The sequence below is a fragment of the Marivita sp. genome, assembly GCF_022763305.1.
GTDB lineage: Bacteria > Pseudomonadota > Alphaproteobacteria > Rhodobacterales > Rhodobacteraceae > Marivita.
Genome location: NZ_JALEGT010000102.1, coordinates 56,050 through 99,895 on the forward strand (window position 1 = coordinate 56,050; position 43,846 = coordinate 99,895).

39 protein-coding genes, 1 tRNA gene and 1 pseudogene (1 of these 41 cut by a window edge) are annotated in these 43,846 nt (G+C 62.8%); 17 read left to right on the forward strand and 24 right to left on the reverse strand.

Annotation, left to right across the window (positions count from 1 at the left end):
* A protein-coding gene (locus MRY75_RS18335) for an Lrp/AsnC family transcriptional regulator (protein ID WP_292309451.1) crosses the window boundary here: on the forward strand, positions 1-76 show its end. 392 nt of this gene lie to the left of the window's left edge; only the last 76 of its 468 coding nucleotides appear in the window; the start codon falls outside the window, past its left edge; its stop codon occupies positions 74-76.
* On the opposite strand, the gene MRY75_RS18340 is transcribed toward MRY75_RS18335, so the two are convergent.
* Entirely contained in the window at positions 77-889 is an 813-nt protein-coding gene (locus MRY75_RS18340; RefSeq protein ID WP_292309452.1) for a serine protease, read from the reverse strand. It lies immediately after the preceding gene.
* A gap of 85 nt (positions 890-974) precedes the next feature.
* Positions 975-1,736: an NAD kinase gene (locus MRY75_RS18345; RefSeq protein WP_292309453.1), complete on the reverse strand. Its 762-nt coding sequence runs from the start codon at positions 1,734-1,736 to the stop codon at positions 975-977.
* Between the two features lie 170 nt (positions 1,737-1,906).
* Between MRY75_RS18345 and glyA the strand changes: the two genes are divergently transcribed.
* Positions 1,907-3,202, forward strand: a complete 1,296-nt coding sequence (gene glyA, locus MRY75_RS18350) for a serine hydroxymethyltransferase (RefSeq protein ID WP_292309454.1) — start codon at positions 1,907-1,909, stop codon at positions 3,200-3,202.
* A 329-nt stretch (positions 3,203-3,531) separates the two neighbouring features.
* Positions 3,532-5,094, forward strand: coding sequence for a 2-isopropylmalate synthase (locus tag MRY75_RS18355; RefSeq protein WP_292309455.1), 1,563 nt, complete (start codon positions 3,532-3,534; stop codon positions 5,092-5,094).
* Positions 5,095-5,152: 58 nt separating this feature from the next.
* Here the strand turns inward: MRY75_RS18355 and MRY75_RS18360 are convergent, their stop codons facing one another.
* On the reverse strand, positions 5,153-7,600 hold the full coding sequence (locus tag MRY75_RS18360) for a ligase-associated DNA damage response DEXH box helicase (RefSeq protein WP_292309456.1): 2,448 nt from the start codon (positions 7,598-7,600) through the stop codon (positions 5,153-5,155).
* Between the two features lie 103 nt (positions 7,601-7,703).
* Between MRY75_RS18360 and MRY75_RS18365 the strand changes: the two genes are divergently transcribed.
* The gene (locus MRY75_RS18365; RefSeq protein ID WP_292309457.1) at positions 7,704-8,888 is read left to right on the forward strand and encodes an MFS transporter; all 1,185 of its coding nucleotides are present in this window, start codon (positions 7,704-7,706) and stop codon (positions 8,886-8,888) included.
* A gap of 25 nt (positions 8,889-8,913) precedes the next feature.
* Here the strand turns inward: MRY75_RS18365 and MRY75_RS18370 are convergent, their stop codons facing one another.
* A complete protein-coding gene (locus MRY75_RS18370) occupies positions 8,914-9,504 on the reverse strand; it encodes a riboflavin synthase (protein ID WP_292309458.1) in 591 nt (196 codons plus the stop codon).
* Positions 9,505-9,611: 107 nt separating this feature from the next.
* Here MRY75_RS18370 and MRY75_RS18375 point away from each other — a divergent pair, with 107 nt between their 5' ends.
* The 3 genes from MRY75_RS18375 to MRY75_RS18385 all read left to right on the forward strand — a co-directional run bounded on the left by MRY75_RS18375 (position 9,612) and on the right by MRY75_RS18385 (position 14,198).
* Entirely contained in the window at positions 9,612-10,919 is a 1,308-nt protein-coding gene (locus MRY75_RS18375; RefSeq protein ID WP_292309459.1) for a capsule biosynthesis protein CapA, read from the forward strand.
* A gap of 100 nt (positions 10,920-11,019) precedes the next feature.
* Entirely contained in the window at positions 11,020-12,168 is a 1,149-nt protein-coding gene (locus MRY75_RS18380; protein ID WP_292309460.1) for a polysaccharide biosynthesis/export family protein, read from the forward strand.
* Between the two features lie 5 nt (positions 12,169-12,173).
* Positions 12,174-14,198 (forward strand): capsular polysaccharide biosynthesis protein, encoded by a 2,025-nt coding sequence (locus MRY75_RS18385; protein WP_292309461.1) that lies wholly within the window; start codon positions 12,174-12,176, stop codon positions 14,196-14,198.
* On the opposite strand, the gene ribD is transcribed toward MRY75_RS18385, so the two are convergent.
* From ribD to MRY75_RS18400, 3 genes are all read right to left on the reverse strand, one after another.
* Complete coding sequence (gene ribD, locus MRY75_RS18390) at positions 14,174-15,286, reverse strand: bifunctional diaminohydroxyphosphoribosylaminopyrimidine deaminase/5-amino-6-(5-phosphoribosylamino)uracil reductase RibD (RefSeq protein WP_292309462.1); 1,113 nt, start codon at positions 15,284-15,286, stop codon at positions 14,174-14,176. The genes MRY75_RS18385 and ribD overlap by 25 nt on opposite strands.
* Before the next feature lie 9 nt (positions 15,287-15,295).
* Positions 15,296-15,775, reverse strand: coding sequence for a transcriptional regulator NrdR (gene nrdR / locus MRY75_RS18395; protein WP_292309463.1), 480 nt, complete (start codon positions 15,773-15,775; stop codon positions 15,296-15,298).
* A gap of 132 nt (positions 15,776-15,907) precedes the next feature.
* Positions 15,908-16,312, reverse strand: a complete 405-nt coding sequence (locus tag MRY75_RS18400) for a secondary thiamine-phosphate synthase enzyme YjbQ (RefSeq protein ID WP_292309464.1) — start codon at positions 16,310-16,312, stop codon at positions 15,908-15,910.
* 96 nt (positions 16,313-16,408) lie between these two features.
* On the opposite strand from MRY75_RS18400, the gene yghX reads away from it, so the two are divergent.
* The 3 genes from yghX (at position 16,409) to MRY75_RS18415 (ending at position 18,281) form a co-directional block, all read left to right on the forward strand.
* Positions 16,409-17,314, forward strand: coding sequence for a YghX family hydrolase (yghX, locus tag MRY75_RS18405; protein WP_292309465.1), 906 nt, complete (start codon positions 16,409-16,411; stop codon positions 17,312-17,314).
* An 84-nt stretch (positions 17,315-17,398) separates the two neighbouring features.
* Entirely contained in the window at positions 17,399-18,073 is a 675-nt protein-coding gene (locus tag MRY75_RS18410) for an SDR family oxidoreductase (protein ID WP_292309466.1), read from the forward strand.
* A 10-nt stretch (positions 18,074-18,083) separates the two neighbouring features.
* A complete protein-coding gene (locus MRY75_RS18415) occupies positions 18,084-18,281 on the forward strand; it encodes a hypothetical protein (protein ID WP_292309467.1) in 198 nt (65 codons plus the stop codon).
* Positions 18,282-18,316: 35 nt separating this feature from the next.
* Here MRY75_RS18415 and MRY75_RS18420 read toward each other — a convergent pair whose 3' ends face one another.
* From MRY75_RS18420 to MRY75_RS18445, 6 genes are all read right to left on the reverse strand, one after another.
* Positions 18,317-18,484 (reverse strand): hypothetical protein, encoded by a 168-nt coding sequence (locus MRY75_RS18420; RefSeq protein ID WP_292309468.1) that lies wholly within the window; start codon positions 18,482-18,484, stop codon positions 18,317-18,319.
* Positions 18,485-18,596: 112 nt separating this feature from the next.
* The gene (locus MRY75_RS18425; protein ID WP_292309469.1) at positions 18,597-18,878 is read right to left on the reverse strand and encodes an HlyU family transcriptional regulator; all 282 of its coding nucleotides are present in this window, start codon (positions 18,876-18,878) and stop codon (positions 18,597-18,599) included.
* A 3-nt stretch (positions 18,879-18,881) separates the two neighbouring features.
* Positions 18,882-20,867, reverse strand: a complete 1,986-nt coding sequence (rpoD, locus tag MRY75_RS18430; RefSeq protein WP_292309470.1) for an RNA polymerase sigma factor RpoD — start codon at positions 20,865-20,867, stop codon at positions 18,882-18,884.
* Between the two features lie 112 nt (positions 20,868-20,979).
* Entirely contained in the window at positions 20,980-22,926 is a 1,947-nt protein-coding gene (gene dnaG, locus MRY75_RS18435) for a DNA primase (protein ID WP_292309471.1), read from the reverse strand.
* 63 nt (positions 22,927-22,989) lie between these two features.
* Positions 22,990-23,292 (reverse strand): hypothetical protein, encoded by a 303-nt coding sequence (locus tag MRY75_RS18440; RefSeq protein WP_292309472.1) that lies wholly within the window; start codon positions 23,290-23,292, stop codon positions 22,990-22,992.
* 72 nt (positions 23,293-23,364) lie between these two features.
* On the reverse strand, positions 23,365-24,801 hold the full coding sequence (locus MRY75_RS18445; protein WP_292309473.1) for a Glu/Leu/Phe/Val dehydrogenase: 1,437 nt from the start codon (positions 24,799-24,801) through the stop codon (positions 23,365-23,367).
* A gap of 298 nt (positions 24,802-25,099) precedes the next feature.
* On the opposite strand from MRY75_RS18445, the gene MRY75_RS18450 reads away from it, so the two are divergent.
* Genes MRY75_RS18450 through MRY75_RS18460 form a run of 3 tightly spaced genes read left to right on the forward strand, consistent with a single transcriptional unit; the run spans position 25,100 to position 28,058 of the window.
* Complete coding sequence (locus MRY75_RS18450) at positions 25,100-26,770, forward strand: Tad domain-containing protein (protein ID WP_292309474.1); 1,671 nt, start codon at positions 25,100-25,102, stop codon at positions 26,768-26,770.
* Positions 26,767-27,306, forward strand: coding sequence for a pilus assembly protein (locus MRY75_RS18455; RefSeq protein WP_292309475.1), 540 nt, complete (start codon positions 26,767-26,769; stop codon positions 27,304-27,306). Before MRY75_RS18450 ends, MRY75_RS18455 begins: the two co-directional genes overlap by 4 nt.
* A complete protein-coding gene (locus MRY75_RS18460) occupies positions 27,306-28,058 on the forward strand; it encodes a hypothetical protein (protein WP_292309476.1) in 753 nt (250 codons plus the stop codon). Before MRY75_RS18455 ends, MRY75_RS18460 begins: the two co-directional genes overlap by 1 nt.
* Positions 28,059-28,061: 3 nt before the next feature.
* On the opposite strand, the gene MRY75_RS18465 is transcribed toward MRY75_RS18460, so the two are convergent.
* The 4 genes and pseudogenes from MRY75_RS18465 to MRY75_RS18480 form a co-directional block, all read right to left on the reverse strand.
* A complete protein-coding gene (locus tag MRY75_RS18465; protein ID WP_292309477.1) occupies positions 28,062-28,538 on the reverse strand; it encodes a hypothetical protein in 477 nt (158 codons plus the stop codon).
* Between the two features lie 46 nt (positions 28,539-28,584).
* A pseudogene (locus tag MRY75_RS18470) lies at positions 28,585-29,535 on the reverse strand (NAD(P)-dependent oxidoreductase).
* A gap of 98 nt (positions 29,536-29,633) precedes the next feature.
* Entirely contained in the window at positions 29,634-31,433 is a 1,800-nt protein-coding gene (locus MRY75_RS18475; protein ID WP_292309478.1) for an ABC transporter transmembrane domain-containing protein, read from the reverse strand.
* A 134-nt stretch (positions 31,434-31,567) separates the two neighbouring features.
* Positions 31,568-31,641 (reverse strand) — tRNA-Gly (locus MRY75_RS18480).
* Between the two features lie 161 nt (positions 31,642-31,802).
* Between MRY75_RS18480 and MRY75_RS18485 the strand changes: the two genes are divergently transcribed.
* Positions 31,803-32,564, forward strand: coding sequence for a TIM barrel protein (locus MRY75_RS18485; protein ID WP_292309479.1), 762 nt, complete (start codon positions 31,803-31,805; stop codon positions 32,562-32,564).
* On the opposite strand, the gene MRY75_RS18490 is transcribed toward MRY75_RS18485, so the two are convergent.
* Genes MRY75_RS18490 through MRY75_RS18500 form a run of 3 tightly spaced genes read right to left on the reverse strand, consistent with a single transcriptional unit; the run spans position 32,565 to position 35,493 of the window.
* Positions 32,565-33,302 carry an Asp/Glu racemase gene (locus MRY75_RS18490; protein ID WP_292309480.1) on the reverse strand — a complete coding sequence of 246 codons (738 nt, stop codon included), beginning with the start codon at positions 33,300-33,302 and terminating at the stop codon, positions 32,565-32,567.
* Positions 33,302-34,462 (reverse strand): Xaa-Pro peptidase family protein, encoded by a 1,161-nt coding sequence (locus tag MRY75_RS18495; protein ID WP_292309481.1) that lies wholly within the window; start codon positions 34,460-34,462, stop codon positions 33,302-33,304. The genes MRY75_RS18490 and MRY75_RS18495 overlap by 1 nt, the downstream gene beginning before the upstream one ends.
* A complete protein-coding gene (locus MRY75_RS18500) occupies positions 34,459-35,493 on the reverse strand; it encodes a pyridoxal-phosphate dependent enzyme (RefSeq protein ID WP_292309482.1) in 1,035 nt (344 codons plus the stop codon). The genes MRY75_RS18495 and MRY75_RS18500 overlap by 4 nt, the downstream gene beginning before the upstream one ends.
* Before the next feature lie 136 nt (positions 35,494-35,629).
* Here MRY75_RS18500 and MRY75_RS18505 point away from each other — a divergent pair, with 136 nt between their 5' ends.
* Together MRY75_RS18505 and gdhA are read left to right on the forward strand one after the other, a co-directional pair.
* On the forward strand, positions 35,630-37,282 hold the full coding sequence (locus tag MRY75_RS18505; protein WP_292309483.1) for a thiamine pyrophosphate-dependent enzyme: 1,653 nt from the start codon (positions 35,630-35,632) through the stop codon (positions 37,280-37,282).
* Positions 37,283-37,405: 123 nt separating this feature from the next.
* Positions 37,406-38,752 (forward strand): NADP-specific glutamate dehydrogenase, encoded by a 1,347-nt coding sequence (gene gdhA / locus MRY75_RS18510; RefSeq protein ID WP_292309484.1) that lies wholly within the window; start codon positions 37,406-37,408, stop codon positions 38,750-38,752.
* 1 nt (position 38,753) lies between these two features.
* On the opposite strand, the gene MRY75_RS18515 is transcribed toward gdhA, so the two are convergent.
* From MRY75_RS18515 to MRY75_RS18530, 4 genes are read right to left on the reverse strand one after another with little or no spacing between them, the layout of a single operon-like run.
* Positions 38,754-39,380, reverse strand: a complete 627-nt coding sequence (locus tag MRY75_RS18515; RefSeq protein ID WP_292309485.1) for an ABC-type transport auxiliary lipoprotein family protein — start codon at positions 39,378-39,380, stop codon at positions 38,754-38,756.
* Positions 39,377-41,116 carry an MlaD family protein gene (locus tag MRY75_RS18520; RefSeq protein WP_292309486.1) on the reverse strand — a complete coding sequence of 580 codons (1,740 nt, stop codon included), beginning with the start codon at positions 41,114-41,116 and terminating at the stop codon, positions 39,377-39,379. The genes MRY75_RS18515 and MRY75_RS18520 overlap by 4 nt, the downstream gene beginning before the upstream one ends.
* Before the next feature lies 1 nt (position 41,117).
* A complete protein-coding gene (locus MRY75_RS18525; RefSeq protein WP_292309487.1) occupies positions 41,118-41,915 on the reverse strand; it encodes an ABC transporter ATP-binding protein in 798 nt (265 codons plus the stop codon).
* Positions 41,912-43,036 carry an MlaE family lipid ABC transporter permease subunit gene (locus MRY75_RS18530; RefSeq protein WP_292309488.1) on the reverse strand — a complete coding sequence of 375 codons (1,125 nt, stop codon included), beginning with the start codon at positions 43,034-43,036 and terminating at the stop codon, positions 41,912-41,914. The genes MRY75_RS18525 and MRY75_RS18530 overlap by 4 nt, the downstream gene beginning before the upstream one ends.
* Positions 43,037-43,305: 269 nt before the next feature.
* Here MRY75_RS18530 and MRY75_RS18535 point away from each other — a divergent pair, with 269 nt between their 5' ends.
* On the forward strand, positions 43,306-43,773 hold the full coding sequence (locus MRY75_RS18535) for a MaoC family dehydratase N-terminal domain-containing protein (RefSeq protein WP_292309489.1): 468 nt from the start codon (positions 43,306-43,308) through the stop codon (positions 43,771-43,773).
* Positions 43,774-43,846: the final 73 nt, after the last annotated feature.

The window sequence follows — 43,846 nt, forward strand, 5'->3', positions numbered from 1 at the left end:
TTCCATCGGGCGGGTCCACAGCCAGATCGTGATGGATCAGGTCAAGGACGACACCGCGCTTCCCCTGCCTCGGTGATCAATCCACCTTGACGAACCGTGCCCCGCCGGCGCGTTCACCCACCGTTACCCGCCGCGCCCCGGCCGTGACCGGCGCCCGGGCCGCATCGTTGCGCATGTCGCGCATCATCGCAGTGACGGCCGAGGGCAGGGACATGCCGATGGCCTCTTTCTCGGCATTGGGTGCGGTGGACATCATCGACACCACCGAGACAATCCGCAGCCGTCCCTGATCGTTGATAAAGACCGGCGCGCCGGACGAGCCGAAGGTCACATCGCAGTCAAAGGTCATCAACCCACCGCGATAGGTTTGCTTGTGCCGACATCCGGATTCGCGCTGCAGCGACGTGTTGCGCCCGCGCCCATAGGATACGAGGATCACGGACCCCGCCTCCATGGCCCGGTCGTGAATGCGGAACGGTTCGGCCTCGGTGCTGAAGATCGGACTGTCGAGGCGTAGAAGCGCAAGATCGGTGCGCACCTTTTCGGTCAGCGAGGCATCAAACGACTCCAGATACCCGTCGGACAGGACGATGCGGGTCACGCCACGGGTTGCCGCGGTGAAGTCATGTGTGAGACCGGCATGAAAGCGCATCGCGCCTGCCGGAAGCACCGTGCGCGAGGTACTGTCGACAACGCAATGCGCCGCCGTCAGAACCATGTCTTGGGCGATGAGGGTGCCGGTGCAGGTGCCCATCGAGGTGTCCAGCCGCCCGACCCCTTCCCAGCCCAGAACTTCGCCACGGTGATCAAGGCGATCGCGTTCCTGCGCCGCTGCGGGAAGCGGTGCGCAGATCAACCCCAGACAGAAAAGAGCAACGATCCGCCACATGTGAACCTACCTTCCGCTGTTGACCGGTGGTCATGGTACCGAGGCGAGATGGCACAAGATGGGCGGCTTTTGGACGATTTCCGCCTCAGACGAACTGCTCGCGGATCAGCCGTTCCTCGAGTCCGTGGCCCGGATCGAACAGCACCCGGTGGGCGATCGACGGCTCGGACCGGATGTCGACCCGCACCACGTCGCGCACGGCGCGGGCATCGGCTTCGGCCATGACGGGGCGCTTTTCGGGGTCGAGCACGTCGAAGGTGACCTCGGCCGTTTTCGGCAGCAGGGCACCGCGCCAGCGCCGGGGCCGGAAGGCCGCCATTGCGGTCAGGGCCAGCACATCCGACCCGATGGGCAGGATCGGACCATGGGCGGAATAGTTGTAGGCGGTCGAACCGGCGGGCGTAGCGACCAGTGCGCCGTCGCAGACGAGTTCCGACATGCGCACCTTGCCGTCGACGCTGATCCGCAGACGCGCGGCCTGTGGCCCGGCGCGCAGAAGCGACACCTCATTGATCGCCAAAGCGCGGTGGGTTTCGCCCTTGTGGGTCGTCGCCAGCATCGACAGAGGATTGATCACCTCTTCCTGCGCCTGCTCCAGACGCTCTTCCAGACCGTGTTCGGAATATTCGTTCATCAGAAAACCGACGGTGCCCCTGTTCATCCCGTAAACCGGCGCGGCCAGATCCTGTGTCCGGTGCAGGGTGGTCAGCATGAACCCGTCGCCGCCCAATGCGACGATCACATCCGCCCCGTCTTCGTTGTGATCGCCGTAGCGGCGGGTCAGCCCGGCCTTGGCCGATTGGGCAATCGGCGCGGGGCTGGCGGCGAAGGCGATGCGCAGGGACATGGGATCGGGTTCCTATCGGGGTCTTGCGGTTCCGAAACAAGCACAAACACCTGCTGCGCGCCAGACATGGCGCGGCTTTGTGCCGTGTGGTCGCTTTCCAACCTTTGCCTTTCGACGCAACTCCTATACGTAACCGCCAAAGTTTGACCCGCTTCAAGGAGGCCCTGCCCATGAACGCTCCGCACCGCGACACCGGTTTTTTCACCAAATCGCTCGCCGACAGCGACCCGGACCTGTTCCGGTCGATCACCGATGAATTGGGCCGCCAGCGCGACGAGATCGAGCTGATCGCTTCCGAGAACATCGTGAGCCGCGCCGTGATGGAAGCGCAGGGTTCGGTGATGACGAACAAGTATGCCGAAGGCTATCCGGGCCGTCGCTACTACGGCGGCTGCCAGTTCGTCGACGTGGCCGAGAACCTGGCCATCGAACGCGCGTGCAAGCTGTTCAACTGCGAATTTGCCAACGTGCAGCCGAATTCCGGTTCGCAGGCCAATCAGGGCGTGTTCACCGCCCTTCTGCAGCCGGGTGACACGATCCTTGGCATGAGCCTCGATGCCGGGGGTCACCTGACCCACGGTGCGGCGCCGAACCAGTCGGGCAAGTGGTTCAACGCGATTCAGTACGGTGTCCGTCAGCAGGACAACATGCTGGACTATGATCAGGTTCAGGCACTGGCCAACGAACACAAGCCGAAGCTGATCATCGCTGGTGGCTCCGCCATTCCGCGCCAGATCGACTTTGCCCGCATGCGCGAGATCGCGGATTCGGTAGGCGCGTACCTGCATGTGGACATGGCGCATTTTGCCGGTCTCGTTGCGGCGGGCGAGCATCCCAGCCCGTTCCCGCATGCGCACGTCGCGACCACCACGACGCACAAGACCCTGCGCGGTCCGCGCGGCGGGATGATCCTGACGAATGACGAGGCGCTGGCCAAGAAGATCAATTCGGCCATCTTCCCGGGCATCCAGGGCGGCCCGCTGATGCATGTGATCGCGGCGAAGGCCGTGGCCTTTGGCGAGGCCCTGCGCCCCGAGTTCAAGACCTACCAGCAGAACGTCATCCGCAACGCGCAGGCGCTGTCGGATCAACTGATCAAGGGCGGCCTGGACACCGTGACCCATGGCACAGACACCCATGTGGTGCTGGTCGACCTGCGCCCCAAGGGCGTGAAGGGCAACGCGACCGAAAAGGCGCTGGGTCGCGCGCATATCACCTGCAACAAGAACGGTGTGCCGTTCGATCCGGAAAAGCCGACCATCACCTCGGGCATCCGTCTGGGTTCACCCGCGGGCACGACGCGCGGGTTCATGGAAGCCGAATTCCGCCAGATCGCGGACTGGATCATCGAAGTGGTCGATGGTCTTGCGGCCAATGGCGAAGACGGCAACAGCGCGGTCGAGGACAAGGTGCGGGCCGAAGTGGCCGAGCTTTGCGCCCGTTTCCCGATCTACCCCGACCTCTAAGATTTTATGGCGCGGCCCAAGATTCTTCGTACGAAGAATCTCGGACCCACCCGTTAAGAAATGAAGAACAGACATGCGCGCCGGGACACTGGCGCGCATTTTTTCTGTCCGACGGTCATTCCACGGGTTTTCTTTCACAATTTGCGGCGTATAGTCCGCGCCATGACACGTTTGGCCCATATCGCATCACTTTCGCGCTCTTGCGCGCCTCTTGCGCTGGCCACCCGTCTTCTCCTAATCCGCCTCTGAGCGCGGCCCAACCGGCGCGACCGCTCAGAGGATGACCGTTTCGCGCCGACGGGTTTGGACAAGACAGAAAGATCAAGACAATGACACAGACTGACAAAAACCGCGTGGTCATCTTCGACACCACCTTGCGCGATGGTGAGCAATCGCCGGGGGCCACCATGACCCATGACGAAAAGCTCGAGATTGCCGAGCTTCTCGATGACATGGGTGTCGACATCATCGAAGCCGGGTTTCCCATCGCCTCCGAAGGCGATTTCCGTGCGGTGAGCGAGATCGCGCAGCGTTCAAAGGATGCGGTGATCTGCGGCCTCGCGCGGGCGCAACTGCCGGACATAGACCGCTGCTGGGAGGCTGTGCGCCACGCCAAGCAGCCGCGCATCCACACCTTCATCGGCACCTCGCCGCTGCACCGCGCGATCCCGAACCTCACGCAGGACGAGATGGCCGAGCGGATCGAACAGACCGTGACCCATGCCCGCAACCTCTGCGACAACGTGCAGTGGTCGCCGATGGACGCAACGCGCACCGAGTGGGAATACCTCTGCCGTGTGGTCGAGATCGCGATCAAGTCCGGCGCCACGACGATCAACATTCCCGACACTGTGGGCTACACCGCGCCGGTGGAAAGCGCCGATCTGATCCGCCGGTTGATCGAGACCGTACCGGGCGCGGATGAGGTGGTGTTTGCCACCCATTGCCACAACGACCTTGGCATGGCGACGGCCAACGCGCTGGCCGCTGTCGCGGGTGGCGCGCGTCAGATCGAATGTACCATCAACGGTCTTGGCGAACGGGCAGGCAACACCGCGTTGGAAGAGGTGGTGATGGCGCTCAAGGTGCGGCACGACATCATGCCCTACCACACCGGCATCGACACCCGGAAGATCATGCATATCTCGCGTCGCGTGGCGACCGTGTCGGGCTTCCCGGTGCAGTTCAACAAGGCCATCGTCGGCAAGAACGCCTTTGCGCACGAGTCAGGCATCCACCAGGACGGGATGCTCAAGAACGCCGAGACGTTCGAGATCATGCGCCCCGAAGATGTGGGCATCGCAGGCACATCGTTGCCCTTGGGCAAACACTCGGGCCGGGCCGCGTTGCGCGCCAAGCTTCGGGAATTGGGTGTCGAGGTGGGCGACAACCAACTCAAGGACATCTTTGTGCGCTTCAAGGATCTGGCCGACCGCAAGAAAGAGGTGTTCGACGACGACATCCTCGCCCTTGTCACCGCAACGACCGAAGGCGACGACGCGCTGCAGCTTGTGAACCTCAAGGTGGTCTGCGGCACTGGCGGCCCGGCTGAGGCGACGCTCGAGATGGAGATCAACGGCGAAGACAAATCCGCCGTGAGCGAAGGTGACGGGCCGGTGGATGCGACCTTCAAGGCGATCCGCATGCTGCATCCGAACAAGGCGCGCTTGCAGCTCTATCAGGTGCATGCCGTGACCGAAGGAACCGACGCGCAGGCCACGGTCAGCGTGCGGCTGGAAGAGGACGGCATGATCGCCACCGGGCAGTCCGCGGATACCGACACGGTGGTCGCCTCGGCTAAGGCCTATATCCATGCGCTCAACCGGCTGCTCGTGCGGCGCGGCAAGACCGGCAAGGATGTGAAGGAAATCTCGTACCGGGATGTGACCTGATCCCCGGTGCGTGCAAGCACACACCCTATTCAGGGTGCCGTGCTTGCACGCACCGTTTTCAATACGGCACCCGCCATTTCGGCTTGCTTGGTCGCGCCTCGACCTGCGCCAGACCGCTGGTTTCCATCAGCCGCGTGATCTCTTCCTCCAAAAGTCGCTCATCCGCCTGACCCCGCACCGGCACGCGGCCGGGTTCAAGGAACAAAGGCGCAGCGAGCGGCGTGACCCGATCCAGCCGCAGCAGGTCGATCCGATCCCCCACCCGTTCCGCCATCTCGCGGATGCGGGAGAAATCGACGAGGCCACGCATCGCTTCCTCTCGGGTGATCTGCATCAACAGGTGGTCTGGGTCGTATTTCAGGAGCGTGTCATAGAGGATGTCTGACGACATGGTCGCCTGCCGTCCGGTCTTGCGCAGGCCGCCCAGATTGCGCTCGATCAGGCCGGCGATGGTGGCGGATGCGCGGAAGGTGCGCTTCATCACGGCATTTCCGGCCAGCCAGCCGTCCAGCCCGGCCTCCAATGCCGCCAGATCGAACAGCGGTGCGGGGTCGATCACAGCGTCCAGCCCCCAGATCAGAACGGCGTAATCGGTTGCGACAAAGCCCATGGGCGCCAGCCCTTCTTCCTCCATCCGCTTGGTCAGCAGGAGCCCAAGTGTCTGCATCGCATTGCGCCCGGCAAAGCCATAGGCCACCAGTTGCTCGCGCCCGTCATGCGGGAAGCTTTCGATCAGGAGACGCCCCGGTTCGGGCAGACGGCTGACCCTGCGCTGCATGTGCAGCCAGTCGCGCGTGTGGCGCGGCAGGTCGGGCCAGTCGTCCTGCTGGAACGTGTCAAGAATGCGGTTCGACAACTGGGTGGAGGTGGCGAATTTGGTGCCCATGAAAGTGGCGATCTTGGGTTTGCGCCCCGGATCGCGCGTCACCTCGACCGTCAGTTCCCGCAGCCCTTCATAGCGGACGATCTGCCCACCGATCAGAAAGGTGTCGCCCCTGGTCAGGGTCGCGGCGAACCCTTCCTCGATCTCGCCCAGCGGCGCGCCCCCCCGCCCCCGCCATTTGACCTTGAGCGTGTCGGTGTCCTGAATGGTGCCGATATTCTGCCGAATGCGCGCAGCGGACCGGGGATCGCGCAGTTGCCAGCGACCGTCGGGCAATTGCTTGAGCCGCTGCCATTGATCATAGGCCCGCAGGGCATAGCCGCCGGTGGCACAGAAATTCAGACAGGCGTCAAACTCGGCGCGGCTGAGATCGGCATAGGCCCCGGCGCTTGTCATCTCGGAATAGAGCGTGTCGGCATCGAACGGCCCGGCGCAGGCCGCGATCAGGATATGCTGGCAGAGCACGTCACGCGGCCCGCGCCCGCGCCAATCGCCGTCCAGATCATGCGCTTTGACCGCCTCCAAAGCGGCCACGCATTCGACCACTTCGAACCGGTTGGCGGGCACCAGAAGCGCCTTTGACGGCGCGTTGTAGCGGTGGTTGGCGCGGCCGATGCGCTGTACCAGACGTTTGACATTCTTCGGTGCGCCGATCTGGATCACCAGATCCACATCGCCCCAGTCGATCCCCAGATCGAGGCTTCCCGTGCAGACAATGGCCCGCAGATCGCCCCGCACCATCGCCGCTTCGACCTTTTCGCGCTGCTGCCGGTCGAGTGACCCGTGGTGGATGCCGATGGGAAGCGCGTCTTCGTTGGCGAGCCACAGATTGTGAAAGAAGATCTCGGCCTGAGCACGGGTGTTGTGGAAGATCAGCGTCGTCTTGTGCTGTTTGACCTGCTCCAGAACCGCCGGAATGCTGTACTTCGCCCCACCACCGGACCACGGCGGGGCTTCGTCCGTGACCAGCATCGAGATGTCGGGTTCGGGCCCCGGATCGGCAACGACGATCTCGCAGGGGTCGGGGTGCCGGGCCAGCAGCCGGGCAATGGCGGCAGGGTCGTCGACCGTGGCCGACAGGCCGACGCGGCGCAGGTTGGGGCACATGGCCTGCAACCGCGCCAGTGCAAGCATCAACTGATCGCCACGCTTGCTTTCGGCCAGCGCGTGGATTTCATCCACCACCACCCGCTGCACCCCTTTGAACATGCGCGGCGCGTCTTCGTAGCTGGTCAGCAGCGCCAGAGACTCGGGCGTGGTCAGCAAGATATGCGGCGGGTCAGCGCGTTGGCGTTTCTTGATATGGGCCGAGGTGTCGCCGGTGCGGTCTTCGACCCGGATCGGCAAACCGGCCTCGTCGATGGGGGTGCGCAGGTTGCGTTTGATGTCGGCGGCCAGTGCCTTGAGCGGGCTGACATAAAGCGTGTGCAACCCGTCGCGCGGATCATTCGCCAACTCGACCAGCGTCGGCAGAAACCCCGCCAGTGTCTTGCCACCGCCCGTGGGCGCGATGAGCAGCAGACATGGATCATACGCGCGGTTCAGCATGTCCTGCTGATGCGGATGGATCGACCATCCACGGGTGTCGAACCAGGATTGGAGGGAGAGCGGCAAGGCGGTCATGTCCTCGGATATATGACGCAGTGGGACAAAGAAAAACGCCGATCATGCATTGCAGCCCTCAGCCGCTTGATCGAAGCTGCACCCATCGAGGAAAGGCCCCGTCATGCGCACCCCCCATCCCTTGTTGCTGACCCTGACGCTTTATGTGGCGGGTCTTGGGGCGGCGGGGCAGTTTTCCAAGCTTGCTGTCAGTTTTGTTGCCCTGACAGAGGCCTATGCCGGGTCTGACGAGACTGTCCTCGGGCTTGCGGTGTCCCTGATCAGCCTTGTCGGGCTGATCCTTGGCCTTGTCGCCGGGATTGTCGTGTCCCGGATCGGTGCGCGGCGTGCGCTGGTGGTGGCACTAGCGCTTGGAGCCGGTGTGTCGCTTTGGCAGGCGACCTTGCCTTCCCTGCCGGTTCTGATGACAAGCCGGGTGCTGGAGGGTGCATCGCACCTGCTGATTGTCGTCGCGGCACCTACCCTGATCGCCGAAGCGGTGCCGGATCGCTATCGCCCGGCTGCATTGACTTTGTGGAGCACGTTCTTCGGTGTGGCCTTTGCCCTGACGGCAGTGATTGCGCCGGGGGTCATCGCCAAAGGCGGGTTGTCGCTTCTGATTGGCGCGCATGGTGTCTGGATGGCGGTTGCCTGCATCGGCATTCTTGCGGTGCTGCCGCGCCCGGTGATTCCGCCTGCGCCGTCGGCGCGCGTGTCGGTGCTGCAGCGTCACCTGACGGCCTATGCGACGCCCGGAATTGCCACACCCGCCTTGGCCTGGCTGTGCTATACGCTGACCTTCGTGTCGGTCCTGACTGCGCTGCCGCTGCTGGCCGGAGAAACCGCGGCGACATGGCTGGCCGCCATCGCGCCCTTGGTGTCGATCGGTGTGGCCCTGACGATTGGAGTAACGGTCATGTCACGCCATCCCGCCCAGCCGGTTGTCGCCATGGGCTTTTCGCTCTGCGCCTGTGTCGCGGTGGTGATCCTGCTGATCGGGTTTACCCCGGTCAGCGTCATCCTGCTTTTCGCCAGCATGGCGCTGGTGCAAAGCGCGGGCTTTGCCGTGGTGCCGCAGATCAACGCGGATGCGCCATCGCGCGCCCTCGCCAACGGGGCGCTGGCGCAGATGGGGAACTTGGGCAACCTGAGCGGAACGCCGTTGCTGATCGCGCTCTATCAGGGCGCGCCGGTGCTGGGGCCGTTCCTGTTTCTGATCACCGCCTATGGGGGTGGTGTTCTGGTGACCTGGGTTCTGGGGCGCCGGGCTGTCGCGGCGATGGCCGAGGGGCGTGTTTCAGTCGACTGAAACACCGAACGCGTCCACGCGTTCGTCAGCCCTGCATCTCGGCCAGACGCGCCACATACCGCGCCAGCGTGTCGATCTCGAGGTTGACCTTGTCACCCACCTTGGACGCACCCCAGGTCGTGACCTCCTGCGTGTGCGGGATGATGTTCACGCCAAAGCGCGTATCCTCGACCTCGTTCACTGTCAGGGATGTGCCATCCAGCGCCACCGACCCTTTGGGCGCGATGAACCGCGCCAGGTTGTGCGGCGCGTCGAATGTGTATCGCACGCTGTCCCCCTCAGGGCGCATCTCGATGATCTCGGCCAGACCGTCGACATGGCCGGACACGATATGCCCGCCCAGTTCGTCCCCCACCTTGAGCGCGCGTTCCAGGTTGATCTTCTGTCCGACCGCCCATTGGCCGATATTGGTCTTGTCCAGCGTTTCGGCGCTGATCTCGACATCGAACCAATCGGGGCCAAGCTGCACCACTGTCAGGCAGACACCGCTGCAGGCGATCGAGGCTCCGATGTCGATGCCGGATGTGTCGTAGCTTGTGCCGATCCGGGCGCGCAGATCGCCGCGCCGTTCCAGGCTGCGGATGTCACCCATGTCGGTCACGATGCCCGTAAACATGATCTTGCCCTCGCTGTCGTCACCCGCGCCAGAGCTTGCGGATTTCGATTCTCCTGGTGCTGTCCGTTGTGCTATTCTCCGGCAAGTCCGAGGGATACTGCGCCGACATGACAAACACAACGGGCAAGCCAAGGACGGCCCGGCGGCGCGTCTTCCTGTTTCTGCAGGGGCCGCATGGGCCGTTCTTCAGTGAATTGGCGAACCGGCTCAAAGAGACCGGCGCGGACTGCTATCGCGTGGCATTCAATGCTGGCGACGGGTCGCGCTGGCGCGACAGGCGCACCCTTCTGCCTTTTCGGGGCGTGCTTCCGGACTGGCCGAGCCAATTGACCGCATGGCTCGACGAAACCAAGGCCACGGACATCGTGCTTTACGGAGACGTCCGGCGCCATCATTTCGACGCGATCCGCATCGCGAAAGCCGCCGGTCTGACGGTCCATGTGTTCGAAGAAGGCTATCTGCGCCCCTACTGGGCCACGTATGAACGCAATGGTTCGAACGGGCATTCGCGGCTCTTGCAGATCACGCTGGACGAGATGGAGAAGGCGCTGTCCCGAACGGCAGACGTGCCGGCGCTGCCGCCGGATCGCTGGGGGGATCTGCGAATGCACATGGTCCACGGAGCGCTCTATCATTGGCACGTGCTGTTCCGAAACCAGAGCTTTCCCAACTACCAGTCGCACCGCGATGAAAGCGTGGCCGAGGAATTCCGCCTGCAGATCCTGCGTCTCTTGCGGCGACCGCGCCACATGGTCGAGCGCTGGATCACGACCCGTCGCATTCGCGCCGGCGGCCGCCCCTACCATGTCGTACTGCTGCAGCTTGAACATGACGCGAGTTTCCGTGCCTTTTCGTCCTTCCAGTCGCAGACCGAATTCGTCGACATGGTGATCGCCGGTTTCGCCGAAGGCGCGCCACGGCATCACCGACTGGTGTTCAAGGCGCACCCGCTGGAAGACGGGCGCGCGCCGCTGGAACGCACGATCCGTGACAGTGCGCGCGCTCACGGGGTGGCGGACCGTGTGTATTTTGTCCGCGGCGGCAAGCTTGCCTACCTCCTTCAGACCGCGCGTTCGGCCATCACGGTGAACTCCACATCTGCGCATCAGGCGCTTTGGCGCGGCTTGCCCGTGCGCAGCTTTGGCGTGAGCGTCTATGACAAACCCGGCCTCGTGTCGCACCAGCCCCTGCCTGAGTTCTTTGCCGATCCGACGCCGCCGGATACCGGGGCCTATGACATCTATCGGCAGTTCCTGCTGGAAACGAGCCAGATTCCGGGTGGCTTCTACTCGATGAAAGGGCGTTCGCAGCTGTTGCGGCAGGTGGTCGACAGAATGCTTTTGCCCGAAGACCCCTACGATCTGCGCCTTGCCCGTCGCGAGACCGGAGCGCAACAGTTGCGTGTCGTTCGCTGACGGACACCAGCCGTGGTACTGGTCAAACTGACTGGATTCCTTTACCTTCTTCCAAAAATATAAACCGAGGCAGTCAATAACTGGTCGAGGAGACCGAGCAGTGTTCAGTTCGAAATTCCGGTGGGCGCGGCCCATTGCCGTGGTGCTGTCGGCATCGGTCGTGGCGTCTTGCGGCCTGCCGGGCGTTGGCCCGACAAAGAACCAAATCTTCGCCGGGTCGGTTCAGCGCGAAGGGGATGCGTTTGTCGTGGCGATCAATGATCGCGTGACGCGCACCACCGCAGTTGTTCCGGCTCTCGGTTTCTCGGCCCAGCTCAAGAATGCGGGTGTTCAAAGCGCCGACATCATCCGACCGGGCGACATACTCGGTCTGACGATCTGGGAAAACGTGGATGACGGCCTGTTGGCCGGACCCACATCAAACGCGACACCGCTCGAAAACGTTCAGGTCGATGGTGCCGGCTTCATCTTCGTGCCCTATGCCGGACGGATCAAAGCCGCTGGGAACACGCCCGAGGGGATCCGTCGGATCATCACCGAAAAGCTGCAGGATCAGACCCCGGACCCGCAGGTCGAGGTGCGCCGTACTGCCGGAGATGGGGCCAGCGTGTCGATCCTCGGGTCCGCCGGTGTTCAGGGGGTCTTTCCGATCACCCGCCCGACGCGCACCCTTGCCGCGATGCTGGCCAGCGCGGGCGGGATTGGCGAAGCCGCCGAAATCGCACAGGTCACGCTCACGCGGGGCAACGTCAGCGAAACCATCTGGTTCGAAGATCTCTATGATCACCCGGAACTCGACATCGCGCTGCGCGACGGCGACCGTATCCTGATTCAGGCCGACCAGAGATCGTTTACAGCGCTTGGCGCTGCTGGCACGCAGACGCGCCTGACCTTCGAAACACAGACGCTGTCTCTGGTCGAGGCGTTGGCCCAGCTGGGTGGCCTGAGCGCGACCACGGCCGATCCGACCGGGGTCTTCGTGTTCCGCAACGAGCCAGCCGAGATCGCCAATGCGGTTCTGGGGCGCAATGACCTCGTGGGCGCGCAGCGCATGATCTACGTGATGGATCTGACAGAGCCCAACGGACTCTTCGTGGCACGGGATTTCCTGATCCGGGATCGCGACACGATCTATGTGACCGAAGCGCCGATCGTTCAGTGGAACCGGACTATTGCGTCGATCACCGGGACGCTTGGGAGCGCACAGAGCCTCGGCAACGTGGCGACAGGCGGAACGACCTCGCCGTAACGACCATGCAAGGGTTGGACACACTGGGACACGCCGGGGAAAACGCTCTCCGGCGTCTCTTTGTCTACAATTCCGGGTTTCTTACACAGAGCCGCGTCAAGCGCATCCTTCAGCTTGCCGGATGGTCGGTCACGTTGGGACGGCCTTCAGCGTCGGACTGGGTGGGCGTCTGGGGCGCCGCACCGAGTTCAGAGCGTGGTCTGGCCGTGGCCGAAGGCCGGGACGCCCAAGTGCTCCGCGTCGAGGATGCATTCCTCCGGTCGTTGCATCCGGGACGTGTGAGCCGTGAGGCCCCTTTGGGCCTGGTGCTTGACCGGCGCGGGCTGCATTTCGATGCGTCCCGCCCTTCTGACCTTGAAACGCTGCTGGTCGAAGACCCGCTTGACGACGGCGCGCTGCTGAACACAGCGCGCGATCTGGCGGCACGGTTCTGCCGCTCGCGCCTTTCGAAGTACAGTTCCTTCGATCCCGATCTGACCCTGCCCGAGCCCGGTTACGTCCTGGTGATCGATCAGGCCGAGGGCGATGCGTCGGTTCTGGCCTCGGTACCCGGCCCAGACATGGCGCGGGCGCGCTTTGCCGAGATGCTCTACTACGCGCAGACAGAGCATCCGATGGCGCAGATCCTGATCCGATCCCATCCCGAAACGCAGTCGGGCAAAAGGCCGGGGCATTATGGCCCGGAACAGGCGCAGGGGCGCATTTCCTTTGTGGATGGCGCCATCGCGCCCATGGATTTGCTGAACGGCGCCATTGCCGTCTACACCTTGTCTTCGCAGATGGGCTTCGAGGCCATTCTCGCCGGGCATAAACCGCGCGTCTTCGGGACACCCTTTTACGCGGGATGGGGCCTGACCGAGGACGAACATCAGCTGATCCGCCGCCAGCGCAAGCTCACCCGCACACAATTGTTTGCCGGGGCGATGATGCGCTATCCGGTCTGGTACGACCCCTATCAGGATCGGCTCTGCACTCTCGAACGGGTGATGGCGACGCTCGAAGCAACGCGCCGGGCCGAGCAGGAGGATCGCCACGGCTGGGTCGGCCGCAACATCCGTCTTTGGAAGAGACCCCACATGCAGGCGATGTTCGGCCAGTACAAACCGATGCGCTTTGGTGCTGCGCGCCCGGCCGATGGCGCGCGGGTCATGGCCTGGGGCCGGGCAGCGCAAGACGGCGAGGTCTGTGTGGAGGACGGGTTCATCCGCTCGCAGGGACTTGGGGCCAACCTTGTGCCGCCGCTGTCGCTGGTGCTGGACGATCTGGGCATCTATTTCGACCCTTCCCGCCCATCTCGACTTGAGTCATTGATCGCGCAAAGCATTGACTTGCCGGACCATGCCCTTGCGCGCGCCCGCAGCCTAATCCGGCGGCTGGTCACCGAAGAGGTGACGAAATACGCCTCCGGCGCGACGGGGCCCGTGTTTGAGAAACCGGACAAGCGTCCCATTCTGCTGGTGCCCGGTCAGGTCGAGGACGACGCGTCGGTTCTGCTTGGCAGTCCCGAGGTCCGGACGAATGCCGCCCTTCTGCGCCGGGTCCGCGATGCGAATGCCGAGGCCTGCATCCTTTACAAACCGCATCCCGATGTGGTGACCGGCTTGCGTCCCGGGGCCGTGGCGGATGCGATGCAATGGGCCGACCAGGTCGTGACGGATATCCCGATGGCGCACCTGCTGGCTCAGGTGGATGCCGTCTGGACCATGACCTCGCTGGCCGGGTTCGAGGCGTTGCTGCGCGACGTGCCGGTGACGACATTGGGTCTGCCCTTCTACGCCGGCTGGGGGCTGACAACGGACCTCTGCCTGACACCGGCCCGACGCGGCAAGGTGGTGTCGATCGAGATGCTCGTGCATGCGGCGTTGATCGACTATCCACGCTACTTTGACCCCGTGACCAGGCAGGCCTGCCCGATCGAAGTGGTTTTGGACCGGCTGCGCGATGGCGCGGCACCTCAAGGCACGGGATTGCGCCTGCTCTCAAAGGCACAGGGTGTGATGGCCAGCTATGCGTGGCTTTGGCGGCGCTGACGCGTCCAGCTCTGCACCACATCATCGCCGCTTTGGCGCACGGATCGCAGGCGAAACCGGGGAGCATCCGCCAACCGGCCGAGGCCCAACGCCCCCAGCGCGGGACGTCCCTCGGCACCGATCACGACGCCCCCCATATGCAGGTCGAGCCGGTCGACGACATCGGACGCCAGAAGGCTGGCAGCGAGCTCGCCGCCGCCCTCGCAAAAGACACGGGTCAGGCCAGCATCGCCCAGCGCCTGCATCAGCGCGGGGATCTCGACCTGTCGGCCATGCAGCGGCACACGGATCAGGCGGGCCCCCAGTGCTGTCCAGGCCTGCTGTACGGCTTCGGGCGCATCCTCGGCATGGCAGAGCCAGACCGGCACCTCGTCCAACGTGCGCGCCAGGTTTCCATCCATCGGCAGGTCGAGCCGACGGGACACGATGATCCGAACCGGCTGTCGGGGCACGTCGATACCGCGCACCGTCAGCAGCGGGTCATCCGCGCGCACCGTACCGGCCCCCACCATCACAGCGTCATGCGTTGCCCTGAGATGGTGCACGTAGGACCGGGTTTCCGGACCGGTGATCCATTGGCTGTCACCACTGGCAGTGGCGATCCGCCCATCAAGGCTGGTTGCCAGCTTCAGGGTGAGAAGCGGTCGGCCCTGTTCGATGCGGCTGAAGAAGCCGGCATGATCCTCTGCTGCGTCCTCGGCGCAAACCCCGGTGACAACGTCGACCCCGGCTGCGCGCAGACGCTCGAAGCCCTGCCCCGAAACCCGCGGATCACTGTCGCTGAACGGTGCCACGACCCGCACGATCCCCGCAGCGATCAAAGCGTCGGTACAGGGCGGTGTCTGTCCGTGATGTGCGCAAGGTTCGAGCGTGACATAGGCGATGGCACCCTGCGCGGCTGCGCCTGCCTGCGCCAGCGCCTCGGTCTCGGCATGAGGACGCCCGCCCGGCTGCGTCCAACCTTCGCCGACCACCCTGTCACCGGCCACGATGACACACCCCACGGCCGGATTCGGCCACGTGTTGCCCATCCCGCGGCGGCCCAACTCCAGCGCCCGGTGCATATGGCGCGCATCATCCGGGCGCATGGGACAGGATCACTCGTCGGATTTGGGTTTGTCTTTCTCGTTCGGCCGCAATTCGCTGACGAACTTGTCGAAATCGTCGGCTTCCTGGAAATTCTTGTAGACGCTGGCAAAACGCACGTAGGCCACCGTGTCGATCCGGGCGAGCGTTTCCATCACGATCTCGCCGATCTGCTTGGACGCGATGTCGGTTTCGCCGAGACTTTCGAGGCGGCGCACGATGCCCGAGATCATCTGGTCGATCCGTTCCGGTTCGATCGGGCGTTTCTGCATTGCCATGCGAATGGACCGCTCAAGCTTGTCGCGGTCGAAATCCTCGCGACGGCCACTGGACTTGATGACAACGAGGTCGCGCAGCTGCACCCGTTCATAGGTGGTGAACCGGCCACCGCAGGCCGGGCAAAAGCGTCTGCGCCGAATGGCAACATGGTCCTCTGCGGGACGGCTGTCTTTCACCTGTGAGTCGATATTTCCGCAAAACGGGCAGCGCATTGGCCGTTCCCCTCTTTTTCGTCTCTGCCTCAGACTGTGGGTTTCCCCCACTTATCCACAGTCACTATAGGAGAGCCGCGAAGTTTTGGGTAGAGGGGATTTCAAGCCGCTATCTGTGGTGGTGCGAATGCATCATCCCAGATGCGCCGCCACGCGACGGGTCTGGGACGCGCTCCGATGCTCGAAGAGATAGATGCCCTGCCAGGTTCCGAGCGCCATCCGCCCGTTGCTGACCGGGATCGACAGGCTGACCGGCAAAAGCGCCGCCTTGATATGGGCGGGCATGTCGTCTGGCCCTTCATAGGTGTGGGTCAGGTAGGACATGGACGGATCGGTCGTGGGGGGCACCAGCCGATGGAAAAATTCCGCCAGATCGGTCCGCACTTCGGGATCGGCATTTTCCTGGATCAGCAAGCTGGCGGAGGTGTGCTGAACGAACAGCGTCAAAAGACCTGTTCCCGTCACCCAATCCGCAACATGGCCTGTAAATTCGTAAAGGCCCGGGCCGCTTGTTTGGATCTGAAATACCGTTTGCATAATTTCACAATAGTCGGGTTTGCCCGCAGCGCTATCCTTGAATGGTCCGGAGCGTGCCAGGAGGGCGCAGGCGACGGCGTCACAGGGAGATTTGCAATGAACGAGATTACCCCGACCAAACGCATGACGGCCAAGGATTTCGACCAGGAGCTGCTCGAACTCTACGACTATTACGCCCATGGCCAGATCACCAAACGCGAGTTTCTGGACCGTGCGGCCAAATTCGCCGTCGGCGGCCTGACGGCAGCGGCGCTGCTGAACTTGATGTCGCCAAATTACGCGCTGGCCGAACAGGTCAGCTTCAACGACCCCGACATTCTGCCGGAATACATCATGTATCCGTCGCCCAACGGGCATGGCGAGGTGCGAGGCTATCTGGTGAAGCCTGCAAACCTGACCGGCCCCGCCCCTGCGGTGGTGGTCATCCACGAGAACCGGGGGCTCAATCCCTATATCGAGGATGTTGCGCGGCGCGTGGCCAAAGCCGGGTTCATCGCCCTTGCGCCCGACGGTCTGACCAGCGTCGGCGGGTACCCGGGCAATGATGCCGAAGGCCGCGAGTTGCAGCGCACGGTGGATGGCGAAAAGCTCATGAACGACTTTTTCGCAGCCTACGAATTCCTCGCCAGTCATTCCGACACGACCGGCAAGGTGGGTTGCGTCGGCTTCTGTTATGGCGGCGGAGTCTGCAACGCGATGGCAGTGGCCTATCCCGAATTGGGGGCCTCGGTGCCGTTCTACGGACGGCAAGCCAATGCGGCGGATGTCCCGAACATTCAGGCACCGCTCTTGCTGCATTACGCCGAACTCGACGAGCGCATCAACGAAGGCTGGCCTGCTTACGAGGCGGCCCTGCAGGAACACGGCAAGACCTACACCGCGCATATCTATCCGGGCGTGAACCACGGTTTCCACAACGACAGCACGCCCCGCTATGACGAAGCTGCGGCCGAGCTGGCCTGGGAGCGGACCATCGCTTTCTTCAACGAACATCTGAGCTGATCGAGCATGTTGGTCCGGGGGAACCCGGACCGCCCCCCTTTGCGTTGGTGCTCTGACAAAAGACACCAACTCAAAGGACGTTTCATGACCAGAAAGACCCTCTTCATCACCGGCGCGTCCACAGGCATCGGTGAAGCCACTGCGCGTTCCGCCGTCGAACATGGCTGGAATGTCGGTCTTTTTGCGCGGTCGAAAGACAAGCTGACAGCATTGGCCGAAGAGTTCGGCGATCATGCGCTGGCCTTGCCGGGCGATGCCACCGATCTTGACGCGCAATCCGACGCGTTGGCGAAACTGGCCGACCAGTTCGGAGCAGTGGACGCCGCCTTTGCCAATGCCGGGACAGGTCTCAGCGCATCGGGGACGGATGCCGGCGATCCCGATGAATGGGAGCAGATGATCCGGCTCAACGTGCTGGGCCTGCTGTGGACGACCAAGGCCGCGATGCCGCATCTCAAGACCTCCAAAGGGCATCTCTTGATGACCGGGTCTGCCGCGGGTCGCCGCCACATCAAGGGGTCGGTCTACGGGGCCTCCAAGTGGTTCGTTCATGGCTATGGCGGCAATATCGCAGAGGAGATGCGCGAATGGGGTGGCCGCTGCACCGTGATCGCGCCGGGGATGGTGGACACGCCGTTCTTTGACGATGCCAAACCCGACAAGCTCAAGCCCGAAGACATCGCACGGTCGGTGATCTTCGCTCTGGACGCAGACCCCCGCGCGACTGTGCAGGAAGTCTTCGTCATGCCAACACATTGAGGAGGCGCTGATGACTGCCGATACCTCTGACCCGACAACCGGACCGGGTTCCACGTCGGACCCGAACCAGGCGGACCGCACCGGTTTCCCTTGGCCCGACAAACACAAGGATGTGCCGGACACGTCGGATGGTCCCAAACAGACGAACCCCGATCCTGAAACGGGGCCCGGAACGACACGCGACCCCAATCAAGCGGATCGCACATGACATAAAGGCGCGCCACGGATGGCGCGCCTTTTGCGTCAGTATGTGCCAGACGGAACGGTGGCCACCACCGGGCCAGTCGACGGCTGCGGCAGAATAGTGTCCACGATGTCGCCAGCACTCTGGCACGACGGCACATTTGGATCCGGATAGGCGAACGCCGTCACCGGCAGGAGGAAGAGCATAGCAATCAGGGTCTGTTTCATCTGAGTGTCCTTTCGTGACACTCAGATGGGCATCCCCCATCCTCACAAAAACGCAGATCCGTGCAGAGCCCTTGTGCGGATCGGCCCGGTCACTTCAGCGTGAAACACGGGATCAGGAGAAAATCCGATCGCCCTGTTGATCGACCAGCATGCGCGCCTTGTTCATCGACGCGGTGCATGCCTCATCATAGCTTTGAAGCGTGTCTGCGCGCATCATGAAATGCGATTTGACCTCGCCGTCGATCTCTTTCTCGATCCGCGCACCGATGCGCCACGTGCCACCATCTTTGACCGGCTCCGCGTAAATCGTGTAGGCGTTATGGGTCTCGGCAGGCGTCGAAGGCGGTGTGTTCGAGCCACCGCCTCCGCCGAAGAGTTTCTTGAGAAACGACATCGCTTACTGATCCAGGAACGACCGCAGCTTGCGCGACCGGCTCGGGTGCTTGAGCTTGCGCAGCGCCTTGGCCTCGATCTGGCGGATCCGTTCGCGGGTCACGCTGAACTGCTGGCCCACTTCCTCGAGCGTATGGTCGGTGTTCATGCCGATGCCAAAGCGCATCCGCAGAACACGTTCCTCGCGCGGGGTGAGCGACGACAGAACCCGTGTCGTGGTTTCCTTGAGGTTCTCCTGAATGGCGCTGTCGAGCGGCAGCACGGCGTTCTTGTCCTCGATGAAATCGCCCAGCTGGCTGTCTTCCTCGTCGCCGATGGGCGTTTCAAGGCTGATCGGCTCCTTGGCGATCTTCATCACCTTGCGGACCTTCTCAAGCGGCATCTGCAGCTTTTCGGCCAGCTCTTCCGGCGTCGGTTCGCGGCCGATCTCGTGCAACATCTGGCGACCGGTGCGGACCAGCTTGTTGATCGTTTCGATCATGTGCACCGGGATACGGATGGTGCGTGCCTGATCGGCGATGGAGCGGGTGATCGCCTGACGGATCCACCATGTGGCATAGGTCGAGAACTTGTAACCCCGGCGGTATTCGAACTTGTCCACCGCCTTCATCAGGCCGATATTGCCTTCCTGAATGAGGTCGAGGAACTGCAGACCGCGGTTGGTGTATTTCTTGGCGATCGAGATCACGAGACGCAGGTTCGCTTCGACCATTTCCTTCTTGGCCTTACGCGCCTCTTTCTCGCCCTTCTGGACCTGTGCGACGATGCGGCGGAATTCGCTGATGTCGAGGCCGACATACTGACCGACCTGCGCCATGTCGGCGCGCAGTTCTTCTGCCTTGTCGAGCGAGCGTTCGATGAACATCTGCCAACCGCGACCCGCCTTCTCGGCCATCTCGTCCAGCCAATTGGGATCAAGCTCGCGCCCGCGATAGGCTTCGATAAATTCGCGGCGGTTGATGCGGGCCTGATCGGCCAGTTTCACCATCGCGGAGTCAATCGACATGATGCGCTTGTTGATGCCGTAAAGCTGGTCGATCAGCGCTTCGATGCGGTTGTTGTGCAGGTGCAGTTCGTTGACCAGAACCACGATTTCAGAGCGCAGTTTCTGGTACCGCTCCTCGTCGCTGTCGCTGAACGATCCGTCCTCGTTCAAGGTGGCCGAGATGCGGCTGTCCTGCATGCTCGACAGCTCTTCATAGTCCTGCGCAATCCGGTCGAGCGTTTCGAGAACGCGTGGCTTGAGTGCGGCTTCCATGGCGGCAAGCGACATGTTCGCCTGTTCGTCCTCGTCGTCCTCTTCCTCGCGGCGGATGGGGTTGCCATCAGCGTCGAGCTCTTCGGACCCGCCGTCCTCCTTGTCCGACCCGCTTTCGCCTCCTGAAACAACGCTGGGCGCGACGTCTTCGTCGTCCCCCATCTGATTGCCGAAGGTCGTTTCAAGGTCGATCACATCGCGCAGCAGAATGTCTTCGCTGAGAAGTTCCTCGCGCCAGATGGTGATCGCCTGGAAGGTCAGCGGGCTTTCGCAGAGCCCGGCGATCATCGTGTTGCGGCCGGCCTCGATGCGCTTGGCAATCGCGATCTCGCCTTCGCGGCTGAGCAGTTCGACACTGCCCATTTCGCGCAGGTACATGCGGACCGGGTCGTCGGTACGATCCAGCTTTTCCGATGTGCCCGAGGCCAGCGCGATTTCGCCGGGACGCGCCGTCTGGACAAGCTCGGTGCTGCCCTTGTCGTCGTCATCGTCGGATTCTTCGTCATCCTCGGTGACCTGGATGCCCATCTCGGACAGCATCGACATCACGTCTTCGATCTGATCGGAGCTGACCTGGTCCGGAGGCAGAACCTCGTTCAACTGGTCGTAGGTGATGTACCCGCGCTCGCGCGCATCGGCGATCATCTTCTTGACCGCAGCCTGGCTCATGTCGAGGCTGACATCATCCTCGCGGTCTTCGGTCTTGGCGTCGTCGTTATCTTTGGCGGCCATGGATGCTCCTGTCGAGGCGGGGCGATTCGATTGACCCGAATCAATAGCGCGAATTGGTGATTCGCACACCCGTTTACCCTGTTTCTTTTACGCTTTCCTTAGCAAAACACCGTCAACTCCGGGGTTTCTCGAAGCGAATGGTTTCCATCAAAGCGGCAAATGCGCTGCGTTCTTCTCGGTTGATCGCGGCCCCGTTCGGACCAAGATCATATTCGGCCTTGTCTTCGGACTGCGCCCGTTGCGCGCTCTGCCGTGCAGCCGCCGCCTGGCTCAATCGCCATGTGAGGGTCTCATCGGCGGAACCGTAAAGGTCTTCTGCCGCTTCGGCAATTTCCGCATCGAGCCCGATGCCCGCTTCCAGTTTTGCAAGCTCCTCGGCGATGGTCAGGCGGGCCAGTTCACGGTCGCCGGGGTTGCGAAGGCACGGCGTAATCGCCACATGGCGAGCGCGGCAGAGCTTTTCAAGGGCAGGTTCGCCCAGAATCGCGTCCGCGGCGGCCTGAACGGCCTCCGGGGCATCGCCAGCATGCCGCAAAAGGCAGGCGCGCAGTGCGGCGTGATCCGGATCAACGCAGGACATGCCCTCGATCTGCGAGTCGAATTCGGCGATCAATTCGGGGGTCGAGATCAGCGCGGCAAGGATCACCGCCTCGCGCAAGCGCAGTTCGACATCCTTACCGCCCGACACGAGCAATGATGCCCGCGTACCTTCGGCGGGCTTGACCAAGGCCGGCGCACCAAAGCGTCGTGCGGGGGCCCGATCTGCTTTCGAGGCCGGGCGGAACAGCTCCCAACGCAGGCGCTTGATCTCTTCGCCATAGTGCCCCCGCAAGGATGGGTCTTGTATGGTGCGCAGCCGCTCGCGCAGCGTCTTGTCCAGCGCGGCCTTGCGTTCGGGGCTGTCAAAGACGCGGCCTTCCGTTTCCCGCCGCCAGAGCAGGTTCACCATCGGCTGTGCCGCATCGAGCAGCGCCCGCATCGCCTCGCTCCCATCCGACCGGATGAGATCATCCGGGTCTTTGCCTTCGGGCAAGAGCACGAAGCGCAGCGATTTCCCCGCTTCCAGCAGAGGCAGCGCAAGGTCGATGACACGGTACGCCGCATTGAGACCGGCCTTGTCGCCATCCAGCGCCATGATCGGCTCGTCCGTGATGCGCCACAGCATCTGCAGCTGGGTCTCGGTCACAGCGGTTCCAAGCGGCGCAACAGCGGCTTCGAACCCGCCTGTCGCAAGCGCGATGACGTCCATATAGCCTTCGGCGACGATCAGAGGCTGCCCCTTGCCCGCCGCCTCGCGCGCAGGGCCTTGGTTGTAAAGCGTCCGGCTCTTGTCGAAGAGCGGAGTTTCCGGGCTGTTGAGATATTTGGCATTGTCGTCCGGGTCCATCGCCCGCCCGCCAAAGGCGATGGTCCGCCCGCGCGCGTCCCGGATCGGGAACATGATCCGATTGCGGAACGTGTCGTAGGGCTTGCCGCCTTTCTGCGACGGCTTGGCCAGACCAACTTCGATGATCGGGTCCGGCGCGATCCCCTGTCCGGTCAGGTGATCCCACAGCGTCTGCCACCCCGGCGGCGCGAAGCCGATATCGAACCTGTTCTGCGTCGCCTCGTCCAAGCCGCGCCGGGCCAGATAATCACGCGCAGGACCGCCTGTGCCGCTGCGCAACTGCAATCGGAAAAAGCGCACGGCCTTTTCCATGATCTCGACAAGCTGCGTCCGGTGATCGGCCTTTTCCTGCGCCTTGGGATCGCGAGCGGGCATCTGCATGCCGGCCTCAGCGGCAAGGATCTCGATCGCCTCCATAAAGCCGACATTTTCGGTCTCGCGGACAAAGGAAATCGCATCGCCTTTGGCGTGGCACCCAAAGCAATAGTAATAGCCCTTGCGGTCGTCGACGTGGAAACTGGCCGATTTTTCCTGATGGAACGGGCATGGCGCCCACATGTCGCCCTTGGCCTGATTTGACTTGCGCGTGTCCCACAGCACCTTGCGCCCGACCACCTGGGACAGGCTGATGCGGGTGCGCAGGTCGTCTAGGAAATTGGGCGGCAGGCTCATGTCCGGAATATCGGGATTCGATGCTCCAGAGTCCAGTGGGCGTGCCGGGTGAAACGCGTGCGCCTATTGCGACAGACAGGTCTGGTAGAGCGTGTTGCTGACCTCGGGCGTCATTTGCTCTTCCGGCAATGAATAGATCCAGGCGATCAACTGCACCGTGAGGACTTCGTCGTTCTTCGACACATTCGGGATGTTGCGCAGCACACGCCGTTCCGCGCGCCGTTCGTTGGTGCCGTTCTTGCGCTCGGTCATGATATTCGTCGCGATCTGGCCGATCTTCCGACACTCGGCATCCTTGTCCTGCGCCATCGCCGGAGTCGACAGGCACAGCGTCAGGGCAATGGGGGCAAACAGGGTACGGATCATGGAGGTCCTCATGGATTGGGCCGGGTCAAAGCGTGCATCACACCTAACCCAGCCCAAACGCAATGTCATCCGTCAGAGGCCCTTCGCCCGATAGGCCGATGCGACCTTGGTGATCGCGACGATATAGGCGGCTGTGCGCAGGTCCTGCACGTCACCCCGGCCATGCCACACCTCGCGCATGGATTGGTAGGCGATCCGCATCGTGTCATCGAGGCCCGAGCGCACCAGTTCCAGCTCGTCCGCACCACGCAGGTACTTCTGCTTGAAGTCAGGTGTCATCGACCACTTGTCGCCCATCATGTCGTCGAGGCGTTGCAATTCGTCGATGACCAACTGGTGCCGCGCCTCTTCCTGGCGGCGCTGCATGCGGCCAAAGCGGATGTGGCTCAGGTTCTTGACCCATTCGAAATAGGACACCGTCACACCACCAGCGTTGGCGTACATGTCGGGAATCACAACCGTCCCCTTGGCGCGCAGGATGTCGTCGGCCCCTGCCGTGATCGGCCCGTTCGCCGCTTCGATGATAAGCGGAGCCTTGATCCGGTTCGCGTTTGTCAGGTTGATCACCCCCTCAAGCGCCGCCGGTATGAGGATGTCGCACTCGGCTTCAAGCACGGTTGGCCCTTCAGCCGTGTGGCGCGCATCGGGATACCCGGTCACGCCGCCATGTTTGACGATCCAGTCCCGCACCGCTTCGACGTCGAGTCCGTTCTCGTTGAACAGCGCGCCGTCCCGTTCGATGATCCCGATGATCTTGCAGCCATCTTCGGAGCCCAGAAACTTGGCCGCGTGGTAGCCCACATTGCCGAGACCCTGCACGACCACCCGTTTGCCATCCAGCGTGCCGGTCAGGCCGGCCGCCTTGATGTCTTCGGGATGACGGAAGAATTCCCGCAGGGCGTATTGCACACCTCGGCCAGTCGCCTCGACCCGCCCGGCGATCCCGCCATTGTTGATCGGCTTCCCGGTCACGCAGGCCCGTGCGTTGATGTCCGTGGTGTTCATCCGCGCGTATTGGTCGGCAATCCACGACATTTCCCGTTCACCGGTTCCCATGTCGGGCGCTGGCACGTTCTGGGCCGGGTGGATCAGGTCTCGTTTTGCCAGCTCATAGGCAAAACGACGCGTGATCTGTTCCAGCTCGTATTCGTCATATTCGCGCGGGTCGATCCGCAGACCGCCCTTTGATCCGCCGAACGGCGCTTCGACCAGAGCGCATTTATAGGTCATCAGCGCTGCAAGCGCCTCGACCTCGTCCTGGTGCACGGACGGCGCATAACGGATGCCGCCCTTGACCGGTTCCATATGTTCGGAATGCACGGATCTGTATCCCGTGAAGGTCTTGATCTGGCCGCGCAGGCGCACGCCAAACCGCACGGTATAGGTCGCGTTACAGACGCGGATCTTTTCCTCGAGGCCGGGCGGCAGGTCCATCAGCGCGACCGCGCGGTTGAACATCAGGTCGACTGATTCCCGAAATGTCGGCTCATTGGCTGGTATGGTGCTCATCTGTCCCTCCCGAGCTTGTGCGCACATCGACCTTATATCTCACCAGCCTGTGACTGCATGGTTAATTTTCCAACGCATATTCTTGACGCGGATTTAGCGAACGAAAACGCCAATTGTGGCGGACTGTTTCACACGCGGCATCAATAAGGCCTCTCGATACTGAATTATCCATAAAAAACAATGCACTCCTTATTTTCTTCACAATTCGGGCCGTAATCCCGCCGTGTTTCGCCTGCACTCCTGTCAAAATCTAAGTGGGGTGTCAGACCGTCCTGAAAGGGCGGGAAAGAGGTACTAAATGATCGGATTAAGCAACCTTCTGCCAAGGGTGCGGACCGAGATGCGGAGCAAATCGAAGCTGCGGTCCAGCGCGGCCTCGATCCTGACCCGCTATACTCGGGAAACCGATGGCAACATAACCATCTTCGGCCTTATGGGCGTCTTCGTCATGCTGGTCTACGGCGGGATCGGGATCGACATGATCTATTCCGAGGTGGAACGGACCCGGCTTCAGAACACGCTGGACCGCGCCGTTCTGGCCGCTGCCGACCTTGAACAGCAGATCGACCCGGAAGTCCTCGTTCAGGATTACCTGACGAAGATGAACCTGGAGGACACGCTTGCGGACGTGAACATCACGGTCGATTCGGGTTTGAACTTCCGGACCGTCACGGCCGAGGCGCAGCGCACCTACAATTCGAACTTCCTGCATCTGCTCGGTTTCGACAAACTGCAATCGAGCGGCCTCGCAGCTGCCGAAGAGCGGATTTCGAATATCGAGATTTCCCTTGTCCTCGATATTTCGGGCTCGATGGGTCAGAACTCGAAGATCGAAAACCTGCGGACTGCCGCGACCGAATTCGTGGACACCGTCATCAACAACGACGATGCCGGCCTTACGACGATCAGCATCATTCCGTACAACGCGACGGTAAGCCTTGGGCCGACCTTGTCTCAGTATTACACTCTGACAAACGAGCACAACACGTCGAACTGCGCGATCTTCCCGGACTCCGCGTTCTCATCGCGGGCGATTTCACCGACGAGCCCACTTCAGCGGCTTGCCCATTTCGACCCGTACACGCTCGACGAAAACACCACGGTCACACCTGATTCGTGGTGCCCGGTCGGGACCTATGGATCGATGATCGCGCACAGCTCTGATCGTGACGAGCTTGTTGCCCATATCGCCACCCTGAGCGCAGGCGGCAACACCGCCATCGACCTCGGGATGAAGTGGGGTGTGGCACTGCTCGATCCGTCTGCGCGGCCTGTCGTCGACGACTTGATCGCTGACGGGCACGTCGTGGCCGAAGCTGCGGGTCGCCCCGCGGCATACGATGCGCCGGACGCGCTCAAGATCGCGGTCGTCATGACCGACGGCATGAACACGACCCAGTTCGACCTCGCTCCGGAATATGCCAGCGGCATGTCCAATATCTGGATCGACGATCGCGGCGACAATGATCCGACCAATGACCGGTTTTCGCACCGGGTGCGCGACTGGAACGGCAACAACAACGACGTCTATTTCTGGTCCCGGTACGAGTATAGCAGTTGGAGCAACCGGTATCGCAACACGCCGGACGGCGGCAACAGCGCACGTCGGATGAGCAATGCCGAAGTGTTTGCCCGCTGGGGTACCCGCGCCTTCGGCAACAAGTTCTTCCGCCGCCCGTACCACGATGGCTGGGTGTCGTATAACCAATACTACAACGCCTACTACTCTTACGTTCCGATCGTGGACGGCACCCAGGCTGACCAACGCCTGTCGACCATCTGCGCCCAGGCGCGCGATGCCGACATCACCGTCTTCGCCATCGGGTTCGAAGCCCCTGATGCAGGTCAGGCGGCTATGCGTGACTGTGCCTCTTCGCCGGCCCACTACTTCCCGGTCGAAGGGCTGGAGATTTCCGAAGCGTTCCAGGCCATTGCCCGGACTATTAACCAGCTGAGGTTGACACAATGATGCGGTTTGTTCCCAAGAAATTCCGCAGCTTCCTGCGGGACGAAAGCGGCTCTGTCGTAACGATCCCCTTCGTCATCTGGGCGCCTGTGTTCCTGGCCGTCATCGTGGCCGGAATGGAAATCGGGGCTCTCTCGATCCGCCACACGCAACTCGAACGCGGTTTGGATCTGGCAGTTCGCGATGTGCGGCTCGGAACCGGCGAGAATATCGACCACGACACGCTCAAGACGTCGATCTGTGAAAACGCCCCCGTGCTGACGGATTGCGAGACCATGCTGCGTCTCGAGATGATCCCGCTGAGCCTTCGGGACTGGACGGAACCGGCACGGGATGCGGACTGCTATGACTCGGCAGAACCCGTGCGCCCGCTGCGCCAGTTCGATCCCGGTCAGCCCAACGAGCTGATGCTGCTGCGCGCCTGCTACAAGTACAAGCCGATCAGCCCGGCGGGCAGTGTGGCGGCCGCCATGCCCAAAGACGCCGATGGATACGCTGCAATCGTTTCCTTCTCGGCCTTCGTACAGGAGCCCTACTAATGACTGCTCGTATTCATGAACGTGTGTCGCGGTTCATCCGCGACACCAAGGGCGATGCGACGCTTGAGGCCGTCATCATCCTTCCTGCTCTGATCGTGATCTTTGCAATCTCATGGCTCTATTTCGACGTGATGCGCCAACAAGCCATCAACCAGAAGGCCAACTACACGATCGGCGACATCATCTCGCGCGAAACCGAGATACTTGACGACACATATATCGACAACGCCCGGAACCTCCTGTTCCACCTTGCACAGGCCCAGGGCGACGATATCGACCTTCGGATCTCGGTGGTCCAGTACAACAAGCAAGGTAACGGCGTCAGCAACGGCAACGAAACCTACGACCTCGTCTGGTCGGTGGCGCGTGGCGACTGGCCGGCTCTGACCCAGGGCGACATGACCACCTACCTGCCGGCTCTTCCGATCCTTGCGGTTGGCGACCAGACCATCATCGTCGAAAGCCGCGACTGGTATCAGCCGCTGGTGCATCTGGCGAATGACGGGTTCGACATCACGACTTACTCGTTCACCCGTCCGCGCTTTGCGTCGCAGGTGATCTTTGAAGGCGCGAATGACGGGTCCGGCAAGGTCTGGCAGAACAACGGCTGGGGCAATGGCGACCAGGATGCTCCGGGCGGTTCGCTCTGCAACAACAACGCAGAGAACGCCGACGAAGGTGACGCAAGCGACGAATGCGCCGCGACGACGTCCGAGCCGACGAACGGCAAAGGCAAGAAGAAGAATACCTGATCTTCAAGCCTGACGCCGTGCGATCATGACGGCGATGATATCAGCCATTGGGCGGGCCTGAGACCCCGGTGTCACCCCGCCCACGGCCACCCGGCGCCCCACACGCCACCACAGACCCGGCTGCCACGCCCGTGGCGCCGGGTTCTTCAGTTTGAGCGTAAAGCCATTGGACGGCTTCATCGCAAACGCGCCCCGGTTGACTGCGATGATGTCCTCGACCCGCGCGATCACCGTGCCGTCACTGTCAGTCAGCGCCTCTTCGGTGAGAAACAGCTTTCGCGTCGTCGCCACCTGCAGCTTGTACGCCATCCAAAGCGAAACCAGCCCCATGCCCAAGAGAAAGGCCTGCCAGATCAGGCTCGCCGGCGGCTGAAGGAAGGCCAGGTAAAGTACCAGACCACCCAGCATGAGCAGCATTCCAATCCCGATCACACGGCGCGGGCCGCGCGGATCGACCTCGGCAAGGATCTCGTCGGTCATGGCGTCTCTCCTGTAGTGCAAGGACGCCGATAGCGCATTCACACCATCAAGGCGAGACTGCTCGAACGATCTCCCACCCGCGCTCTTCGGGTTCGTCGTCAATCAGTTCGGTCGGGAAACCCGGTGCGGTGATCGACAGCCCTGTCGCTTCCTCCAGCCGCTCGATCAGCCGATCCGACTGTGCCCGGTCGCCATAGCGCGCCTGCCCGTCCTTCACGATCTAGATGAGCAGCGGCGACAGTTCCAGCGGCACATTCTTGGCGTCGGCCAAGGACTGGAAGAGGCCGATGTCCTTAAGTACGAGATCCAGCGTGAAATCCACGTCGCGATTTCCCGACAGGATCAACTGGCTTTCAGTTTCGTGCACAAAGGACGTGCCCGACGACGCCTTGATCGCTTCGTAGGTCGTGCCAAGGTCGATCCCATGCGCCGCCATCGTTGTCATGGCCTCACAGAGGCTCGCCAGATGGATCGTCGCGAGGTAGTTGGTCATCACCTTGAGCACAGACGCGCTGCCCACCTCACCGGTGTGCAAGACGCGCCGGCCCATATAGGTCAGCAGCGGCAGCACAGTTTCAAAGGTCGCCCGGTCACAGCCAGCAAAGATCGAGATATTGCCGGTTGCCGCCCGATGGCACCCACCCGAAACAGGCGTGTCCGCCGCCCGCCCACCCCGGTCCTGAACCGCCTTGGCCTGCACCTTGATCGCTTCGGGGTCGGTGGTCGACATCTCGAGCCAGATTTTGCCCGGTCCGATTTCCGGCAGAAGCTGATCCAGCACCGCCTGCGACGCCGCAGGGCTGGGCAGGCTGGTGATCACCACCTCGCAATCGCGCATGATCTGCGCAGGGCTCGTGCCTGCCTTCGCCCCCTTGGATACCAGAAAGTCGATCCGCTCGGAATCAAGGTCGAAAACCGTCAGGTCCACCCCGTTGCGTGCCAGCGTTCCCGCCAGCTTGGCCCCAACGGCCCCCAATCCCACAAATCCGACTTTCATGGCCTTCTCCCTGCATGCCGTTCGGCGTCAGGGTGATGCTGCCGATCCCAACCTGTCATGGTCAAAACCGACACTTGCCGTCCCGCTTGTCGAAAATTCTACTCTGCGGCCATGCCGTCGGTGAACTGCAACCGGGCCAGACGGGCATACAGACCGTCTTCGGACACCAGCGCATCATGCGCACCGGAAGCCACGATGCGCCCCTGATCCATGACAATGATGCGATCCGCTTTCTTCACGGTCGCCAGGCGATGCGCCACGATGACAGTCGTGCGCCCTTCGGACAGCTCGTCCACCGCGCGCTGCACCGCACGTTCGCTTTCGGCATCCAGCGCGCTTGTCGCCTCGTCCAGCAACAGCACCGGCGCATCCCTGAGAATGGCGCGTGCGATGGCGATACGCTGCTTCTGGCCACCGGACAGCATCACGCCGCGCTCGCCGAGCCAACTGTCATAGCCGTCAGGCAGAGCCGTGATGAAGTCATGCGCTGCAGCCGCTTTGGCCGCGGCCTCGATCTCGTCATCCGTGGCACCGGGACGGCCAAAGCGGATGTTGTCGCGTGCAGAGGCGGCAAAGATCACCGGATCCTGCGGCACCAATGCAATATGCTTGCGGAACGCGTCCCGGCTCAGGGCATCAATCCGCATGCCGTCAAGACAGATCGACCCGGAGTCGGGATCATAAAACCGCTGGATCAACTGGATGATCGTCGTCTTGCCAGCACCGCTGGGTCCCACGACCGCCACGGTTTCGCCGGGCGCGATCCGCAGGTTCACACCGTCCAGCGCCGCAACACCCGGACGGCTGGGATAGCTGAAATGCACGTCCTCGAAGGTGATCTCGCCCCGAACGGGTTCCGGCAAGGTCAGAGGTGTTTCGGGATCGTTGACCGTGTCTTCGGCATGGAGCAGTTCGACAAGGCGTTCAGTCGCGCCCGCAGCGCGCTGCAATTCGCCAAAGATTTCGGACAAGGCCGCAACCGAACCCGCAACCATGACCGAATAGATGACGAACTGCACCAGTTCACCGGCGCTCATCGTGCCATTGCGCACGTCGGTCGCACCAATCCAGAGAACGCCGACAATTCCCGTAAATACAAGGAAAATCACGATGGCCGTCATCTGCGCCCGCGTCCAGATCCGGCGACGGGCTGCATCAAAGCTCTTTTCCGTGACGTCGCCGAAGGCGTTGCGCGAAATCTCCTCGTGGGTGAAGGCCTGCACCGTCTGCACTGACAGCAGCGCCTCGGACGCATTGCCCGACGAGGCCGCGATCCAGTCCTGGTTCTCGCGGCTGAGTTTGCGCATCTTCCGGCCCAGCACGAGGATGGGCACCACGACCGCCGGCACGATCAACAGCACCATGCCCGTAAGCTTGGCCGAGGTGAACAGCATCAAGATCATGCCGCCGAAGAAGATCAGCACGTTGCGCAATGCGATGGAAATGGACGATCCGATAACGCTCAGGATCAAAGTGGTGTCCGTGGTGATGCGGCTCAGAACTTCACCTGTCATCACCCGCTCGAAGAAGGACGGGCTGAGCCCGATCACGCGACCGAACACCGCCTTGCGGATATCCGCCACGACCCGTTCCCCCAGGCGCGTCACCAGCGCATAGCGCAGCGCCGTTCCAAGGGCGAGCAGACCGGCAATGCCCAAAGCTGCCGCGAAATAGAGGTCGAGCAGCGCCCCGTCCGATGTGTTGAAATTGTCCACCACCCGGCGTACCGCCATAGGCAGGATCAGCGAGACGCACGCGGTCGCGCTCAACGCGAACAGGGCCGCGAACATCAAGGTCCGGTATGGGGTGATGAACGGCCACAGTGCCGCCAAAGATCCAAGCTTCTTGGATTTCTCGCGTTCGTCGGTCTTTGCCGGTATCGGAGTCGCGTCCGCCATCAGGTTCCCATTTTTTGCTGCACTCGCTTAAACCTTGGGCAGCCCGCAATGGTCAAGCCGAACGCACCGCAAATGCCGATTTGCCGCGCCAAAGGCAAACGTTTTGCGAAAACCGGGATTTGAGGATCAAGCTTTGGAGCGGGCGACGGGAATCGAACCCGTATCATCAGCTTGGAAGGCTGAGGTCTTACCATTACACAACGCCCGCTCAGCGTCCTTGGACCTATGGTATGGCTGGTGCGCCGTCAAGTCTTCGCAGGCCAGCCCGAGTCGGAAATTCCGCAGACCACGTCCGACCGCATGTGTCTGGCGTTTCACAGCACAACGCGCCAAGAGACACCGGCACGCACATGTTGAACGGAGGGCCCGTTGAAGTTTTCAGCAAATCTGGGGTTTCTGTGGACCGACTGTCCGCTTCCCGACGCCATCCGCGCGGCCAGGGCCGCCGGGTTCGATGCGGTCGAATGCCATTGGCCCTATGACACGCCCGCCAACGCCGTGACCGCCGCGCTGGCCGAAACCGGGCTGCCGATGCTGGGCTTGAACACGATCCGCGGCAAGCCCGGCGAATTCGGCCTTTCCGCCCTGCCCGACCGTGTGCCCGAGGCGCGCGCCGCCATTGATCAGGCCATCGCGTATGCCACGGCCACCAAAACAGGCGCGATCCATGTCATGGCGGGCAATGCCTCTGGCACGGCAGCGCGCGCGACCTTCCTCGACAATCTGCGCTATGCCCGCGCGGCCTGTCCCGATGACATCCTGTTGCTGGTCGAACCGCTCAACCGTCACGATGCGCCGGACTATTTCCTGCGCAGCACCGATCAGGCCGCCGATCTGCTGGCCGACCTCGACCTGCCCGGTGTGAAGATCATGTTCGACTGCTACCATGTTGCCAGAACCGAAGGCGATGTCGTCACACGCCTCGAAGCGCTGCTGCCGCTCATCGGGCATATCCAGTTCGCAGCCGTTCCCGATCGGGGCATCCCCGATCAGGGCGAGATCTGGTATCCCTTCGTCTTTGAACGGATTTCCGCCCTCGGCTGGACCCGTCCCCTGGGGGCTGAATACCGCCCTGGCGCGGATACCGATCAAAGCCTGGGGTGGCTGCACGCCGCACGGTCGAATGGGTGATCAGGCGTAGTCAAACACCCGGCCGACACGCGCCCCTTGAGCCGAGAACCCGGCCAGTCGACCAAGATGCCACGCCAGAACCTGGTTGCTGGACAGTGCGAGTCGGCCCAGAGCGTCCTCGATCTCGTCGATCACGTCAAGGGCACGCAGATTGGTGCAGGACAGGAAAACGGCATCGCAGTCGGCACTTCGCCCCACCTCGATCGCGGCATCGCGGATGGACGCTCCGGAAATCCGCACCACCCGTTCTTCCAATGGCTCATCGAAACTGCCGAAGGCCGTGACGGCAATCCCCTCCGCGGCCAGCGCCTCGATCAGGCGCGCGCTGACCGAGGCGACATAGGGGCTCACCAAACCGATCCGGGTGAGTCGGCCGAGACGACAGGCGGCCACAAGCGACGTGAGCGGATCGGACACATGCGGGGTGGCAGCACCCGTCTTGACCAGATCAGCCACACGGGTGGTCCCGATGGCGGCACTGGCCGAGGTGCATCCATAACCCACCGCTGCCAGATCCGCGCCAAGCGGCAGCAACCGCGCTGCAGCCGTAAGATTGTCCTCCATCGCGCAAAGCGTGTCGAGCGACACCGTCGCCCCGGACGGCACACGCGAGACCAGAAGTTCCACCTCGGAAGGCAGCAACCTGCGGAAATCGCGCTCGATCGTTTCATCGCTCTGCAAGGCGATCAGGCCGATCTGGGTCGGGCGGTGCGGGTCAAGCGTGTAGGGAAGCGCCATCAGATCACTCTTATGTCTGGGGATTGCGGGTCAGACAGAAACTCCGCGCCGCCGTCACGGATCACGATGTTTTCTTCATGCACGAGGAGCCTGCCATCGCGCACCGTCACCGACGGCTCAAGCGTGAGCACCATGCCCGCCGCCAGAACCGTGTGATCTTGCGGGATGATCGACGGGCCTTCGGTCAGTTGCATACCCAGCCCATGCCCAAGACGCCCGGCCTCCATCACATCGCCCGAGGGATTGACCACCCCGTTCATCGCGTGAAAGAGATCCGAGATTGTCGCGCCGGGTCTGGCAAGCTCGGCCGCTGTCCGCGTTGCATCGATCACCCTTGCATGAGCAGAGGCCACGTCGTCTGTCGGAACGCCGAGGCTGAAATTCCGGTCAAAGTCGCAGAAATAGCCGTCCCAGACCAAACCCGTGTCCAGCATCAGGACATCACCTTGCGACACAGGCTCATCGGTTGCGGGAGAGATCACATCGGCATAACCCGACGCCCCTGCCGCTCCGGCCAGGTACGGCACCCAATCCGCCCCTTCCTGAAGGCACAGCATCTGGAACCGGCGGATCACCTCTGACAGCGGCATCCCCGACGTGATGGTTTGCGGAACCCGGTCGAAAGCGCGGTTGGCGACCCCGGCCGCGTGGCGAATCTTTTCGATTTCGCGCTCGGACTTGATCAGGCGCAGCCGGCGGGTGATGCCCCCATCTCCGACCAGTACGCGCGGCAAGAGAGCCATTTCAAGCCGCCTCAGATCCGCCAGCGGCAGGCGCACATGGCTTTCGATGTGATCAGCAATTCCGATCCGACCGCCAACAGGCACACATTCGGCCAGCGCGTCGGTCAAGAGACTGATCCCGTCATCCGTATAGTCCGGCGCGGCCCACGTGCGGACGTCCGTGACCCAGCTTTGCCGCATCAGATGCGCTCCGATGGACGGGATCACCGCAATCGGCGCGCCATTTGCAGGCAGAACAAGAAACCAGGGCCGCGTCGGGCTTTCCCAGAACCGCGTCAGGAACCCGGTGTAGTACCGGATCTCCGGCTCCGTGGTCAGTAGAAGCGCCGACAGTTCGTGCTCGGCCATAAGAGCTTGTGCGGCTTTTGTCCGTGCCTCGAATTCCGACACCGGAAAGCCACGCGACGGCGCCGTCATGCGGCCTGCTCACTCAGGATCACGAGCACCCGGGCATCCTCTGTCAGACCCAGAGCGTCCCGCGCGGCCAACAGACCCGCTACTCCGGCGCCGCCCGAAGGTGTTGTGGGATAGCCTGCCTTGGCGCAGGTCTCGCTGCCTGTCTTGCCTTCCTCTTCGGTGATGAGCACAAAAGCATCCGCATCCCGGGCCAGCCCCTTCAGCGCAATCAGCGACGGCTCCTTGCAATCAAGACGCCCCATGGCGGATTCCGGCCCTTGCGTGACTTGTGCCGAGCCTGCCTTGATCGACGCATACAGCGCCGGGGCGACTTCGGGTTCGACCACGATGATCCGGGGTGCATCCGCCCAGGCGACCCGCGCATAGGCGGCGCAGGCCGTCGCCAACCCACCGACCCCCGCCTGCAGAAAGATGTGGGTAGGTGCTTCGGGCATCTGCGCCACCGCTTCCTGCATCAGCACCAGATAGCCTTCCATCAATGTGTGCGGCCGGTCGACATATCCCGGCCAGGAGCTGTCCGACAGCAAGGCCCAGCCATGCTCTTCCGCCGCCGCAGCGGCACCTGCCATTGCCTCTTCGTAGATGGACCCATGCCGCACGACCTCCGCTCCAAAGCTGCGCAACCGGTCTGCAAAGCCTTCGGGCACAGTATCCGCCAGATACACAACCGCTCGCGCTCCAAACGCCAGTGCACCCGCCGCAACAGAGAGGCCGTGATTGCCTGCGCTCGCGGTGACATAGGTGCGCCCTGCCGAGGCACCCGCTTCGGCATCCCGCGCGATCACATAGGCCGCACCAAGCGCCTTGAAGCTGCCCAGCCCCATGCGATTGCGTTCATCCTTGACGTGAACCTTGGCCACCTGCGCGGCCTTTGCGAGGGCGGGCACATCTTCAAGCGGCGTGACAGACGCGGCCGGACAGCGCGTGAGCAGAGCGACCGGAAGGTCGGCGTCGACGCTGGGAAAAGGAATTTCGGCCAGCGTGGACACCACGGCCTGCGCCATTGAGGGAGTTTTGAGTAGGAGTTCCATGCACCCATCGTGGCAGACCGCAGCCTGCTCTGGCACGTCAAGGCCGACACCCGCAGGGCGTCAAACGACCATCTGTTTGCCCTGTCCCGCCTTCGGCTTTAGCCTGCACAAAAATCAACCACAGGCTCTGACCGTCATGTCCCGTTCCAACACCACGATCCGCGCTGCCGACCATCTCGTTGACCTGCTTGTCGCCCAAGGGACACGCGCCGCCTTCGGTGTTCCCGGTGAAAGCTATCTGCCGGTGCTTGATGCGTTTCACGGGCGCGAGACGGACATTCGCTTCGTGACCTGTCGACAGGAGGGCGGTGCTGCGATGGCCGCCGAGGCATATGGCAAACTCACGGGTCGGCCCGGCATCTGCTTTGCCACACGGGGGCCCGGTGCCACCAATGCCAGCGCGGGGGTGCATGTCGCCTTTCAGGATTCGACACCGATGATCCTGTTTCTTGGACAGGTCGCGCGCGACATGATGGACCGCGAGGCCTTTCAGGAAATCGACTACCGCCGCATGTTCGGGCAGATGGCCAAGTGGGTGGCGCAGATCGACGATGCGTCCAGATTGCAGGAATATGTCAGCCGTGCGTTCCGGACGGCGATGTCGGGGCGGCCGGGGCCGGTGGTCCTCGCCCTGCCCGAGGACATGCTCTACGACGAAATCGCCCGTCCGACACCACCCGCGCGGATCGAGGCCCCGCGGTTCCTGCCATCGGACGCCGAGATGGAGGCGCTCAAGGCGCGCATCGCGCAGGCCGCGCGTCCGCTTGTGTTGGCGGGCGGAGGTGGCTGGACCGAGGCGGGCATCGCAGCCCTCCGGCGTTTTGCGGAAACGCAAGGTCTGCCCGTTGCGGTTTCCCTGCGGTGTCAGGGACTTATGGACAACCGCCATCCGAATTACGTCGGTCATTACGGCGTCGGCACCCCCCCATACCTGAAGGAGATCATGGCCGACACGGACCTGCTCATCGCCGTCGGGCCGCGTCTTGGAGAAATGACCACCGCAGGGTACACGATCCTGACACCGCCCGTGCCCGAGCAATCGCTGGTCCATATCTACCCGGATCCCGAGGAAATCGGACGGGTGTTCGAACCCGAGATCGCGCTTGTTGCGGATACCGTAACGTGGTGTACGGCTGCGGCGGGCTGGGATCCCATCGCCCCGGACCGTTTTGCGAACCGGACGACTGACCTGCGCCAACAGTACGTTTCGTTCCGCGACCCGTCTTCGGTCGCCGAGGACTGGCTGGCCGGCTGTTTCGCGCATTTGGCCGACGTGCTGCCCGAGGACGCAATCGTCTGCAACGGCGCGGGCAATTACGCCGGGTGGCTGCATCGCTTCTACAGCTACCGCGCGCCGGGGTCGCAGCTTGCTCCGACATCCGGTTCGATGGGGTACGGTCTGCCTGCCGCGATCGGCGCAGCGATCTGCGCGCCGGACCGCGAGGTGGTTGCCGTTGCGGGTGACGGGTGTTTCATGATGACCTGTCAGGAGATGGCGACAGCCGTTCATCACGGCCTGAACCTGACGGTCATTGTCATCGACAACGCCCGCTACGGCACGATCCGCGCCCATCAGGAACGGGAATACCCGAACCGGATCTCGGGCACGGAATTGACCAATCCGGATTTCAGCGATTTTGCGCGGTCCTTCGGCGCGTTCGCGATCAAGGCCCAGGATCAGGCCAGCTTCGTGGCCGCCCTTGCCGAGGCGCGGGCGCGGACAGGCGTCAAGCTGATCGAGGTGAAAGCCGATCCCGACATGCTGTCGCCCGGAAAGCGTCTGACCTAGTCGGACGAGGCGGATCGGCGGAGGCCATCCTCAGTCGCGCGGCGGGGGCGGAACATCCCGCTCGCTTGATCGGAACGTTCTGGCAGCAGAGGCGGTTAGCCTGTCATCGAAAGGACAGGCTGAATGACACACCGCACCATCGACTGCGACGACTTTCTCTCGGATCTGGCAAAGCGCACCCCCGGCGAAGACGCGTTCCACCAATCCGTGGCCGAGATCATCCCCGATCTGATCCCGATCGTGAACGAGAACCCGGAGTATCGCGAATTCGCGCTTCTCGAACGGCTGACCGAGCCGGATCGGATCGTGTCCTTCCGCGTCGACTGGCGGGACGATGACAATGTCGCACATGTCAATCGCGGCTATCGCGTACAGTTCAATTCGGCCATTGGACCCTACAAGGGCGGCTTGCGCTTTCATCCGACCGTGAACCAGTCGGTGCTGAAATTCCTGGGCTTCGAACAGACCTTCAAGAATGCCCTGACCGGCTTGCCGATGGGCGGAGGCAAGGGCGGTGCGGATTTCGATCCTGCGGGACGATCCGCCGCCGAAATCATGCGATTTTGCCAATCCTTCATGCAGGAATTGCACCGACACATCGGACCCGACATCGACATTCCCGCTGGAGACATCAATGTCGGCGCACGCGAGATCGGGTGGATGTTCGGAGAGTACCGACGGATCACGAACCAGTTCGCCGGGGTCCTGACCGGCAAGGGCTTGTCCTTCGGCGGGAGCGAAATGCGGACTGAAGCAACCGGATACGGCGTTGTGCAGCTCCTCTGCCACATGCTGGCCGAGCGCGACGACAGCATCGACGGCAAGACGATCGTGGTCTCGGGTGCCGGGAATGTCGCGACATTCGCGGCCGAATTGGCGATGTGCAAGGGTGGCAGGGTTGTCACCTTGTCCGACAGCCGGGGCTTCATCCATGACGCCGCCGGTCTGACGCAGGACAAGATCGACTGGGTGCGACAGCACAAATCCAAGCCGGGCGCAAGCCTTGAGGCGTATGCCGACACGTTCGACGCCACCTGGCACGCCGGAAAGACGCCGTGGGACGTGGCCTGCGACATTGCGCTGCCCTGCGCCACCCAGAACGAACTGGATGCCGATGGGGTCAAAGCTCTGATTGCCAACGGCTGCGCCGCGATTGTCGAAGGAGCCAACATGCCGACAACCCGCGCTGCGCAGGCGGCCATCCGTGAAGCCGGGCTTCTTTTTGCGCCGGGCAAGGCGGCCAATGCCGGTGGTGTTGCTGTGTCCGGGCTAGAGATCAGCCAGAACCGCCAGCGCCGCACCCAGTCGCGGGATGACCTGGCCGACGCCCTTCAGGACATCATGCAGACGATCCACGACACCTGCGCCGAAGCGGGCCGCACCACGTCCGGGATCGACTATGCCAAAGGCGCCAACGTGGCGGGGTTTCGCAAGGTCGCGGATGCGATGTACGCGGCAGGTGTCGCCTGAGCTAGAGCGTGGACCCTACCCAAGCGGCAAAGTCTGCAAAGACCTGATCCGATGCGGCGCTGAACGCGTCGATCACAGCCAGCGTTTCGGTTGTCGGGGAAAGGGCACTTGCGGTGAAGCGGCGGCTGGCGACGATGCTGGCATCGCGTTCGCGCACAACCCGGACAAGAAGGGTGATCTGCACATTGGCGGTGTCGGTGCCTGGAACGACATCGGCCTGAAAGTCGATCACCTCGGTCACGAGGGCGAAATCTCCGCTCACGCCCAAGGGCTTGCGCCCGACATAGCGCACAGCCCCCATGGCCTCGATGGAGCGCAGCATCAGCGTCTGGACCATCACAGGTGTCGGCTCGCTCCAGCGGACCTCGGGCAGATATTGAGCCTGCAGAGCATTCGGGCGGATCATGATCCGGTCTGTGGCCAAAGCTCCGCTGGTGGTGGGGATTTCCACGATCACGTCGATGGCGCGGGGCCGTGCGGACGTCGCGGCGATACTGTCAGGTGCGCGCAGTTCGAACACGTCGAGCGGTGTGGCCGCATCGCTGACCGCCGAAATTGCGGCACATCCCGACAGCAGAGCCATCGCCATCACCGCAAGGGTTTTGCGCAGGTGGATGCTTGCAATCATCGTCTGAACTCCGGCGTTTCGCTGTCGAGGAAGAACCGCGTCGGGTCCCTTTGGATTTGTTCGGTCAATCGGTCAAGATTTGCAATCAAGGCGCGGCTTTCCTGTGCCAGCCGCGAATAGAGCGGCAGCGCGGTGGTGGTGAAGTCGCGGATCGACGGCGATGCGGCGCTGGTCAGGTTACGCAGCTCGGCAAAGGTGTCGGAGGCCGCCTGACTCGCGGCGCGCAGATCGGAGGACATGCCGGGGATGTCTTCGGATACCTGCGCTATGGCGGCATCAAGACTGCCGAGGGACGCCTCAAGACCGCTGATGATGCCGTCCAGATCCTCGTTGATGACCCGATCCGCGCCCGTGAAGGCCCGTTCCGCCGCACCCAAAGCGCGGTCACCGGTTTCCAGCGCGTCATTTATCGCGGCCAGCGTGGTGTTGGCATTGGCAAAGGACACCCGCGCGTCTTCAAGCGTCACGCGCGCCGTTTCCAGCACCGCTTCCGCGGATTGGCTGGACGCGGTCAGGTTGCCGCCGACTTCGGTCGCGACGGTGCGGAAGGTCTCGGCGGTCTGGCGGATGTCGGCGATGATGTCCGGCAGGTCTTCGTTGGCAACCGTCGCAACCGAGGCGATGGCGCGGTCGGCCTCGGCCACCATCGCGCGGGTCTCGGACAAGAGCGGCGCGCCTTCGTCACGGATCAGCGTGTCGAGCGTGCCAGCGGTTTCGGTCACGGCCTCGGCTGTGCCATCGAGCCGGGCGATCAGGGCGTCGGTGGCTTGCAGGGTCGTTTGCGCCTCCTTCAGACGCGCGGTGGCGGTTTCGCCGGTGGTGTTGAGTGTTTCCATCAGAGCACGAGCATCGGCAGAGAGCGTGGTCAGTTCCGCTTGCAGCGCGGCGGCGGTGGCGCGCAGATCGGCCGTGGTCTGGGTCAGGTCGGTCGCGATGTAGTCTTCAGTGCGAGCGAGGGCGGATTGGGCGCTGGTCAGAGTGTCGGCTCCGGTCGTCAGGACGCCTTTGCCCTGCTCGGAGAGTTCGCCGATTGAGGTGAGCGTCGCATCGGCAGTTTGCAGCACCTCGGTCAGATCGCCGGTCAAGGTGTTGAGCGTTTCATTGAAGCGGCTGATCTGTTCGGCGAAGTCGCTGACCGTGGTCGAGATCGACGAGAACCCATCCAGAGTTTCGGCGAATTCGGCAGAGGCGGTTTCGACATTGGCGATAATGCTGTTGATGCGGTCGCGGTTTTCCGCGCCGAGAAGATCGCCGACGTCGCTGACGAGTTGCAGCGACTCCTCGAGAAGCCGCGGGGCGTCTTCGGACAGGCTTTGCAGAGTGGAGCGGCCTGCGGTGATTTCCGGGACGGGCTGGTCCTCGGTGGGTTCAAGCAGCGCCGCATCGGGTGATCCAGGGCCGATACCCACAAAGGATACGCCCGTCACACCTTGCGCTTCGATGGTGGCGATGCTGTCGGTGCGAACCGGCGTTTCCGCATCCACCTCGACCCGGACAAGGATCGTGCCGTCCTGATTGGGCGACAGGCGCACATCCACCACCTGCCCCACCGGCAGGCCGCTGAAGCGCACATCGGACGCGTTGCCCAGCCCGGAGACCGAAGAGAAGCGGATGTCGTAATAGTCGAACTGGCGGTCCAGTTCGACCTGGGCGAACCACAGGAAGAACCCAAGGATGCCCAGCAGCCCCGCAAGGGTGAACGCGCCGATCAGGACAAAGTTCGCCTTGGTTTCCAAGTCAGTCGCCTTTCTGTCCGCCTTGGGCCGGTCCATCGGGCACGGCGGCACGGGCGCGAGGCCCGTGGAAATACTCGTGCACCCAAGGGTGATCCACCTCCAGCATATCCGCCATGCTGCCGGTCACCAGTACCTTTCGTTCCGCCAGCACCGCGATGCGGTCACAGGTCGCGTGCAGGGTGTCCAGATCATGGGTCACAAGGAACACCGTCAACCCCAGCGAATGGCTGAGCCCCCGGATCAATTGGTCGAACGCGGCGGCCCCGATGGGATCGAGTCCTGCGGTCGGCTCATCCAGAAACACGATATCCGGGTCCAGCGCCAGCGCACGCGCCAGCCCTGCCCGCTTGCGCATGCCGCCGGACAGTTCAGAGGGGTATTTGTCACCGGCGAGATATTGCAGGCCCACCATGGAGATCTTGAGATCGGCCAGATCGCGGCGGATCTGCGGATCAAGACCGGGGATCGCGCGCATCGGCACTTCGACGTTTTCCCGCACGGTGAGCGACGAAAACAGCGCGCCGTCCTGAAACATCACGCCCCAGCGGTTTTCCAGCTTTTGCCGCGTGTCCTCGTCAGCATTCAGAACATCGGTGCCCAGCACCTCGACAGACCCGGCGGCGGGTTTCTGCAGGCCCGCGATGGTGCGGAGGAGCACGGATTTCCCGGTGCCGGACCCACCCACGACGCCAAGGATCTCGCCGCGATAGACGTCGAGGTCCAGATCCTCGTGCACGACCTGCCGCCCGAACTGGTTGCGGATGCCCCGCAGTTTGATCACCACCTCGCGGTCTGTCATATGCCGATCCTCGCGAAGAAGATGGAGAAGACGGCGTCCGCGACGATGACCGCAAAGATCGCGGTGACGACGGCGTTCGATGTCATCCGCCCCAGAGATTCCGCATTGCTTTGCACCTGCATGCCCGCATGGCAGCCGACAACGCCGATGATCATGGCAAAGACCGGGGCTTTGACCAGACCGACAAAGACATGGCTGACCGCCGTGCCCTCGACCAGCCGCGTCGTGAACATCGCGGGCGAGATGCCGAGGTCGATCCACGCCATCAGCGCGCCCCCGAAGAGCCCGGCGATATTGGCGATGAGCCCAAGGATCGGCAGCATGATCAGCAGCGCAAGAATGCGGGGCACAAACAGGTTCATGCCGGGATCAAGGCCCAGCGTGCGCATCGCGTCGATTTCCTCGCGCATCTTCATCGACCCGATGGCGGCAGTGAAGGCCGATGCAGTACGGCCCGCAACGATGATGGCGGTCAGCAGGATGCCCAGTTCCCGCAGGATGGAGATGGCGATCAGGTCGACGACGAACACCTCGGCTCCGAACTGACGCAACTGCGTTGACCCTTGAAAGGCCAGCACCACTCCGATCAGGAACGCCATCAGCGCCACGATGGGCACGGCCTTGAGCCCCACTTCCTCGCAGTGATGCACCAGAGAGGTCAGCTTGAATTCACTGGGGTGACGCACCGCGCGGGCCAGGCGGTGCAGGAAAATGCCCAGATAACCGGTCAGTGCCCGCACGAACATCACACCGGCAAACACCCTGCGCCCGAAGCGGTCGAGTCGGGCGGTCAGCGATCCATCAACGGGGGGTGGGGATTCCGGGCTTGGCAGAGCATGTTCAACACTCTCAAGAAGGCTTGCCGCCTCGACGCTGGCGCCAATGATCTCGATATCCTTGGCGCCGGGCTTCTGCCGCAGCATCAAGAGTGCCCATGCCCCGGCCGTATCAAGGCGTGTGACTGAAGAGAGGTCGATCCGTTTCAGGGCACTGATCTCGATGTCCCGAAGATGGTCGTGCAAAGCGGTCACGGTCCGGATCGTCACGCGGCCCGACAGGTGGAGCGTGCCCGAGCCATCGACGGGCGGGACTGAGAAAGGCACATCGTCAGCTCTGGTCATAGCACCAAGCTATCCGGTCCCTGACGGCTGCGGAAGCGGGGATCGGATGCGGCCAACCGCCCCTGCCGGGCTGCCAACCAGCCACAACGCGCGGATTTTTGCCGCAGGCTGCACCTGCAGAAAAAGACAAAATTTCCTTTTCCGTCAAATGCCGCAGCTGCGAAGCATGCGCTTCGGTATACCGTGGTATTCCCTTAACTATTTAAAATCATTTGATTTTTTTGAGCTCAACGGCAAGTCTAATGCATATTCCTGTGGGGAGGACGATCATGGATATGCTCAATCTCGATGCCTGGACCGGCCGCGTGACCCGTGATGCGGGATGCGTCACACCCGAACTGGCGCGGCAGCTTCATGCCACGGTCGGTCTGGGAAAAGCGCCCCAGCATGGCGATGCACTTCCCCCGCTCTGGCACTGGTGCGCCTTCCCCTTGTCCACCCCGAACGACAAGCTGGGCCGCGACGGGCACCCGCGTGAAACCGATCTTCTGCCCCCCGTCCGTCTGGACCGGCGCATGTGGGCCGGGGGTGCGCTGAAATTCTACGGCCCCGCCCTGCGCGTCGGCGATCCACTCGAGCGCCGCTCATCCATCCGGTCAGTGACCGAGAAAGACGGCTCAAGTGGGCCGATGGTGTTCGTGACCGTCGATCACGCGATCTACGGCCCGTCCGGTCTGGCCATCGAAGAACGGCAGGACATCGTCTATCTGGAAAGAGTTATGCCCGAAAGTTGGTGATGGGCTGAAGTAGGCGGCATATCATGGCGGTGTTCAAGACGCCGTCGTTCTCAGAGAGAAAGGATATGCCACC

Excerpts from the sequence above, each read along its gene's own strand:
- MRY75_RS18535 (WP_292309489.1), top strand. The coding sequence starts at position 43,306 with ATGGATATGCTCAATCTCGATGCCTGGACCGGCCGCGTGACCCGTGAT.
- MRY75_RS18455 (WP_292309475.1), top strand. The coding sequence starts at position 26,767 with ATGATGCGGTTTGTTCCCAAGAAATTCCGCAGCTTCCTGCGGGACGAA.
- MRY75_RS18415 (WP_292309467.1), top strand. The coding sequence starts at position 18,084 with ATGACTGCCGATACCTCTGACCCGACAACCGGACCGGGTTCCACGTCG.
- MRY75_RS18530 (WP_292309488.1), bottom strand. The coding sequence starts at position 43,036 with ATGACCAGAGCTGACGATGTGCCTTTCTCAGTCCCGCCCGTCGATGGC.
- MRY75_RS18465 (WP_292309477.1), bottom strand. The coding sequence starts at position 28,538 with ATGACCGACGAGATCCTTGCCGAGGTCGATCCGCGCGGCCCGCGCCGT.
- MRY75_RS18475 (WP_292309478.1), bottom strand. The coding sequence starts at position 31,433 with ATGGCGGACGCGACTCCGATACCGGCAAAGACCGACGAACGCGAGAAA.
- MRY75_RS18375 (WP_292309459.1), top strand. The coding sequence starts at position 9,612 with ATGACAAACACAACGGGCAAGCCAAGGACGGCCCGGCGGCGCGTCTTC.
- rpoD (WP_292309470.1), bottom strand. The coding sequence starts at position 20,867 with ATGGCCGCCAAAGATAACGACGACGCCAAGACCGAAGACCGCGAGGAT.
- MRY75_RS18370 (WP_292309458.1), bottom strand. The coding sequence starts at position 9,504 with ATGTTTACGGGCATCGTGACCGACATGGGTGACATCCGCAGCCTGGAA.
- MRY75_RS18360 (WP_292309456.1), bottom strand. The coding sequence starts at position 7,600 with ATGACCGCCTTGCCGCTCTCCCTCCAATCCTGGTTCGACACCCGTGGA.
- MRY75_RS18355 (WP_292309455.1), top strand. The coding sequence starts at position 3,532 with ATGACACAGACTGACAAAAACCGCGTGGTCATCTTCGACACCACCTTG.
- gdhA (WP_292309484.1), top strand. The coding sequence starts at position 37,406 with ATGACACACCGCACCATCGACTGCGACGACTTTCTCTCGGATCTGGCA.
- MRY75_RS18460 (WP_292309476.1), top strand. The coding sequence starts at position 27,306 with ATGACTGCTCGTATTCATGAACGTGTGTCGCGGTTCATCCGCGACACC.
- MRY75_RS18495 (WP_292309481.1), bottom strand. The coding sequence starts at position 34,462 with ATGACGGCGCCGTCGCGTGGCTTTCCGGTGTCGGAATTCGAGGCACGG.
- MRY75_RS18500 (WP_292309482.1), bottom strand. The coding sequence starts at position 35,493 with ATGGAACTCCTACTCAAAACTCCCTCAATGGCGCAGGCCGTGGTGTCC.
- MRY75_RS18440 (WP_292309472.1), bottom strand. The coding sequence starts at position 23,292 with ATGATCCGTACCCTGTTTGCCCCCATTGCCCTGACGCTGTGCCTGTCG.
- MRY75_RS18515 (WP_292309485.1), bottom strand. The coding sequence starts at position 39,380 with ATGATTGCAAGCATCCACCTGCGCAAAACCCTTGCGGTGATGGCGATG.
- MRY75_RS18385 (WP_292309461.1), top strand. The coding sequence starts at position 12,174 with ATGCAAGGGTTGGACACACTGGGACACGCCGGGGAAAACGCTCTCCGG.
- MRY75_RS18365 (WP_292309457.1), top strand. The coding sequence starts at position 7,704 with ATGCGCACCCCCCATCCCTTGTTGCTGACCCTGACGCTTTATGTGGCG.
- MRY75_RS18400 (WP_292309464.1), bottom strand. The coding sequence starts at position 16,312 with ATGCAAACGGTATTTCAGATCCAAACAAGCGGCCCGGGCCTTTACGAA.
- MRY75_RS18420 (WP_292309468.1), bottom strand. The coding sequence starts at position 18,484 with ATGAAACAGACCCTGATTGCTATGCTCTTCCTCCTGCCGGTGACGGCG.
- MRY75_RS18410 (WP_292309466.1), top strand. The coding sequence starts at position 17,399 with ATGACCAGAAAGACCCTCTTCATCACCGGCGCGTCCACAGGCATCGGT.
- MRY75_RS18445 (WP_292309473.1), bottom strand. The coding sequence starts at position 24,801 with ATGAGCACCATACCAGCCAATGAGCCGACATTTCGGGAATCAGTCGAC.
- dnaG (WP_292309471.1), bottom strand. The coding sequence starts at position 22,926 with ATGAGCCTGCCGCCCAATTTCCTAGACGACCTGCGCACCCGCATCAGC.
- MRY75_RS18525 (WP_292309487.1), bottom strand. The coding sequence starts at position 41,915 with ATGACAGACCGCGAGGTGGTGATCAAACTGCGGGGCATCCGCAACCAG.
- MRY75_RS18425 (WP_292309469.1), bottom strand. The coding sequence starts at position 18,878 with ATGTCGTTTCTCAAGAAACTCTTCGGCGGAGGCGGTGGCTCGAACACA.
- MRY75_RS18505 (WP_292309483.1), top strand. The coding sequence starts at position 35,630 with ATGTCCCGTTCCAACACCACGATCCGCGCTGCCGACCATCTCGTTGAC.
- MRY75_RS18490 (WP_292309480.1), bottom strand. The coding sequence starts at position 33,302 with ATGGCGCTTCCCTACACGCTTGACCCGCACCGCCCGACCCAGATCGGC.
- yghX (WP_292309465.1), top strand. The coding sequence starts at position 16,409 with ATGAACGAGATTACCCCGACCAAACGCATGACGGCCAAGGATTTCGAC.
- MRY75_RS18340 (WP_292309452.1), bottom strand. The coding sequence starts at position 889 with ATGTGGCGGATCGTTGCTCTTTTCTGTCTGGGGTTGATCTGCGCACCG.
- MRY75_RS18450 (WP_292309474.1), top strand. The coding sequence starts at position 25,100 with ATGATCGGATTAAGCAACCTTCTGCCAAGGGTGCGGACCGAGATGCGG.
- nrdR (WP_292309463.1), bottom strand. The coding sequence starts at position 15,775 with ATGCGCTGCCCGTTTTGCGGAAATATCGACTCACAGGTGAAAGACAGC.
- MRY75_RS18345 (WP_292309453.1), bottom strand. The coding sequence starts at position 1,736 with ATGTCCCTGCGCATCGCCTTCGCCGCCAGCCCCGCGCCGATTGCCCAA.
- ribD (WP_292309462.1), bottom strand. The coding sequence starts at position 15,286 with ATGCGCCCGGATGATGCGCGCCATATGCACCGGGCGCTGGAGTTGGGC.
- glyA (WP_292309454.1), top strand. The coding sequence starts at position 1,907 with ATGAACGCTCCGCACCGCGACACCGGTTTTTTCACCAAATCGCTCGCC.